At 69.3% G+C, this 54,920-nt stretch carries 53 protein-coding genes and 5 pseudogenes (2 of these 58 running past the window's edge); 19 read left to right on the top strand and 39 right to left on the bottom strand.

What is annotated here, in order from left to right; all coding sequences use genetic code 11:
* The 6 genes in view from QE438_RS08150 to QE438_RS08125 are tightly spaced (at most 54 nt apart) and all read right to left on the bottom strand, a layout consistent with a single transcriptional unit that may run on beyond the window.
* Positions 1-1,049 carry the 5' portion of an RNA polymerase factor sigma-54 gene (locus QE438_RS08150; protein ID WP_286574917.1) on the bottom strand. 394 nt of this gene lie to the left of the window's left edge, so only the first 1,049 of its 1,443 coding nucleotides appear in the window; its start codon is at positions 1,047-1,049; its stop codon lies beyond the left edge, outside the window.
* A 54-nt stretch (positions 1,050-1,103) separates the two neighbouring features.
* A complete protein-coding gene (lptB, locus tag QE438_RS08145) occupies positions 1,104-1,823 on the bottom strand; it encodes an LPS export ABC transporter ATP-binding protein (RefSeq protein ID WP_130522985.1) in 720 nt (239 codons plus the stop codon).
* Positions 1,823-2,386 (bottom strand): lipopolysaccharide transport periplasmic protein LptA, encoded by a 564-nt coding sequence (lptA, locus tag QE438_RS08140; protein ID WP_130522984.1) that lies wholly within the window; start codon positions 2,384-2,386, stop codon positions 1,823-1,825. The genes lptB and lptA overlap by 1 nt, the downstream gene beginning before the upstream one ends.
* A complete protein-coding gene (gene lptC / locus QE438_RS08135; RefSeq protein WP_130522983.1) occupies positions 2,364-2,924 on the bottom strand; it encodes an LPS export ABC transporter periplasmic protein LptC in 561 nt (186 codons plus the stop codon). Before lptC ends, lptA begins: the two co-directional genes overlap by 23 nt.
* Positions 2,921-3,490 (bottom strand): HAD-IIIA family hydrolase, encoded by a 570-nt coding sequence (locus QE438_RS08130; RefSeq protein WP_306991234.1) that lies wholly within the window; start codon positions 3,488-3,490, stop codon positions 2,921-2,923. The genes lptC and QE438_RS08130 overlap by 4 nt, the downstream gene beginning before the upstream one ends.
* Before the next feature lie 24 nt (positions 3,491-3,514).
* Positions 3,515-4,522 (bottom strand): KpsF/GutQ family sugar-phosphate isomerase, encoded by a 1,008-nt coding sequence (locus tag QE438_RS08125; protein WP_306991236.1) that lies wholly within the window; start codon positions 4,520-4,522, stop codon positions 3,515-3,517.
* Positions 4,523-4,575: 53 nt separating this feature from the next.
* Between QE438_RS08125 and QE438_RS08120 the strand changes: the two genes are divergently transcribed.
* Genes QE438_RS08120 through QE438_RS08110 form a run of 3 tightly spaced genes read left to right on the top strand, consistent with a single transcriptional unit; the run spans position 4,576 to position 6,450 of the window.
* Entirely contained in the window at positions 4,576-4,806 is a 231-nt protein-coding gene (locus QE438_RS08120; protein WP_130520984.1) for a BolA/IbaG family iron-sulfur metabolism protein, read from the top strand.
* 37 nt (positions 4,807-4,843) lie between these two features.
* Entirely contained in the window at positions 4,844-6,115 is a 1,272-nt protein-coding gene (gene murA, locus QE438_RS08115; protein WP_306991239.1) for a UDP-N-acetylglucosamine 1-carboxyvinyltransferase, read from the top strand.
* A 2-nt stretch (positions 6,116-6,117) separates the two neighbouring features.
* Entirely contained in the window at positions 6,118-6,450 is a 333-nt protein-coding gene (locus QE438_RS08110) for a hypothetical protein (protein ID WP_306996076.1), read from the top strand.
* 244 nt (positions 6,451-6,694) lie between these two features.
* On the opposite strand, the gene QE438_RS08105 is transcribed toward QE438_RS08110, so the two are convergent.
* The 4 genes and pseudogenes from QE438_RS08105 to purM all read right to left on the bottom strand — a co-directional run bounded on the left by QE438_RS08105 (position 6,695) and on the right by purM (position 9,948).
* Positions 6,695-7,387, bottom strand: a complete 693-nt coding sequence (locus tag QE438_RS08105) for a DUF3108 domain-containing protein (RefSeq protein WP_306991241.1) — start codon at positions 7,385-7,387, stop codon at positions 6,695-6,697.
* Between the two features lies 1 nt (position 7,388).
* Complete coding sequence (locus QE438_RS08100) at positions 7,389-8,201, bottom strand: DUF3108 domain-containing protein (RefSeq protein ID WP_306991243.1); 813 nt, start codon at positions 8,199-8,201, stop codon at positions 7,389-7,391.
* Positions 8,198-8,873: pseudogene (gene purN / locus QE438_RS08095) on the bottom strand (phosphoribosylglycinamide formyltransferase). The gene QE438_RS08100 and the pseudogene purN overlap by 4 nt, the downstream one beginning before the upstream one ends.
* A gap of 40 nt (positions 8,874-8,913) precedes the next feature.
* Entirely contained in the window at positions 8,914-9,948 is a 1,035-nt protein-coding gene (purM, locus tag QE438_RS08090; protein ID WP_306991247.1) for a phosphoribosylformylglycinamidine cyclo-ligase, read from the bottom strand.
* Positions 9,949-10,125: 177 nt separating this feature from the next.
* Between purM and QE438_RS08085 the strand changes: the two are divergent.
* The 3 genes and pseudogenes from QE438_RS08085 to hda all read left to right on the top strand — a co-directional run.
* Positions 10,126-11,160: pseudogene (locus tag QE438_RS08085) on the top strand (DUF2066 domain-containing protein); the annotation flags it as partial.
* 70 nt (positions 11,161-11,230) lie between these two features.
* The gene (locus QE438_RS08080) at positions 11,231-12,394 is read left to right on the top strand and encodes an AI-2E family transporter (RefSeq protein ID WP_130535854.1); all 1,164 of its coding nucleotides are present in this window, start codon (positions 11,231-11,233) and stop codon (positions 12,392-12,394) included.
* On the top strand, positions 12,391-13,086 hold the full coding sequence (gene hda, locus QE438_RS08075; protein ID WP_130520968.1) for a DnaA regulatory inactivator Hda: 696 nt from the start codon (positions 12,391-12,393) through the stop codon (positions 13,084-13,086). Before QE438_RS08080 ends, hda begins: the two co-directional genes overlap by 4 nt.
* Positions 13,087-13,300: 214 nt before the next feature.
* Here hda and murU read toward each other — a convergent pair whose 3' ends face one another.
* The gene (murU, locus tag QE438_RS08070) at positions 13,301-14,059 is read right to left on the bottom strand and encodes an N-acetylmuramate alpha-1-phosphate uridylyltransferase MurU (RefSeq protein ID WP_306991250.1); all 759 of its coding nucleotides are present in this window, start codon (positions 14,057-14,059) and stop codon (positions 13,301-13,303) included.
* Positions 14,056-15,081: a phosphotransferase gene (locus QE438_RS08065; protein WP_306991253.1), complete on the bottom strand. Its 1,026-nt coding sequence runs from the start codon at positions 15,079-15,081 to the stop codon at positions 14,056-14,058. The genes murU and QE438_RS08065 overlap by 4 nt, the downstream gene beginning before the upstream one ends.
* 76 nt (positions 15,082-15,157) lie before the next feature.
* Between QE438_RS08065 and QE438_RS08060 the strand changes: the two genes are divergently transcribed.
* Entirely contained in the window at positions 15,158-16,561 is a 1,404-nt protein-coding gene (locus tag QE438_RS08060; RefSeq protein ID WP_306991255.1) for a mannose-1-phosphate guanylyltransferase/mannose-6-phosphate isomerase, read from the top strand.
* A gap of 178 nt (positions 16,562-16,739) precedes the next feature.
* On the top strand, positions 16,740-18,104 hold the full coding sequence (locus tag QE438_RS08055) for an MFS transporter (RefSeq protein ID WP_306991257.1): 1,365 nt from the start codon (positions 16,740-16,742) through the stop codon (positions 18,102-18,104).
* 80 nt (positions 18,105-18,184) lie between these two features.
* Here QE438_RS08055 and QE438_RS08050 read toward each other — a convergent pair whose 3' ends face one another.
* Together QE438_RS08050 and QE438_RS08045 are read right to left on the bottom strand one after the other, a co-directional pair.
* Positions 18,185-18,451: a GlsB/YeaQ/YmgE family stress response membrane protein gene (locus QE438_RS08050; RefSeq protein WP_130520958.1), complete on the bottom strand. Its 267-nt coding sequence runs from the start codon at positions 18,449-18,451 to the stop codon at positions 18,185-18,187.
* A 109-nt stretch (positions 18,452-18,560) separates the two neighbouring features.
* The gene (locus tag QE438_RS08045; protein WP_306991259.1) at positions 18,561-20,051 is read right to left on the bottom strand and encodes a M20 family metallopeptidase; all 1,491 of its coding nucleotides are present in this window, start codon (positions 20,049-20,051) and stop codon (positions 18,561-18,563) included.
* 229 nt (positions 20,052-20,280) lie between these two features.
* Here QE438_RS08045 and QE438_RS08040 point away from each other — a divergent pair, with 229 nt between their 5' ends.
* Entirely contained in the window at positions 20,281-20,619 is a 339-nt protein-coding gene (locus tag QE438_RS08040; RefSeq protein ID WP_130522970.1) for a helix-hairpin-helix domain-containing protein, read from the top strand.
* Positions 20,620-20,905: 286 nt separating this feature from the next.
* The gene (locus tag QE438_RS08035) at positions 20,906-21,511 is read left to right on the top strand and encodes a HutD family protein (protein ID WP_306991261.1); all 606 of its coding nucleotides are present in this window, start codon (positions 20,906-20,908) and stop codon (positions 21,509-21,511) included.
* Here QE438_RS08035 and QE438_RS08030 read toward each other — a convergent pair.
* From QE438_RS08030 to QE438_RS07995, 8 genes are all read right to left on the bottom strand, one after another.
* Positions 21,505-23,130, bottom strand: a complete 1,626-nt coding sequence (locus QE438_RS08030) for a sulfite reductase flavoprotein subunit alpha (protein WP_306991263.1) — start codon at positions 23,128-23,130, stop codon at positions 21,505-21,507. The genes QE438_RS08035 and QE438_RS08030 overlap by 7 nt on opposite strands.
* Positions 23,127-24,098: an FAD:protein FMN transferase gene (locus tag QE438_RS08025; protein WP_306991265.1), complete on the bottom strand. Its 972-nt coding sequence runs from the start codon at positions 24,096-24,098 to the stop codon at positions 23,127-23,129. The genes QE438_RS08030 and QE438_RS08025 overlap by 4 nt, the downstream gene beginning before the upstream one ends.
* A 63-nt stretch (positions 24,099-24,161) precedes the next feature.
* On the bottom strand, positions 24,162-24,974 hold the full coding sequence (locus QE438_RS08020; protein WP_130531752.1) for a DUF4198 domain-containing protein: 813 nt from the start codon (positions 24,972-24,974) through the stop codon (positions 24,162-24,164).
* 47 nt (positions 24,975-25,021) lie between these two features.
* The gene (locus QE438_RS08015; RefSeq protein ID WP_130531751.1) at positions 25,022-25,549 is read right to left on the bottom strand and encodes a DUF2271 domain-containing protein; all 528 of its coding nucleotides are present in this window, start codon (positions 25,547-25,549) and stop codon (positions 25,022-25,024) included.
* Between the two features lie 24 nt (positions 25,550-25,573).
* Complete coding sequence (locus QE438_RS08010; RefSeq protein WP_306991268.1) at positions 25,574-26,209, bottom strand: PepSY-associated TM helix domain-containing protein; 636 nt, start codon at positions 26,207-26,209, stop codon at positions 25,574-25,576.
* Between the two features lie 121 nt (positions 26,210-26,330).
* Positions 26,331-27,020 (bottom strand): Fe2+-dependent dioxygenase, encoded by a 690-nt coding sequence (locus tag QE438_RS08005; protein ID WP_306991270.1) that lies wholly within the window; start codon positions 27,018-27,020, stop codon positions 26,331-26,333.
* A 107-nt stretch (positions 27,021-27,127) separates the two neighbouring features.
* The gene (locus QE438_RS08000; protein WP_306991272.1) at positions 27,128-29,518 is read right to left on the bottom strand and encodes a catecholate siderophore receptor Fiu; all 2,391 of its coding nucleotides are present in this window, start codon (positions 29,516-29,518) and stop codon (positions 27,128-27,130) included.
* A gap of 277 nt (positions 29,519-29,795) precedes the next feature.
* Entirely contained in the window at positions 29,796-30,704 is a 909-nt protein-coding gene (locus QE438_RS07995) for a LysR family transcriptional regulator (protein WP_306991274.1), read from the bottom strand.
* A gap of 118 nt (positions 30,705-30,822) precedes the next feature.
* Here QE438_RS07995 and QE438_RS07990 point away from each other — a divergent pair, with 118 nt between their 5' ends.
* Positions 30,823-32,010, top strand: coding sequence for an MFS transporter (locus tag QE438_RS07990; RefSeq protein ID WP_309733313.1), 1,188 nt, complete (start codon positions 30,823-30,825; stop codon positions 32,008-32,010).
* Between the two features lie 200 nt (positions 32,011-32,210).
* Here the strand turns inward: QE438_RS07990 and QE438_RS07985 are convergent, their stop codons facing one another.
* Complete coding sequence (locus QE438_RS07985; protein ID WP_306996078.1) at positions 32,211-33,131, bottom strand: LysR family transcriptional regulator; 921 nt, start codon at positions 33,129-33,131, stop codon at positions 32,211-32,213.
* Between the two features lie 151 nt (positions 33,132-33,282).
* Here QE438_RS07985 and QE438_RS07980 point away from each other — a divergent pair, with 151 nt between their 5' ends.
* Positions 33,283-34,308: an alcohol dehydrogenase catalytic domain-containing protein gene (locus QE438_RS07980; protein WP_306991278.1), complete on the top strand. Its 1,026-nt coding sequence runs from the start codon at positions 33,283-33,285 to the stop codon at positions 34,306-34,308.
* Positions 34,309-34,485: 177 nt separating this feature from the next.
* Here the strand turns inward: QE438_RS07980 and QE438_RS07975 are convergent, their stop codons facing one another.
* From QE438_RS07975 to QE438_RS07945, 7 genes and pseudogenes are all read right to left on the bottom strand, one after another.
* On the bottom strand, positions 34,486-34,821 hold the full coding sequence (locus QE438_RS07975; RefSeq protein WP_130520933.1) for a non-heme iron oxygenase ferredoxin subunit: 336 nt from the start codon (positions 34,819-34,821) through the stop codon (positions 34,486-34,488).
* A gap of 9 nt (positions 34,822-34,830) precedes the next feature.
* Complete coding sequence (locus tag QE438_RS07970; RefSeq protein WP_306991281.1) at positions 34,831-35,358, bottom strand: GNAT family N-acetyltransferase; 528 nt, start codon at positions 35,356-35,358, stop codon at positions 34,831-34,833.
* A gap of 217 nt (positions 35,359-35,575) precedes the next feature.
* On the bottom strand, positions 35,576-36,766 hold the full coding sequence (locus tag QE438_RS07965; protein ID WP_306996080.1) for a cysteine desulfurase: 1,191 nt from the start codon (positions 36,764-36,766) through the stop codon (positions 35,576-35,578).
* Between the two features lie 83 nt (positions 36,767-36,849).
* The gene (sufD, locus tag QE438_RS07960) at positions 36,850-38,160 is read right to left on the bottom strand and encodes a Fe-S cluster assembly protein SufD (protein ID WP_306991283.1); all 1,311 of its coding nucleotides are present in this window, start codon (positions 38,158-38,160) and stop codon (positions 36,850-36,852) included.
* 83 nt (positions 38,161-38,243) lie between these two features.
* A pseudogene (sufC, locus tag QE438_RS07955) lies at positions 38,244-38,996 on the bottom strand (Fe-S cluster assembly ATPase SufC); the annotation flags it as partial.
* A gap of 117 nt (positions 38,997-39,113) precedes the next feature.
* On the bottom strand, positions 39,114-40,586 hold the full coding sequence (sufB, locus tag QE438_RS07950; RefSeq protein WP_130522961.1) for a Fe-S cluster assembly protein SufB: 1,473 nt from the start codon (positions 40,584-40,586) through the stop codon (positions 39,114-39,116).
* A 16-nt stretch (positions 40,587-40,602) separates the two neighbouring features.
* Positions 40,603-41,064 (bottom strand): SUF system Fe-S cluster assembly regulator, encoded by a 462-nt coding sequence (locus QE438_RS07945; RefSeq protein ID WP_130521192.1) that lies wholly within the window; start codon positions 41,062-41,064, stop codon positions 40,603-40,605.
* 887 nt (positions 41,065-41,951) lie between these two features.
* Between QE438_RS07945 and QE438_RS07940 the strand changes: the two genes are divergently transcribed.
* The 5 genes and pseudogenes from QE438_RS07940 to QE438_RS07920 all read left to right on the top strand — a co-directional run bounded on the left by QE438_RS07940 (position 41,952) and on the right by QE438_RS07920 (position 46,364).
* On the top strand, positions 41,952-42,419 hold the full coding sequence (locus QE438_RS07940; RefSeq protein ID WP_130520923.1) for an SET domain-containing protein-lysine N-methyltransferase: 468 nt from the start codon (positions 41,952-41,954) through the stop codon (positions 42,417-42,419).
* Between the two features lie 185 nt (positions 42,420-42,604).
* Positions 42,605-43,489 (top strand): annotated as a pseudogene (locus QE438_RS07935) (DUF5916 domain-containing protein); the annotation flags it as partial.
* Between the two features lie 1,045 nt (positions 43,490-44,534).
* On the top strand, positions 44,535-44,834 hold the full coding sequence (locus tag QE438_RS07930; protein ID WP_309733302.1) for a hypothetical protein: 300 nt from the start codon (positions 44,535-44,537) through the stop codon (positions 44,832-44,834).
* Positions 44,835-44,930: 96 nt separating this feature from the next.
* Positions 44,931-45,716 (top strand): 3-hydroxybutyrate dehydrogenase, encoded by a 786-nt coding sequence (locus QE438_RS07925; RefSeq protein ID WP_130522959.1) that lies wholly within the window; start codon positions 44,931-44,933, stop codon positions 45,714-45,716.
* A 108-nt stretch (positions 45,717-45,824) separates the two neighbouring features.
* Complete coding sequence (locus QE438_RS07920; protein ID WP_130520916.1) at positions 45,825-46,364, top strand: type 1 glutamine amidotransferase domain-containing protein; 540 nt, start codon at positions 45,825-45,827, stop codon at positions 46,362-46,364.
* Positions 46,365-46,542: 178 nt separating this feature from the next.
* Here QE438_RS07920 and QE438_RS07915 read toward each other — a convergent pair whose 3' ends face one another.
* The 6 genes from QE438_RS07915 to QE438_RS07890 form a co-directional block, all read right to left on the bottom strand.
* Positions 46,543-47,178, bottom strand: coding sequence for a hypothetical protein (locus QE438_RS07915; RefSeq protein WP_307183965.1), 636 nt, complete (start codon positions 47,176-47,178; stop codon positions 46,543-46,545).
* Positions 47,168-47,767 carry a DUF1439 domain-containing protein gene (locus tag QE438_RS07910; RefSeq protein WP_130522956.1) on the bottom strand — a complete coding sequence of 200 codons (600 nt, stop codon included), beginning with the start codon at positions 47,765-47,767 and terminating at the stop codon, positions 47,168-47,170. Before QE438_RS07910 ends, QE438_RS07915 begins: the two co-directional genes overlap by 11 nt.
* Before the next feature lie 64 nt (positions 47,768-47,831).
* A complete protein-coding gene (locus QE438_RS07905; protein ID WP_306991287.1) occupies positions 47,832-48,356 on the bottom strand; it encodes a hypothetical protein in 525 nt (174 codons plus the stop codon).
* A gap of 48 nt (positions 48,357-48,404) precedes the next feature.
* Positions 48,405-48,707, bottom strand: coding sequence for a DUF3861 family protein (locus QE438_RS07900; RefSeq protein ID WP_228257949.1), 303 nt, complete (start codon positions 48,705-48,707; stop codon positions 48,405-48,407).
* 74 nt (positions 48,708-48,781) lie between these two features.
* The gene (locus tag QE438_RS07895; RefSeq protein ID WP_130522955.1) at positions 48,782-49,360 is read right to left on the bottom strand and encodes a M23 family metallopeptidase; all 579 of its coding nucleotides are present in this window, start codon (positions 49,358-49,360) and stop codon (positions 48,782-48,784) included.
* A 159-nt stretch (positions 49,361-49,519) separates the two neighbouring features.
* Positions 49,520-49,906, bottom strand: a complete 387-nt coding sequence (locus tag QE438_RS07890) for an HU family DNA-binding protein (RefSeq protein ID WP_130520907.1) — start codon at positions 49,904-49,906, stop codon at positions 49,520-49,522.
* A gap of 391 nt (positions 49,907-50,297) precedes the next feature.
* On the opposite strand from QE438_RS07890, the gene QE438_RS07885 reads away from it, so the two are divergent.
* Together QE438_RS07885 and QE438_RS07880 are read left to right on the top strand one after the other, a co-directional pair.
* Positions 50,298-50,732 carry an OsmC family protein gene (locus QE438_RS07885; protein ID WP_131659363.1) on the top strand — a complete coding sequence of 145 codons (435 nt, stop codon included), beginning with the start codon at positions 50,298-50,300 and terminating at the stop codon, positions 50,730-50,732.
* 135 nt (positions 50,733-50,867) lie between these two features.
* A complete protein-coding gene (locus QE438_RS07880; protein ID WP_130531735.1) occupies positions 50,868-51,497 on the top strand; it encodes a glycine zipper 2TM domain-containing protein in 630 nt (209 codons plus the stop codon).
* A 747-nt stretch (positions 51,498-52,244) separates the two neighbouring features.
* Here the strand turns inward: QE438_RS07880 and QE438_RS07875 are convergent.
* The 3 genes and pseudogenes from QE438_RS07875 to QE438_RS07865 form a co-directional block, all read right to left on the bottom strand.
* A complete protein-coding gene (locus QE438_RS07875) occupies positions 52,245-53,840 on the bottom strand; it encodes an IclR family transcriptional regulator C-terminal domain-containing protein (RefSeq protein ID WP_306991292.1) in 1,596 nt (531 codons plus the stop codon).
* A 147-nt stretch (positions 53,841-53,987) separates the two neighbouring features.
* Positions 53,988-54,867: pseudogene (locus tag QE438_RS07870) on the bottom strand (PhzF family phenazine biosynthesis protein).
* A 52-nt stretch (positions 54,868-54,919) separates the two neighbouring features.
* Position 54,920: a 1-nt sliver of a PhzF family phenazine biosynthesis protein gene (locus QE438_RS07865; RefSeq protein WP_306991296.1), read on the bottom strand. 881 nt of this gene lie beyond the right edge of the window; a 1-nt sliver of its 882-nt coding sequence is all that appears in the window; its start codon lies off the right edge, out of view; its stop codon straddles the right edge of the window (only 1 of its three bases is visible, at position 54,920).

Below are 54,920 nucleotides of genomic sequence, written 5' to 3'. Positions count from 1 at the left end.
AGGCAGCGGGTGACCTTGAGCAGGGTATCGCCGCGGGCCTCCAGGCTCTTGAGCAGCCAGCGCGCCTCCTGCAGGTGGCCGCGCAGGTAGCCGGCGTCCGACTCGCTGCACTGGCGGATCATCGACTCGTAGCCGCGGTGGATGGACACCCGCGGCAGATGCTGGCTGGCCAGGGCCGCGCGCCAGATGCCCTTCTGGCGCCAGACCACGCAGTCGGGCACCACATAAGTGTCCTGGCTGAGTTCGCCGATCTGCACGCCCGGCTTGGGATCCAGCGAGCGCAGCAGCGCCACGGCGTCCTCGACCTCGGCCTGGGGGCGCTTGAGCTCGCTGGCCAGGCCGGCCACGCCGCTGCGCGGCAGCTTCTCCAGCAGGGCGCCCTGGGCGATGGTCAGCGCCAGCGCACGGCCGGGCGTGTCGGCCGAGAGCACGTCCAGCTGCAGGCACAGGCACTCGCCCAGCGAGCGCGCGCCGACCCCGACCGGATCGAAGCGCTGCAGCTGGCACAGCACCGCCTGGATCTCGTCCTCGCCGGCCACGACCTCCGGCCGCAGGGTCTGGGCGATCTCGGCCAGCTCGGTGCGCAGATAGCCGTCGTCATCGATGGCGTCGATCACCGCCGCGCCGATGCGCCGGTCGCGCAGGGACAGCTGCGACAGATGCAGCTGCCACAGCAGATGGTCCTGCAGGCTGTCGGTCTGGGCCACCCGCTCGGCCGCGCTGCCGGGGTTGTCGTCGTCGTCGAACGAGCCGCCGGACCCGCCGCCGCCCTCGTTGCTCCAGGGATTCTCGTCGGCCTGCCAGTCCTCGCGCTCGGGCTGGCGCTCTTCGGGCGGCTCGTCGGCCGGGGCGTGGTCGGCGTGGTCGACGCCGCCGGCCTGGGCATCGGGGCCGTCCTCGGCCCAGTCCAGCAGGGGGTTGGTCTCCACCGCCTCGGTGATCTCGGCCTCCAGTTCGGCCGCGGACATCTGCAACAGACGGATCGCCTGACGCAGCTGCGGCGTCATGACCAGTTGCTGGCCCAGCGATGTCTGGAGGCGTGGCTTCATTCGCGAACCGTCAGGATAGCGGACCGAACGCCTGCCGCGTTCGCCACGCGCGCCTTACAGCCGGAAGGTCTCTCCCAGGTAGACGCGACGGACGTCCGCGTTGGCCAGCAGTTCGTCCGGAGCCCCCTGCGCCAGCACGCTGCCTTCGGCGAGGATATACGCCCGGTCGCAGATTCCCAAGGTTTCGCGGACGTTGTGGTCGGTGATCAGCACGCCGATGCCGCGGTCCTTGAGGTGGGTGATGATGCGCTGGATCTCGCCGACCGAGATCGGGTCCACGCCGGCGAAGGGCTCGTCCAACAGCATCAGACGCGGCTTGGCGGCCAGGGCGCGGGCGATTTCCACGCGGCGGCGCTCGCCGCCGGACAGGCTGGCGCCGAACTGGTCGGCAACATGGCTGATCTGCAGCTCCTCCAGCAGCGAGGCCAGCTCGCGCTCGGCGCCGTCGCTGTCCAGGTCCTCGCGCAGCTCCAGCACCAGGCGGATGTTGTCGGCCACGGTCAGCTTGCGGAACACGGAGGGTTCCTGCGGCAGATAGCCCACGCCGAGCTTGGCGCGGCGGTACATCGGCTCGCTGGTGATGTCCTGGCCGTCCAGCACGATGTTGCCGGCGTCGGCCGAGACCAGTCCCACGATCATGTAGAAGCAGGTCGTCTTGCCGGCGCCGTTGGGGCCGAGCAGGCCGACCACCTCGCCCTGGTCGAGGGTCAGCCCGAATTCGCGCACCACCTCGCGCTGCTTGTAGCGCTTGCGCAGTCCCTGGGCCGACAGCATTACTTGGTCCCCGGCTTGGCGGGAGCGGGCGCGGCGCCCGCGGCGGGGGCCTTGTTCTTGGGCTGGATCACGGTGCGCACGCGGTTGCCGTCGCCGCCGCTCTGCATGTTGCCGGTCACGGTGTTGTAGACCATCTTCTCGCCCGCGTTGGTGCCACGGGGGGAGGTGATCTTGTAGTTGCCAGTCAGGGTGATGATGTTGTTGGTGATGTCGTAGTCGATCCGGTCGGCGGTGGCGTCGATGGGCGTGCCGTCATCGTTGATCTGGTGCAGCGTGGGCTGCTTGGTCTTGGTGCCGGTGAACACGCCGCGCGAGACTTCGCCGGCCTTGCGGTAGATCAGGCCCTTGTCGGCGTGCACTTCCAAGGTGCCCTGCACGATGACCACGTTGCCGGTCAGCGTGCTGACGCCGTCGTCGGCGAAGCTGATGTCGTTGGTATCCGAGTCGATGGTCATCGGCTGGTCGCGGTCGGATTTCTTGGCCAGTGCGCCTCCCGCCACCACCAGCAGGCAGGCGGCCGCCAGCGCGGCCAGGCCAGTCTTATTGCGCGGATTTGGGCACATAGCGTGTTTTCACCTTGGACTTGAACTGGAATTGTTGGGTCTGTGAGTTGATGACGAAACCGGTGCCCTGCATGATCGCGCCGGGCTGGGTGAGCGTGGCCGGCTGGTCGGTGCTGGCGATGTGCTGATCGGGGAAGACATCGAGCCGGCTGGTGGTGAAGGTCGAGCGGGTCGCCGCCTCGGGCGGGCTGTTGCCGATCACATCCCCGGTCAGCACCGCCTTCTCGCCCTTGGCCGCCACCCAGGCGCTCTTGCTGCGCAGCTCCCAGTGATGACCGTCCTTGTCGGGCATCAGGAACAGCGGGGTGGTGATGCTGAAGGTCTCATCACTGGCGGTGCGGTGCATTTCCGGGGCGCGCAGGGTCACACCCTCGGTGCCGTCCTTGTTGAGGGTGACCATCTCGAAGTCGTGCATGATGTAGTCCGACTGCGCAGCCGGGCCACTGGTGTGCGGCTTCTTGCGATTGTTCCAGGCCGACCAGCCGAACAGCAGCAGCGCCACCAGCAGCGCCAGTCCCAGCCCCATGCGCCAGTTCATGCGGCGCCCTCCTGCAGCAGGCGTTCGACATGCCCTTGCGCGGCCAGCACCAGGTCGCAGGCCTGGCGCGCGGCGCCATGGCCGCCGCCGGCCGGGGTCGTCCAGTGCGCCCGCGGCGCCACCCAGGGATGGGCATTGGCCGGCGCCACCGCCAGCCCGACCCGGCGCAGCGTGGTCAGGTCGGCCAGGTCGTCGCCCATGAACAGGACCTGCTCCAGCGCCAGGCCGCGCTCGGCGCACAGCCGCTCGACCAGGCCCAGCTTGTCCTTGACACCCTGGTGCACGCCGATGCCCAGTTCGCGCGCGCGGTGCTCCACCACCTGGCCGCTGCGCGCGGTGACCAGCATCACCTCGATGCCATGCCGGCGCAGCAGCACCAGGCCCAGCCCGTCCTGCACGTGGAAGGTCTTGCCTTCACGGCCCTCGGCATCCAGGAACAGCCCGCCGTCGGTCAGCGTGCCGTCGACGTCGAAGCAGGCCAGGCGCACGCGCGCGGCGCGTTGCAGCAGGGCGTCGGTGACGTGGGGCAGGTGGGCATGGGCGGTCAAAACGGGGCGGTCCTTCATGAATAGGCGCAGGTGGCGTGGTTCTTACACCACGCGTGCACGCAACAGGTCGTGAACATTGAGCGCGCCGATCACGCGCTGGTCGGCGTCGACCACGATCAGGCCGCTGCCGATGTTGCGGGTTTCCAGCAGGCGCGCGGCCTCGGTGGCCAGCGCCTGTGGCCCGATGGTGACGGGGTGACGGGTCATCAGGCTGGCGATGGGCGTGGTGTGGATGTCCAGCCCGGCATTGTCCAGGGCGCGGCGCAGGTCGCCATCGGTGAAGATGCCGCGCAGCACGCGCTGGTCGTCCACTACGGCGGTCATGCCCAGCCGCTTGCGGCTCATCTCCACCAGTGCCTGGGCCAGGGTGGCGTCCTGGGACACGGTCGGCACGTCCTCGCCGGTGTGCATGACATCGCTGATGTGCACCAGCAGGCGCCGGCCCAGGCTGCCGGCCGGATGCGAGCGGGCGAAGTCCTCCGAGGTGAAGCCGCGCGCCTCCAGCAGGGCCACGGCCAGCGCGTCGCCCATGGCCAGGGTGGCGGTGGTGCTGGAGGTCGGCGCCAGGTGCAGCGGGCAGGCCTCGGCCGGGACGCTGACGTCCAGGTGCAGGTCGGCCTGGCGGGCCAGGGTCGAGGCCGGGCGCCCGGTCATGGCGATCACCAGGTTGCCCTGGCGGCGCAGCACCGGCAGCAGCATCAGGATCTCGTCGGACTCGCCGGAGTAGGAAATGGCCAGCACGATGTCCGCGTCGGTGATCATGCCCAGGTCGCCGTGACCGGCCTCGCTGGGGTGGACGAAGAAGGCCGGCGTGCCGGTGGAGGCCAGGGTCGCGGCGATCTTGCGCGCGATATGCCCCGACTTGCCCATGCCCATGGCCACCACGCGCCCGGCGCCGGCCAGCACCAGCCGGCAGGCGGCCGAGAACGGGCCGTCGATGCGCTGGGCCAGCGCGGTCAGCGCGTCGGCCTCGATCTGCACCGCGCGACGGCCACTGGCGGCCAGGGCGGCATCGTCGACGGGAACGCTGTGCTGCGCGGTGAAAGGCATCGGGGGCGATGGCCTGGGCTTAGAATGGTCGGCCATTTTAGGAGGAAAGGCCGTTGGACGCCGAAACCATCCGTGAACTCATCCAGACGGGCCTGCCCGGCGCCCAGGCGCGCGTGCAGGGCGATGACGGCGTGCATTTCGAGGCCACCGTGGTCTGCGAGGCGTTCAAGGGCAAGCTGCCGCTGGCGCGCCACCGCATGGTCTACGCCACCCTGGGCGACCTGATGGGCGGCGCGATCCACGCCCTGCAACTCAAGACCGTCACCCCCGACGAAGCCGCCTAAGCGCGGTCGCGTTCCCTTTCGGACATCCCCAAGCTCCATGCAGAAGATCATCGTCACCGGTGGCGCGCCGCTCAACGGCGAAGTCACCATCTCCGGCGCCAAGAACGCCGTGCTGCCCATCCTTTGCGCCACGCTGCTGGCCGACGCGCCGGTGGAGATCACCAACGTCCCCAACCTGCACGATGTGGCCACTACCGTGAAGCTGCTGAGTGGCATTGGCGCCGGGGTCGAGATCGACGAGGGCGGCGACGGCGCGGGGCGCCGCATCACCATCGACCCGAGCACCGTGGACCGCTTCGTGGCCCCTTACGAGCTGGTGCGCACCATGCGCGCCTCGATCCTGGTGCTGGGCCCGCTGGTGGCGCGCCACGGCGCGGCGGTGGTGTCGCTGCCGGGCGGCTGCGCCATCGGCTCGCGTCCGGTCGATCAGCACATCAAGGGCCTGCAGGCGCTCGGCGCGCACATCACCGTCGAGAACGGCTACATCAAGGCGCGCGCGGCGCGGCTGAAGGGCACGCGCTTCGTGTTCGACATGGTCACCGTCACCGGCACCGAGAACGTCATGGCCGCCGCCACGCTGGCCGAAGGCACCACGGTGCTGGAGAACGCGGCGATGGAGCCGGAGGTCACCGACCTGGCCGACTGCCTCAACGCGCTGGGCGCGCGGATCGAAGGCGCGGGCACCTCGCGCATCGTCATCCATGGTGTCGAGCGCCTCGGCGGCGGCAGCCACGCGGTGGTGCCGGACCGCATCGAGACCGGCACCTTCCTGGTGGCCGCGGCGATGACCGGCGGCAGGATCACCGCGCGCAGCGCGCGTCCGGACACGCTGGAGGCGGTGCTGGACAAGCTCACCGAGGCCGGGGCGCATATCGAGACCACGGCCGACACGATCACCCTGGACATGCAGGGCAAGCGGCCCAAGGCGGTCGATCTGACCACCGCGCCGTACCCGGCGTTCCCGACCGACATGCAGGCGCAATTCATGGCGCTCAACTGCGTGGCCGAGGGCGTGGGCGTGATCAACGAGACGATCTTCGAAAACCGCTTCATGCACGTCAACGAGCTGCTGCGCCTGGGCGCTGACATCCGCGTTGAGGGCCATACCGCCATCGTGCGCGGCGCCGCCCAGCTGTCCGGCGCCCCGGTGATGGCCACCGATCTGCGCGCCTCGGCCTCGCTGATCCTGGCCGGCCTGGTGGCCAGCGGCGAGACCACGATCGACCGCATCTACCACCTGGACCGCGGCTACGAGAACATCGAAGGCAAGCTCGGCGCGCTGGGCGCCACCATCAGGCGCGCGTCGTGACGATGATCAAGCGCCGCACCGGAACGCCGGTGTTCTCGCGTCGGCGCCGTGCGCTGCTGACGCTGGTGGGGATCGCGCTGCTGGCGGTAGCGTGGATGGCCTGGATCGGCGCGGCCGGTCTGAGCGGCATCTCCAGCAAGGACATGGACTGGGACGGCAACGGCCAGGTCACCGGCCAGGAGATCGCCCAGTCCTATTACGCGGTCGTCGCCGAGAAGACCACCGAAGGCAATCGCACCTGCACCACCTACAAGTGGCGCAGCAGCGGCACGCAGATCCGCGTCGAATGCCGCACCGAGCTGCATCCGGCCGAAGCGGGTGAGGCGAAGAAGTAGGCGGCATGCGCGGCATCGCGCAGATGCCGCCGGCTTTAGTCGTTCCAAAAAAATGCGGGCGCCGCCACAAGGGCGGCTCCCACTTGTAGAGCGGAGCTTGCTCCGCTGCCTTTCGGCCGGATCGTCGGGAAGCCCTAGCGGAGTCCCCCAAAGGGGATTGCCACAAGCTCCGCTCTACAAGGAGGCTGCGCTCGATCTGAGAGACAGCTGCTCCCACGGGTTCGCTAGGAACTCCCGCTTCGGATCAATTGAACGAGGTCAGGGTCAGGTCGTAGGAGTCCTGACCGTTCTCCCGCTGCAGCATGCGCGCCGGCACCGGCATGTCCGGCACCACCCACACGATCATCTGCTTCTTGCCCTCGGTCTGGCTGACCTTGGTCGCGGTGACCTGCTTGCCGGCGATGGTGATGGTGTCCTTGCCGGTGACCTGGTAGCTCATCGGCGTGGCCTTGCCGTTCTCCAGCATGCGGTAGTTGAGCGTCTGCTTGCCGGCGTGCACGTCGCGCACGATGGCCAGGTTCACCAGCAGCGCGTCCATGTCGCCGGGCTCCAGCGCGACCGGGCCGCGGCGGTTGTCCTTGATGTCGCCGCTCCAGGTGGCCTGCTTGCTGGCCCAGTCGTAGGCGGTCTTGACCTGCTTGCTCTTGACCAGCACCAGCGAGGCATCGCTGGAGGACAGCGGACGGAACTGGCCGTCCTTCTCCTCGAAGGTGGTGGACTGGGTCAGGTTGACCAGCTGGTTGCGCACGTTCAGGTCGTACTTCCACTTGCCGGCGCCCTGGGCGGCCAGGGTCATCTGGCCGTTGCCCTGCATGCCCATGGCACTGGCCTGGTAGGTGGCGTTGAACGGCTGCAGGGCCAGGGCCGGCGCCGCGGCCAGGGCGAGCATGGCGATGGCGGCCAGCGCCTTGAGCGGGCGGATCGGGTTGGATGTCATGTCATTGCACTCCCTGGTAATCGATGAGGCGCAGGTCGATGGCGTCCTCGCCATCGTCGCGTTGCAGCATGCGCACGGGGGTGGGCACGCCGGAGGCGACCCAGAAGATCTGTTCGCGGTCGCCGCCGTTGGTGCGGGCCACGCGCATGGCGTCGTAGCTGAGTTCGCCGACTTGCACGATCTCGGTCTGCGGGGCGACCGCGTACTGGTACTGGCGCGCGCGGCCGTTGTCGACCACGCGGTAGTCCAGCGCCGCGCCCGGCTTGGCGTCGCGCATGATCGCCAGGTCCAGCAGCAGCGAGCTCATGTCGCCGGCCTTCAGTGGCACCGGTGCGCGCCGGTCCTTGTCGACCTTGCCCTCCCACTGCGCGGTATTGCTGCGCCAGTCGTAGCTGCCGGTCTGCTGCTTGTCGCCGAACACCGCCTTGCGCACCGTGCTCTGGCTCAGCGGCCGCAGCAGGATGCCGGCACCGGTGTCGGTGACGTCGAACACCGTGCTCTGCTGGATGTTCAGGCGCAGCAGGCTGGCCACGCCGCGCTCGCCGCGGATCTCCAGGTCCAGCCGCCACTGGTTGCCCTCGCGGTGCACCACCTGCAGGGTGGCATCGCCGGCGCGCTTGCCCTTGTACCAGGCCTCGTAGGTGGCGGTGAACGGCGCCAGCGTCCAGGGCTGGGGGGCGTCCGGCGCGGCGCTGTCGGCGGCCGCTGGCGCGGCGGGCGGTGTTGCGTTGGGCGTCGCCGGCGCCTGCTGGGCCTGGGTTGCGGGCACGGCACAGGCGAGCAGCAGGATGCCGGTCAGCAGGATGGTCTTCACGGGGTCGCTTCGGGGTGGGGCATGCGCCGTTCGAGGGAATCTAGTGTCAACGGCGTAAATCGCGGCTGACCATCGACGTAGGTCGTGCCATCACGTTCAGACAGGCGCCCGGCCACCGCCAGGCGCAGCACTGCGGGCAGCAGGCGGTGTTCGAGTGCCAGCACGCGCGAGGCGAGGGTCTCGGGGCGTGTCGCCGGCCTCGACGGGCAGGCGCGCCTGGGCGATCAGGCTGCCGGCATCCAGCTCGGGAATGACGAAATGCACGCTGCAGCCATGTTCTGTGTCGCCGGCAGCCAGCGCCGCGGCATGGGTGTGCAGGCCGCGGTGACGCGGCAGCAGGGAGGGGTGGATGTTGAGCATGCGCCCGGCGAAGCGCGCGATCAGCGCCTCGCCCAGGATGCGCATATAGCCTGCACACACGATCCAGTCGGCGCGGGAGGCGGCCAGGGCGTCGCCCAGCGCCTGTTCGTAGGCCTGGCGGCTCTCGAAACTGGACGGCCTGGCCGACCAGCGCAGTTCCGGCGGCACGCGCATCAGCGCACCGGCCTGCGGGCGGTCGGAGAAGACGCCGACCAGGCGCGCGTCCAGCCGACCTTGCGCGATCGCGTCGAGGATCGCCTGCAGGTTGCTGCCGCGCCCGGAGGCCAGCACCGCGATGCGGGGCAGGGTCATGCGCGGCGCCCGGAGCGGGGGCAGGGCAAGCGCCGGGCCGTCAGCCGATCCGCACGCGCTCGCCGGCGCCGGCGGCCACCACCTGGCCGATGCGCCAGTGGCCGATGCCGGCCTGGTCCAGGCTGGTCTCCAGCGCCGCGGCGCTGGCCGGATCGGCGATCAGCACGAAGCCGATGCCGCAGTTGAAGGTGCGCCACATCTCCGCGTCGGCCACCGCGCCGGCCTGCTGCAGCCACTGGAACAGCGGCGGCAGCGGCCAGGCGCTCGCGTCGATGTCCAGGCCCAGGCCGTCGGGCACGACGCGGATGATGTTCTCGGTCAGGCCGCCGCCGGTGATGTGGGCCATGGCGTGGATGGGCTTGCCCGCGCCCGCGCCGTGGCTGCGCAGCAGCGCCAGCACCGGCTTGACGTACAGGGTGGTCGGCGCCATCAGCGCATCGATCAGCGGCACGCCGCCGATGTCCAGCTCGGCGGGGCGACCGGCGCGGTCGTAGATGCGGCGGATCAGCGAATAGCCGTTGGAGTGCGCGCCCGAGGACGCCAGGCCTATAAGCACGTCGCCTTCGCCTACGGCGCTGCCGTCGAGCATCTCGGTCTTCTCGACCGCGCCGACGGTGAAGCCGGCCAGGTCGTATTCGCCCGGGGCGTACATGTCGGGCATCTCCGCGGTCTCACCGCCGATCAGCGCGCAACCGGACAGTTCGCAGCCCTTGGCGATGCCGCCGACCACGGCCACGGTGGTGTCCACGTCCAGCTTGCCGGTGGCGAAGTAGTCCAGGAAGAACAGCGGCTCGGCACCCTGCACCAACACGTCGTTGACGCACATGCCGACCAGGTCGATGCCGATGGTGTCGTGGCGGCCGAGCTCCTGGGCCAGCTTGAGCTTGGTGCCGACGCCGTCGGTGCCCGAGACCAGCACCGGCTCGCGGTACTTGCCGGACAGGTCGAACAGGGCGCCGAAGCCGCCCAGGCCGCCCATCACCTCGGGCCGGAAGCTGCGCTTAACCAGGGGCTTGATCCGTTCGACCACGGCGTTGCCGGCGTCGATGTCCACCCCCGCGTCGCGGTAGGTCATGGGCGTGGCGGCGGGCGGGTTGGGCTGGGTCACAAGGCGGCCGGATCTGAGGGAGGCGGGGGCGCATTTTAAGGGAAGTGCGTCCCTCGGCGTGCGCGGCGTGAACGGGGCGTGCTGGCGGTGGCGGGCCGTTCGGGCAACAATCCGCACGATTCGCTGTTGACTTTAGGACGCTCGATGCGCCGTTTGCACGCCCTGGCCGCTGCTGCCGCCCTCCTCCTTTCCTGCGCACTGCCTGCCGTGGCGCAGGACGCGCTGCGCACCGAGGGCGACGTCGCCAAGGCCCAGGGCCTGTACGAGGCCGAGGTCACGGTGCCCAGTCAGAGCGAGGGCGACCGCAACGGCGGTCTGGCGCGCGCGCTCGGGCAGGTGCTGGGCAAGGTCAGCGGCGATCGCAACGCCGCCACGCGCCCCGGTGTGGCCGCCGAGCTGCGCAACGCCAAGAACTATCTGGACAGCTACGACTACCGCCAGGACCAGGGCACCTCGGCTACGGGGGCGCCGTCCTTCCGCACCACCCTGATCGCCCGCTTCGACCCGCAGAAGGTCGACGTGCTGGCCAGCGTGCTCGGCCTGCCGGTCTGGCCGCAGCCGCGCGCCAAGCCGGTGCTGTGGCTGGCCATCGACGACGGCTCGGGCCCGCGCCTGGTCGGTGTGCAGCAGTCCGGCGCGGCGCGCTCGGTGCTGGACCGCGCCGTGGACCGCGGCTACCGCCTGGGCCTGCCGCAGGGCACCGCGGCCGAGGCCGCGCTGGCCGCGGCGATCTGGCGCGGCGACACGGCGGCGGTGGCGAGCGCCTCGGCCCGCTATGCCCCGCCGATGCAGCTGATCGGCAAGCTCTACCGCGGCAAGTCCGGCTGGGTCGCCGACTGGACCTTCGTGGACAGCGGCAAGGTGCTGGCGACCTCGTCCAGCGACAACGCCGACGCCCGCCAGGCCATGGCCACCGGCGCCGACGTGGCCGCCGATGCGCTGGTCAAGCGCTACGCCAAGCAGGCCGTGGGCGGCCAGCCGGGCACCTACCGGATCCTCGTCAGCGGCATCCGCAGCGCCGAGGACTACGTGCGCCTGTCGGCGGCGCTGCAGCAGACCGCGGTGGTGCGCCGGATCGCGCCGGTGCGCGCGCAGGGCGATGTGCTTGAGCTGGACCTGGATCTGCTCAGTGGCGTGGAAGGCCTGCAGCGCATGCTCGGCCAGGATGGCCCGCTGGTCGGCGGCGACGGCAATCCGCCGCAGTTCTACCTCAAGTGACCCGCGCGCTGACGCCCAGGACGGTGCACCCATGATCATCGAGGACCCGCTGCAGGTCATCGCCCAGTTCCTGCGCCGGCTGCAGTGGGCGGCGCTGGCGGCCGCCTTGGTGTGGCTGCTGTGGATTCTCTCGCCGGTGCTGACCCCGTTCGCCTGCGCGGCGATCCTGGGCTGGATGGGCGATCCGCTGGTGGACCGGCTGGAGGCGCGCGGCTGGTCGCGCGGGATCTCGGTCACCGTGGTCTTCTTCGTGATGCTGCTGGCCATCACCGTGGTGCTGTTGCTGCTGGTGCCGACGATCCAGGACCAGATCGCCATCCTGGTGCGGTCGCTGCCGCGCTATCAGCAGTGGTTCTACCAGGTGGCCCTGCCGTGGATCGAGGGCCGCTTCAACGTGCGCGTGGCCGAGTACCTGGACTTCACCCACATCTGGGGGCTGCTGCGCAGCAACTGGGAGCGGGCCGGCGGGGTGGCCTACACCCTGTGGGGCTATGTGTCCCGCTCGGGCTTCGCGCTGTTCGGCTGGATGGCCAACCTGGTGCTGATCCCGGTCATCGCGTTCTTCTTCCTGCGCGACTGGGACCTGATCGTCGGCCGCGTGGCGGCGATGGTGCCGCGCAACCAGATCGGCGTGGTCAGCCGGCTGGCGGGCGAGTCCAGCGAGGTGCTGGGCGGCTTCCTCAAGGGCCAGCTGCTGGTGATGATCATCCTGGGCGTGCTCTACGGCGCCGGGCTGTGGGCGGTGGGCCTGGACCTTGGCATCCTGATCGGCCTGATCGCCGGCCTGCTGACCTTCGTGCCGTATCTGGGGCCGACCAGCGGCGTGGCGATGGGCCTGATCGCCGCGCTGATGCAGTACGGCGACGTCAAGCACCTGGTGCTGGTGTCGGTGGTGTTCGCGGTGGGGCAGGTGATCGAGAGCTATGTGCTGACGCCCAAGCTGGTCGGCGATCGCATCGGCCTGCACCCGGTGGCGGTGATCTTCGCCGTGCTGGCCTGCGGCCAGCTGTTCGGCTTTCTGGGCATGCTGCTGGCGTTGCCGATCGCCGCGGTGGCCAATGTGCTGCTGCGCTATGCGCACGAGCGCTATACCCACAGCCAGCTCTATGCCGGCGGGCAGCCGACCATCCTGCTCGATCCACAGCGCACGCCGGTCGACGGCCTGCATCCGCCGCAGGATCCCTCCTCGCCATGAGCGTGCCGCAGTTGCCGCTGGCGCTGCGGACCCCGTCTGATCAGCGCTTCGAGAGCTTCATCGGCGCGCCGGCCGGCGCGCTGGCGCAGCTGCAGGCCCTGGCGCGCGCGCCCGAGGCCGACTGGCTGTACGTCGCGGCCGCGCACGGCGCCGGCAAGACCCACCTGGCCCTGGCGGCCTGCGCGGCGGCCGGCGAGAGTGGGCGCGAAGCCGCGTATCTGCCGCTGAAGGCGGCGGCCGGACATCTGCAGCAGGCGCTCGACGGTCTTGAACGCCATGCCCTGGTGGCGCTGGACGGGCTGGAGGCCATCGCCGGCGATCGCGCCGATGAGATCGCGCTGTTCGACTTCCACAACCGCGCGCGTGCCGCCGGCATCGGCCTGCTCTACACCGCCGCCGATGTGCCCGATGCGATCGGCCTGGTCCTGCCCGATCTGCGCTCGCGTCTGGCGCAATGCGCGCGCATCGTGCTGCGCCCGCTGGATGACGCCGGGCGCGCGGCGCTGCTGCGCGATCGCGCGGCCCGGCGCGGGCTGGTGCTGGAAGACGCGGCGGTGGACTGGATGCTCACCCGCACCGTGCGCGAACCGGCGCAGCTGGTCGATCTGATCGAACGCCTGGATCGTGCCTCGCTGGCGGCCAAGCGGCGGGTGACCGTGCCGTTCCTGCGGCAGGTGCTGGCGGAGGAGTAGGGCCTGCGGTCGCGATTGGCCTGGAGCACATCTGTGGGCGCAACTGTCTGCTCCGATCACGTCGCGGCCTCCTTGTAGAGCGGAGCTTGTGGCAATCCCCTTTTGGGGACTCCGCTGCGTTTCGTTTAGACCATCGGGAAAGCCCTAGCGGAGCAAGCTCCGCTCTACAGGTGGGGTCGCCGTTGTGGCCATTGGCCAATGGCGGCGATGGGCGCTACTTCGAAAGCTCCATCGCCGTTGTGGCGGCTCCCACGCCCTCGGCGCGCAGCTGCGCGTCCAGGTCGGCCAGGCGTTGCGGTGTGCCCACGTCGGTCCAGCGTCCGGCATGGTGCTGGCCGGTGACCGCGTCGCGCGCCATCGCCGCGCGCAGCAGCGGCGCCAGCGGGAAGCGGGGCGGCTGTGCGTCCAGCCCGGGATTGGGGTCAGCCGCTTCGAACGCCGCGCGCCAGCCGCGCAGGATCTCGGGGCGATACACGCCGATGCCCGAATAGGTGAAGTTCTGTGCATCGTCGCGGCGCGGCTGCAGGCGATGCCCGTCGCTGAAGCAGAAGTCGCCGCGCGGATGGTGCGGCGGGTTGTCGATCATCACCAGATGCGCGTCGCCGGCCGGCGCGCGCGGCAGCGTGGCGAAGTCCAGGTCGGTCCACACATCGCCGTTGACCGCCAGGAACGGCGCCTCGCCCAGCAGCGGCAGCGCGTGCAGCATGCCGCCGCCGGTCTCCAGCGGGACCGGGCCTTCGTGCGAGAAAGCGATCCGCACGCCGAAGGCGCTGCCATCGCCCAGCGCGAGCGGGAACTGGCCGGCGAGCCAGCTGAGGTTGATGACGACGTCGGTCACGCCGATCGCGGCCAGCTTGCGCAGATGCCAGACGACCAGCGACGCACCGCCCACCTCGAGCAGCGGCTTGGGCGTGTGGTCGGTCAGCGGCCGCATCCGCTCGCCCAGCCCGGCGCAGAAGATCAGCGCCTTCATGCGCTGCGCGCCGCCAGGGCCGGGCGGATGCGCTGGTCCAGCAGCTGCTGCAGCGGCTGCAGCTGCGGATGGCGCGGCAGCACCTGGTCCAGATAGGCGATGAAGCGCGGCAGGTCCGGCAGGTACTGCGACTTGCCATCGCGGTAGTGCAGGCGGCAGAAGATGCCGAGGATCTTCAGGTGGCGCTGGATGCCCATCCAGTCGGCATCGCGCAGGAAGGTCTGCGCCGAGACCGGCACCGGCACGCCGGCCTGCAGCGCCCGCGCGTGGTAGCGCAGCAGCCAGCCGTCCACGCGTTCGAGCGGCCAGCTCAGGAAGGCGTCCTTGAACAGGCTCACCGCGTCGTAGGCGACCGGTCCGCGCACGCAGTCCTGGAAATCCAGCACCGCCGGGCCCGGCAGTACCGGCATCAGATTGCGCGGCATGAAGTCGCGATGGGTCAGCACCTTGTGCTGGCCCAGGGCGTTGTCCATCAGGCGGCGCTGGACCAGCTCCAGGCCGTCGCTGGCGTCGCAGTCCAGTTCGATGCCCAGATGCCGGCGCAGGAACCATTCCTCGAACAGCCCGGCATCGCGCTGCAGCAGCGCCTCGCCGAACACGCCCGTGCCTTCCGGCGGTGCGATCGCCTGCAGCATCAGCAGCTGGTCGAAGGCGGCGTCGAACCAGGCATCGGCCTGCGCCGGATCGCGCGACAGCAGCTGCGCCAGGGTCGGCTGGCCGAGGTCTTCCAGCAGCAGGAAGCCGGCGTCCACATCGCGCGCCAGGATCCTCGGCACGCGCACGCCGCCGTCTTCCAGCAGCGCGTGCCAGGACAGCCATGGGCGCACGTCTTCCAGCCCGGGTGGGGAGTCCATCACGATCAGCGATTCGGCCGCGCCCTGGGTGCGCCAATAGCTGCGCTGGCCGGCGTCCACACTGGCCCGCTGCAGTGACAGAGCGGGCGCCTTCAGTGTGATGCGCGCCCAGGAAAGTCGCTGGTCCGCGCGTGCGTGTGGGCTCGAAGGCGAGGACGCCTCGTTCATGGAACGTGCCGCATTCAGGTCGGGGTGCGCAGGGTACACTGCGATCGACATCCCCCACGGAAGAGAAGCAGACGCCATGAGCAAACTGCAACCCGTCCTGTTGTCGGGCGGCTCCGGCACACGCCTGTGGCCGCTATCGCGCGAAGCCTATCCCAAGCAGTTCCTGCCGCTGGGAAACGAGAAAACAATGGTGCAGGCGACCTGGCTGCGGGTCGAACCGCTGACCTCACTGCCGCCGCTGGTGGTGGCCAACGAAGGGCACCGATTCCTGGTGGCCGAACAGCTGCGCGAGATCCGCGCGCCGCAGCCGCGCATCCTGCTCGAGCCGGTCGCGCGCAATACCGCGCCGGCCATCGCCGCCGCGGCGCTGTGCTCGCTGGAGGACGGGCAGGACCCGCTGCTGCTGGTGCTGCCCTCCGACCATGTGATCACCAACCCCGAAGCCTTCCGCAACGCGGTCGAGCAGGCCAGCCCGGCCGCCGAGGCCGGGGCCCTGGTGACCTTCGGTGTGGTGCCCAGCCATGCCGAGACCGGCTTCGGCTATATCCAGGCCGGCGGCGGTCAGGGCGTGCAGCCGGTGCTGCGCTTCGTCGAGAAGCCCGACGCGGACACCGCGGCCCAATATCTGGCCGAGGGCGGCTACTACTGGAACAGCGGCATGTTCCTGTTCAAGGCCAGCCGCTATGTCGAGGAGCTGGAGAAGTTCAACCCGCAGATGGTCTCGGCGGTGCGCGAGTCGCTGGCCAAGGCCAAGCGCGACGGCGACTTCATCCGCCTGGACAAGGATGCCTTCACCGCCTCGCCGTCCGATTCGATCGACTACGCGGTGATGGAGAAGACCGCCGACGCCAAGGTGCTGCCGCTGGACGTGGGCTGGAACGACGTCGGCTCGTGGTCGGCGCTGTGGGACGTGACCGAGAAGGACGCCAACGGCAACGCGGTCGAGGGCGACGTGATCACCGTGGACACGCGCAACAGCTACGTCTACGCCGAAAGCCTGGTCGCGCTGGTCGGCCTGGACGATGTGGTGGTGGTGGAGACCGACGATTCGATCCTGGTGGCCAAGAAGGACCGCGTGCAAGACGTCAAGAAGGTCGTGGCCCAGCTCAAGCACGACGAGCGCAGCCAGGCGCTCCTGCATCGCAAGGTCTACCGCCCCTGGGGTGCGTACGACTCGATCGACATGGGCGCGCGCTTCCAGGTCAAGCGCATCACCGTCAACCCAGGCGCGACGCTGAGCCTGCAGATGCATCACCACCGCGCCGAACACTGGATCGTGGTGAGCGGCACGGCCGAGGTCACGCGCGGGGACGAGGTGATCCTGCTCACCGAGAACCAGAGCACCTACATCCCGCTGGGCGTGACCCACCGGCTGAAGAATCCCGGCCGCCTGCCGCTGGAGCTGATCGAGGTCCAGTCCGGCAGCTACCTGGGCGAGGACGACATCGTCCGCTTCGAGGACCAGTACGGCCGCACCTGAGCCGCCGCCGCGGCATAGCCAATAAGTCGAAGGCCCGCCCCACAGGCGGGCCTTCGGCGTTTATAACGTTCGACTGCCCTCGCGCTGCGCTCACGGCCCAGGCCGTCAGCATGGCCCAAGCCGTCCGGCGCCAAGTCGCGAAGGCGATCCATTCCCCCCTCATCACAGCGAGGCCCGCATGAGCGTACCGACCGCCACCACCGCCGACCCGATGGCGCAGAGCCACCACAGCCTCAAACGCTCGATCTCCAACACGCTCAAAGGCTCGGCCGGCAACCTGGTCGAGTGGTACGACGTCTACGTCTACTCGGTCTTCGCGACCTACTTCGAGTCCAAGTTCTTCTCAGCCGGCGACAAGAACGCCACGCTGTACGTGTGGGCGATCTTCGCGGTGACCTTCCTGATGCGTCCGATCGGCGCCTGGTTCTTCGGCCGCTTCGCCGACCGCCACGGCCGCCGCGCCTCGCTGACGCTGTCGGTGACGCTGATGGCGATCTGTTCGTTCGGCATCGCCATCGTGCCGACCGCCGCGACCATCGGCGTGTGGGCGGCGGTGTTCCTGGTGCTGGCGCGCCTGCTGCAGGGCTTCGCCACCGGTGGTGAATACGGGGCCAGCGCCACCTACATGTCCGAGGCCGCCGTGCCGGGGCATCGCGGCCTGTTGTCCTCGTTCCATTACGTCACCCTGGTGGGCGGCCATGTGCTGGCCCAGCTGACGCTGTTCCTGCTGCTGACCTTCTTCACCCGCGAGCACGTGGTGGAGTGGGGCTGGCGCGTGGGCTTCGCCATCGGTGGCGTGTCGGCGATCGTGGTGTTCTGGCTGCGCCGCACGATGGACGAATCGCTGTCCAGCGCCGCCATCGAGGACGCCAAGTCCGGCGCGGCGCGCAAGTCCGGCTCGCTGCGCGAACTGTTCGTCAACCAGTGGCGCCCGCTGCTGCTGTGCTTCCTGATCACGGCGGGCGGCACGCTGGCCTTCTACACCTATTCGGTGACCGGCCCGAAGATGATCCAGACCGCCTTCGCCGGCGACGACATCATGAAGGGCACCACGCTCAACCTGGCGGCGCTGACGGTGCTGATGCTGCTGCAGCCGCTCGGCGGCTGGCTGTCCGATCGCATCGGCCGCAAGAGCCTGCTGGTGTTCTTCGGCGTGGGCAGCGTCTGCTACACCTGGTACCTGATCACCGCGCTGCCGCAGCAGACCACGTTCGGCGCGGCCTTCGCCATCCTGATGATCGGCTTCGTGATCCTCACCGGCTATACCTCGATCAACGCGGTGGTCAAGGCCGAACTGTTCCCGACCTACATCCGCGCCCTGGGCGTGGGCCTGGGCTACGCGCTGGCCAACTCGGTCTTCGGCGGCACCGCGCCGATGCTGTACCAGTGGGCCAAGGGCGCCAAGCAGATGGACGCCTTCATCATCTACGCCACGGTGGTGATGTTCATCTCGCTGCTGGTGTACATCTTCTTCCTGAAGAACAAGGGCGAGAACTGGCTCGACCACGAGCACGCGATGCACGCGCGCCACGGCAAGCGCTGATCGCGACAGGCTCAGAAGAAAAAAGGAAGGCCATCCGCGAGGATGGCCTTCCTGGTTCCAGGGCCTGCTGCGCCGTGGACTCAGCGGCGGGTGAACAGACTGGTCAGCCCCAGGATCACTACCGCGCCGAGCAGGGCGCCGAAGAACCCGGCGGGCTCACCGGCCGCATACCAGCCCATCTGCCGGCCGAACCAGCCGGCCAGCACCGCGCCGACGATGCCGAGGCCAATGGTCAGCAGGCAGCCCATGCGCGCGCTGTGGGGCGTGATCAGCCGTGCCAGCAGGCCGACCACGAAGCCGACCAGGATGATGTAGAGCCAGCTCTCGCTGCCGAACAGTCCGCTCATTCGCATGCCCTCGGGGATGATCGGCGCAGCCTAGCACCGCCACTTGGGGCGAAAAATGGCGGCGGAGGGCAGGCTACCGACGCGCGTTTCTCCGCGTTCATGCCTCGCCTCAGCAGCAACCGTGCTCGCCGTGCGCCTCGCCGCCGGCCACCGCCGCGGTGCCGCTGGTCAGGCCGGCCACGCTGGCGGCGTGGTGCGCGGCCAGCACATGCGACACGCAGGCCGTCACCCGCTTGCCCATCGGGATGTGCAGGAACTCGTTGGGCCCGTGCGCGTTGGAATGCGGCCCCAGCACGCCGGTGATCATGAACTGCGCGCCGGGGAACTTCTCGCCTAGCATGCCCATGAACGGGATGGTGCCGCCTTCGCCCATGTACATCGCCGGCTTGCCGAAGGCCGCCTGCGAGGCGTCCTCGATGGCCTGGGTCAGCCACGGCGACTGCGGCGGCGCGTTCCAGCCGGTGGAAGACTTCTCCAGCTTCAGCTCGACGTGGGCGCCGTTGGGCGGATCGCGCAGCAGCACCTCGTCCAGGATCTCGCCGGCGCGCTTGCCGTCCAGCGTGGGCGGCAGGCGCAGGGAGATCTTCACCGAGGTCTGCGGGCGCAGCACGTTGCCGGCCGAGGCCAGCGGCGGCAGGCCGTCGGCGCCGGTGATCGACAGCGCCGGGCGCCAGGTGCGGTTGAGCACCAGCTCGGTCAGGTCGTCGGACATCGGCGTCATGCCGTCCAGGAACGGGAACTTGTCGTAGACCTCATCGCCCAGCACCTGGGCCACCTTGCCGGCCTGCTCCAGGCGCTCGGGCGGGATCTCCACGAACAGTTCCTCCACGCGGATCCTGCCGGTGGCTTCGTCCTCCAGGCGCGAGAGCAGCTGGCGCAGCAGGCGGAAGCTGGACGGCACGATGCCCGAGGCATCGCCCGAGTGCACGCCTTCGCTGAGCACCTTGACGGTGAAGTTGCCGCCGGCCATGCCGCGCAGCGAGGTCGTGCACCACAGCTGCTCGTAGTTGCCGCAGCCCGAATCCAGGCACACCACCAGCGAGGGCCGGCCGATGCGCTCGGCCAGGTGGTCGACGTAGGCGGGCAGGTCGTAGCTGCCCGACTCCTCGCAGGCCTCGATCAGGATCACGCAGCGCGCATGCGGCAGGCCTTGTTCCTGCAGCGCCATGATCGCCGCCAGCGAGCCGTAGATCGCGTAGCCGTCGTCGGCGCCGCCGCGGCCGAAGAGCTTGTCGCCCTTGAGCACCGGCTTCCAGGGCCCCAGGTCCTCGTCCCAGCCGGTCATCTCCGGCTGCTTGTCCAGGTGGCCGTACAGCAGCACGCAGTCTTCGCCGGTCCCCGCGCCGCTGGCCGGGATGTCCAGGAAGATCAGCGGCGTGCGGCCTTCCAGCTGGATCACCTCCACCTGCAGGCCGGCGATGGGCTGCGCGCGCGCCCACGTCTCCATCAGCGTCACGGCCTTGGCCATGTGGCCGTTGGCGACCCAGTCGGCGTCGAACATCGGCGACTTGTTGGGGATGCGGATGTATTCGACCAGCTGCGGGACGATCTGTGCGTCCCACAGCTGACCGACGAAACGGTCAAGGCGTGCGTTATCCATGGCGCTCAAGCTTTGAAATGAACGCCTATGGTACCCCCGCCGCTTCCGGTGCCCGATCGGGCCGGCCTGGGGGTAGGACTTTTCCTACACGCGAACGGGGTGTTGCCCGGCAGCCGTGGAGGCGCTGCGCCGATATCGTGGCGGTGCGAGGAGGGAGGAGACTGGCTGCACCGGAAGGCGTAGGGAACCGCCCCGGCACAACCATCCTCATCGCACAAGGAGTGTCGCCATGAAACCCGTTTCGATCCTGATCAAATCGCTGATCCTGTCGCTGGCCTTGTCGGCCGGCGCCTTCGCCGCCGAAAGCCGCGTCAACATCAACACGGCCGATGCGGCCGCCCTGGACGCCACGCTGTTGAACGTGGGCGCCAGCAAGGCGCAGGCCATCGTCGACTACCGCAAGGCCAACGGCCCGTTCAAGAGCGCCGAGGAGCTGGCGATGGTCAAGGGCATCGGCCTGAAGACGGTGGAGAAAAATCGCGATCGGATCGAGGTGGGTCGCTCGGCGGCCGCACCGAAGAGGCCTTCCGCCGCGGCTGCACCGGCCAAGCCGGTCACCCGCCGCTAGAAGGCAAGCATGGTCACGGGGCGAAGCGGTGCCGGATGCATCGCTTCGGTCTGACGGGCAGGACGCTGCGTGACAGGCATGGACGCCGACAAGGACGTAGCCCGTTGACGAGGGCAGGGCAGGACGCCAGCAAGCTGGGCACGATGCCGACAGGGATGTACCGCCGCCCGGGTGCGCCGCACGCACCCGGGCGGTTTCCTTTTTGCGCGCCGAAAATGCCCAGTGGCCGCGGCCCGAAGGCAGCGCACGCTCTAGACTGGCGCCCCTGTCCACGCTCCCTGCGGCCATGCCGACCAGTCGTGTCATTCCCGCCAACGAGTACCGCCGCGAACGCTGGCGCAACCAGCTCGGCTGGACGCGCCAGATCGCCACCGGCGGGCGCGACGACCAGGACTGGTACTGGCGCCTGTCCATCGCCGAGATCGAGCGCGACGCGCCGTTCTCGCCGTTCCCGGGCATCGAACGTGAGCTGGTGCTGCTGCGTGGTCAGGGGCTGCGGCTGTGCTTCGAGGACGGTGAGCAGGTCACCCTGCATCCGCCGCACGACCGGCTGCGCTTCAGCGGCGCACGCGGCGTGCGTGGCGAGCTGCTCGACGGGCCCACGCACGACTTCAACCTGATGTGGCGCCCGGAGGCGCTGCAGGCCGAGCTGCTGCTGCGGCCGCTGGTCGGGCCGATGCTGTTCTTCGCCGATGCGCGCACGCATTGGGCGATCCATCTGATCGGCGGGCAGGCGCGCTTCGACGCGGCCAGCGGCCTGCCGCCGCTGTGGAGCGGCGACAGCGCGCTGCTGTATGGCGCGCCGGGCCGCACGCGCTATGCGCTGGAGGGCGGCGGCGAGCTGATCGCGGTGAAGTTCACCACGCGCGACGCCTCCGACGATCCTCAGTAGACGTCGCGACGATAGCGTCCCTGCAGGCGCAGCGACTCGACCGTCTCATCGCCGAGCACCTCCCGCAACACCGCATCCACGCCCGGGGCCATGCCGTCCAGGCTGCCGCAGACGTAGAGCGCCGCGCCGTCGCGCACCCAGGCCTGCAGGAGCTCCCCCGCGGCCCGCAGCGCGTCCTGCACGTAGTGGTGTCCGCCCGGGTCGCGCGAGAACGCCAGGTCTACCCGCTCGAGCCAGTCATCGTCCTGCCAGACCACCAGATCCTCGCGGTAATGCAGGTCGTGGTCGCGCTGGCGCTCGCCGAACAGCAGCCAGTTGCGGCGCGCGCCCTGCGCGATGCGGGCCTTGAGCAGCGCGCGCAGGCCGGCGATGCCGGTGCCGTTGCCGATCAGGATCAGCGGCACGTCCGCCGCGGGTGGATGGAAGTTGGGATTGGCGCGCAGCCGCAGCGCGATCGGTGCGCCGATCGGGGCGTGATCGCATAGCCAGCCGCTGGCCAGGCCCGGGCTGCCGTCGGGGCGCTGCATGCGGCGCAGCAGCAGGTGCAGCGCGCCGTCGGCGGGCAGCGAGGCGATGGAGTACTCGCGGTGCGGCAGCGGTGCCAGCGCCTCGATCAGCGCCTGTGGGCCGGTTCCGGCCTGCACACTGTCGGGTAGCTGGCGCGAGGCGAGCACGTCGGCCAAGGCGGTGTCCTGATCGTCCACGCGCACCTTCGCGCCGCCGTCCACGCCGTGCGCCTGCAGCCAGGCCGCGACCGTCGCCGGTGCATGGCGTGGGCCGATCTCGACCAGGTCGCCTGCCTGCCAGTCCGGCATCGCCTCCGGCGGCGTCAGGGCCAGGTGATAGACCGGACCGCCGACGCTGCCGGGGTTGCGCAACGCGCGCTCAGCCAGGGTCCAGGCCTGGTAACACGGCGCGCTCCAGTCGCGCAGGTCGGCATCGCCGGTCACCAGCGAGAGGTGATGCTGCCAATGGCGCAGCGCCGCCTGGTCGGCGTTGTCGACCTCGACCCGGTCGAACAGCGGCAGCGCGCCATGCGTGCGCAGCCACGCATCCAGCTGCCGGCCGAAGGCGCAGAACTGCGCATAGGTCGCATCGCCCAACGCCAGCACGGCGTACTGCAGGTCCGCCAGGGCGGCCGGCCGCGCCAGCACGTCGCGCACGAAGCCCAGCGCCGGCTCCGGCGGATCGCCTTCGCCGGTGGTGCTGACCACGAACAGCGCGCGCCGGTAGCGGGCCAGCCGCGCGCCATCCAGCGCGGCCAGGTCGAGCAGGTGCGTCGGCGTGCCGGCCTGCTCCAGCGACTGCGCGGTGCGCTGCGCCAGCTGCAGCGCGAAGCCTGTCTGACTCGCATATGCGACGAGCACCGTGTCGGTGCCGATGGCGCTGGCCGGCGCGGCCGGCGTGCGCCGCGTGCGCCACAGGATCCAGCCGGTGAAGCCGACATACGCCGCCAGGCTGGCACCGGCCCAGAGCCAGCGCGACGGACGCGGCGCGCCCGGCCACCAGGTGCCCGGCTGCCAGGCGAACAGCGCCGCCGCCAGCGCCGCCAGCAGCGCGAGCACCAGGGCATTGCCCCAGGCGGCGCGCGGGATCGCAGGACGCGGCAGGGCGCTCATGCCGCCAGCGCGGCCTCGAACTGCGGCGTCATGCGCTCGCTGGCGCCCTGCGCGCCGCGCACCACGAAGCGCGCCGCCAACCCATGCGCACGCGCGAACGCCAGTCCTGCCTCCCATCCCATCACCGTCAGCGCGGTGGCCCAGGCGTCGGCCTCCATCGCCGTGGCGGCCAGCACGCTGACCGCGGCCGTGGTCTGCTCGACCGGGCGGCCGTGGCGCGGGTCGAGGGTGTGCGAATAGCGCGTGCCGTCCTGTTCGAAGCGGTGCCAACGATCGCCCGAGGTCGCCACCGCGCAGGTCTTGAGTGCCAGCACGCGCGGCGGCAGGCCGCCGTCCTCGTCGGCGCCGGTCTCGACCAGCACGCGCCAGGGCGTGCCATCGGGCTTGCGACCGCGGCCGGCGAGCTCGCCGCCGACTTCCACCAGCGCATCGCGCAGGCCGCGCGCGTGCAGCGTGTCCAGCAGCAGATCGACCGCGTAGCCCTTGGCGATGGCCGACAGGTCCAGCTGCGCGCCGCCGGGCTGGAACAGCTGCGCCCCCTGCGCGCGCCATTCCAGGTCGCGCCAGCCGGGGCGCTGGCGCACCTGCTGCAGGGCGCGATCGGCGGGGCGGCCAGGCAGGCCCGCTCCGGCGCCGAATCCCCAGGCCTGGACCAGCGCGCCGCAGGCCGGATCGAAGGCGCCATCGCTGGCGCGTGCGATGCGCAGCGCCGCCTCCATCACCGTGGCGAACTCGGCCGGCAGCGTATGCCAGGTCCCGGCGGCGGCGCGGTTGAAGCGGCTCAGGTCCGAGCCCGCCTCCCAGGTACTCATCTGCGCAACCACGCGGTCCAGCTGCGCCTGCAGCGCATCGTGCAGGCGATGCAGGTCTGCGCCGGCCGCGACCACGAGGCGCGCCGACCAGGTCGTGCCCATGGTCTGCCCACCCAGGCGGGCCAGTTCGAGAGGAGTGGCGACGGCGGCAACCATGCGAAGGCGGGAGCTCGGGACAGACAGGGCGCAGGCGCATCCGCGCCATGCGCCCATCGCGGCTTACTGCGGCATCACTTCCAGCGTGGCCACGTAGTTGAGGCGGCGCTGCTTGGCCTGCGGCAGCGAGGTCTTGTCGTCCTCGCTGCTGGCGTTGAGCCAGTACATGCCCGCGTCCGGCCAGGTCACGGAGAAGGCGCCCTGCGCGTCGGTTTTGGCCTTGATCTCTTCCTGCGCGTTGCGATAGCGGGTGCCGCCGCGGATCACGGTGACCTCCACGTTCGGCGCCGGCTTGCCGTCCAGCACCAGCTTGAAGCTGGCCGCCTCACCGGCGACCAGGTCGCTGGGCGCGGTCACCGGCACCAGTTCCAGGCCCACGCCGCTGGGCTTGAGCGCGGTGGCGGTGGGGGCGCCATGGGTGACGAAGGTCTCCACGCGCGAGGCCATCTGCGAGACCTGCAGGTTCTTGGCGTTCTTCGGCACCTCGGCGGCGAACTTGGCCGCGTCGCCGCGCCAGCGCTTGCGCTCGCCATCGGCGGTCTCGTAGCTGGCGAACAGCCCGCTGCTGACCGAGGCGATGCGATAGGTGCCCTCCTGCTTGAGCTCCACGTCGAACACGCTGCGGTACTTGCCGGTGGAGGCGTTCTCCGGCTTGACGGTCGAGCCGTCCGGCGCGGTGATCACCAGATCGTCCAGGCGCATCGGCACGTGTTCGAAATAGAACAGGTCGTTGGACACCGCCGCATCCACGCTCACCCACGGATCGTTGCCCGAGAAGGTCGTGCCCGAGGGCAGCAGCCACTGCTTGTGCGCGGCGGCGGAGAAGGAGGTGACGGCGGCGGCCAGAGCCAGCGCCAGGGTCAGGGAACGCTTCATGCGGGATGCTCCGGTTGCGTGTGCGAAGAACGACGGCGGATCGGGGATCAGGGCTTGATCGTCAGCGACACCGCGCCCAGTTCGGAGGCGCCCTGCGCCTTGCCCGACTGCGCGGCGGTGGCCGGCCAGGTGAAGGGGATCTTGAGCAGCTCGCGGCCGCCGACCTCGCGCGCGGCCTCGACCACCAGGGTGTAGCTGCCCGGGGCGAGGCCGGACAGCTGCGGGCTGTTGCCGGCGAAGTCCAGCGTCTGCACGCCGGCCGGGCGGGTCGGGCCGGTCACGCCGTCGATCGGCAGGTCCAGGCTACGGCCGGACTTGCGCCACCACTGGCGCAGGTCGGGCAGCCACTTGGTGCCGTGGCCTTCCTTGGTGTCGGTGTTCTGGTACCAGACCGCCAGGTTGGACGCGGCCTTGCCGTCGGCGCCTTCCACGTACACCGCCACGTAGGGGCGGTGGTACTCGGCGACGTTGAGCTTGGGGATCTCGACCTTGACCTGCATGGTGGCGGCGGACGCCGGCACGGTCAGCAGGCCGCTGAGCGCGAAGGTCAGGGTGATCGGGACGGTCTTGGTCATGGCACGCAAGTCCTGTGGGGAAGGTCAGTGAATGAAGATCAGCGCCAGCAGCAGCGGCACCAGCAGCCCCAGGCCGACCATCGGCCAGGTCATGCGGCGCTGGCCGGCATGCAGCTGCAGCAACAGCAGGCCGGTGATGCAGAACACCAGGCAGGCCACCGCGAACAGATCCAGGAACCAGCTCCAGGCCGTGCCCGCGTTGCGGCCCTTGTGCAGGTCGTTGAACAGCGAGATCCAGCCGCGGCGCGTGGATTCGTACTCGATCGCGCCGCTGGCGCGGTCCAGGCTCAGCCAGGCATCGCCGCCGGGGCGCGGCAGGGAGACATAGACCTCATCGGCCGACCACTCGCCCTGGCGCCCAGACAGGCTGATGTCCAGCTCGCCTTCGATCCAGTCGCCGACCACGCGCGGCAGCGGCGCATTGCCGTCCTCGCGCGTGCCCAGGGCCTGGCGCAGCGCCGGCGGCAGGGTGGCGCTGAGATGCACGATCTGCGGCTTGGCCTCGATGCTGGCCGCGTGGTTGAGCGTGATGCCGGTGGCGGCGAACAGCAGCATGCCGATCAGGCAGATCGCCGAACTGATCCAGTGCCACTGATGCAGCGTGCGCAGCCAGAAGCCGCGGCGTTGCTGCGTGGAGAGCGGGTCGGCGGCCTGGGCCAAGTGGGGATGTTCCGTTGCAGCGGGAGAGGCGAAATGCGCGCGGCATTACACCACGAATGAGAATCGGTCTCAATTAAATCCCGCGCCGCCTCGATGACCTTCCGGCCAGCGTGCAGTCCACTCAGACCTCGGCCCAGCCGCGCAGCAGGTTGTGATACACGCCGGTCAGCTGCACGATCGCCTGCGCATCGCCGCCGCTGGCGGTCAGCCGCTGGATGGCGGTGTCCATCTCCAGCAGCAGCCGGCGCCGGCCTTCGTCGCGCACCATGCTCTGCACCCAGAAGAACGAGGCCAGCCGCGCGCCGCGCGCGACCGGGGTGACCTTGTGCAGGCTGCTGGAGGGATACAGGATCAGGTCGCCGGCCGGCAGCTTGACCTCGTGCTCGCCGTAGGTGTCGCTGATGATCAGCTCGCCGCCGTCGTACTCGTCCGGCTCGCACAGGAACAGCGTGCACGACAGGTCCGAGCGCACCTGCTGGCGCGGCTGCCCCGGGCGATCCACGGCCATCACCGAACCATCGACGTGGAAGCCGTACTCCCCGCCACCGGTGTAGCGGTTGAAGCGCGGCGGCAGCGTGCGCAGGGGCAGGGCGGCGGCGAAGTACAGCGCATTGCGCTCCAGCGCGGCCAGCACCTGCTGGCCCAACTGCTCGCGCAGCGGCGAGGCGTCGGGCAGCTGCTGGTTGCGTTTGACCTTCGCGCCCTGCGCGCCGACGGTCTCGCGGCCGTCGGTCCACTCGGCCGCTTCCAGGGCCTGCCGCATGTGGCGGACCTGGTCGGCATCGAGAATCTGCGGGATATGCAGCAGCATGGAAGGATTCCCTACAACGACGCACGGGAAGGCGTGCCTTCCCGTGCTGGAGTGCCGGTCGCCCGGCGGTCTTGTGCCATCAGACCAGCGGCATCAAGCCTAGCCCGTCAGAAGCGGAAGTCCGCGCTGAGCAGGAAGGTGCGCGGCGTGCCCGGAGTGTAGCGGTAGCCGCTCTTGTTGATCGCCGCCACGTAGTCCTTGTCGAACAGGTTGTAGCCGTTCAGGCGCAGGCTGAAGTTGCGCGAGAGGTCGTAGGACACCACCGCGTCGTACACCGTGTAGGACTTGGCGTACTTGGGCGTGCCCACCGCGCCGTCGCTGCCGCGGTGCATCTGGCCCGAGTAGCGCACGCCGCCGCCGATGGTGAGACCAAACGGAAAGCGATAGCTGGTCCAGCTGGTGAAGGCGTCGTCCGGGGTATAGCTCAGGTTGGGCGTGCCGTCGGCGCTGATCGACGGGCCCTCGGTGACCTTGGTCGACATGGAGGTGTAGCCGGCCGAGACGCTCCAGTTGTCGGTGATATTGCCCACCGCCGAGAGCTCAACGCCCTTGACCTTCTTCTTGCCGGTCTGGGTCGGGTTGCCGAAGTCGTCCACGACGTTGGCGTTGATCTCGTTGGTCACCTCGGTCTGGAACAGCGCCAGGTTCAGCGCCAGGTTGTCCAGCACGTCCCACTTGGTGCCGACCTCGAAGGTTTTGGCCTTCTGCGGATCGGCATTGATGCTGTTGGCCGCGCCGTCGGCCGCGGCCAGGGCGAAGTTGGCCCCGCCCGGCGGCTGCTGCGACAGCGCCCAGTTGGCGTACAGGCTGACCGCATCGCCGGCCTTGTAGACCGCGCCCAGCTTCCAGTTGAACAGCGTATCGCTGGTGTCGGTGTCCACCGTGGTCACGCCGCTGCCGACCGGCGCGCCGTTGCACGGCACCGCGTTGCGGCCGGTGCCGTTATTGCAGATGGCGCTGGCCTGGTACTCGGTCTTGTAATGGTCCAAGCGCACGCCGCCGGTCAGCAGGAAGTTCTCGCCGAACTTCAGCGTGTCGAAGGCGTACACCGAGGCGGTGTCGGTCTTGCCGTAGCTGCCGGTGCCGTTGTGGTACCAGGCCAGCGTGCCGACGGCATTCCAGTCCGGGTCGTAGAGGTTGGCCGCCGGCAGGCTGCCGGTGGTGCCGAAGTTGCGGTTGAACTGCTCCTCGCGGGTCAGCTCCAGGCCGGTGCTCAGGTTGTGCACGACCGCGCCGGTGGAGAAGTCCGCGCGCAGGTTGAGCTGGTCGGTGATGATCTTGTTGCGCTGGTCCTTGAAGGTCGGCAGGCTGCGCGCGACCGTGTAGGTGGACAGATCGCCCGGGTTGGTCCACTTGACGTTGCCGCCCAGGGGATTGGCCGCCGTGCCGCCGGTGGTCATGAAGGCGCTGAGCAGGTAGTCCTGCGTCGTCTCGCCCCAGCGCGCCGTATTGGTCAGCTTGAGCGTGTCGGAGAAGTCGTGCTCGAGGATGAAGGTCGCCTGCTTGGCTTCCACATCGTCGTGGTCCAGGCGCGTGCCGTAGAAGTTCTCCGGATCGACCGGGTGGCCGGCCAGCTGCGCCAGGCCCGGCTGCGGCGTCCAGCCCGGCAGGCCGATGGTCGGCACGAAGCCGTCCGGCACGTTCTCCTGCTTGACGTAGTACAGGTTCAACCATGCGCGCGTGGCGCCGTCCAGGTTGAAGCCCAGCGAGGGCGCCAGGCCCCAGCGCTTGTTTTCCACGTGGTCGCGGCCGGGCACGTCGCTGTCCTGCCACATCGCGTTGAGGCGCAGCGCCAGGCCGCCGGCCAGCGTCTGGCTCCAGTCGGCCGTGCCGCGGCGCTGATCATCGGTGCCGCCGGAGAGCGTGCCGGAGACCGCGTCGTGCAGGGTGGCGCGCTTGCTGACCATGTTGATCGCGCCGGTCGGCGCGCTGCGGCCGTTGTCGGTGCCCGCCGGTCCCTTCTCGACCTCGATCTGATCGATGTTGAACACATCGCGCGAGATCGAACCCAGGTCGCGCACGCCGTCGACGAAGATGCTGCTGGAGCTGTCGAAGCCGCGCATGTAGATGGCGTCGCCGGTGTTGGTGCTGCCGTTTTCGCCGGCATAGAACGCGCCCACGCCGGGCGAGTTGCGCAGCGCCTCGGTCAGGGTGGTGGCGCCCTGCTGGTTGAACAGGTCGCTGGTGATCACCTGGATGGTCTGCGGCGTGTCCTGCAGCGGCTGGGTGAACTTGGGCGAGGCCACGGCCTTGGCCTGGATGCGCGAGCCGTGCACGTCGATCTTGTCCAGGGTGCGCGCGTCGCCGCGGTGATGGCGCTGGCCATCGTGTTCGTCCCGGTCGTGGTCGCGCTGCTGGTCGGCGGACGCGCCCGGCGCGTCGATCCCGTCGGTCGCCAGGGCGGTGCTCGGCAGGGCCAGCGCCAGCGAGGTGGCCAGAGCGGCGGCGGTCAGCGGGCGGGCGCCCGGAAGGTGCTTGCGGGAACGGATGTGCGACATGTCAGCGGTGCTTCCAATGAAGTGAAGATTGGTTCCCCCATTGGCGACGGCTGACGGGAGTGCGGGGCCACACGCGACCAGGCCCCCAAGACCAACCGGGGAGCGACGGCATCGCGTGAGGCGGAAGGCGGCCTGGGCCAGGCCCGGGCGCGCATTCCTTAACGGGTCGTGATTGTAATGAGAACGATTTGTATTCACAACCGTTCAGCTCGGTTTGTCGCGCGATGTGAGCTGCATCCCCCCGCGTGAGGCCGTCGACGCGGACTTCAGCGCGCGACTAGGCGATCCGCAGTTCCGAGGCGAGCAGGTCCAGGATGGTGTGGACCTTGGGCAGCAACTGCCGGCCGACGGGCCAGACCAGATTCAGCGGCAGGCCGTCGGTCGTGTAACCCGGCAGGATCGGCACCAGCGCGCCGGAGGCCAGGTCCTCGCGCACCAGCCAGGTCGCCAGCTGCGCGATGCCGCAGCCGGCCTTGACCGCGGCGACCTGGGCCTCGCCGCTGCCTACGACGATCCGGCCCTCCATGGTCCGTCGCTCGACGGCGCCGGCGTCGTGCGCGATCAGCCAGGGGCTGGTGGAGCCGTCGGCCTTGCCGTACAGCACCGCGTCGTGGCGGGACAGGTCCGCCAGCGACGCCGGCGTCCCGCTGCGCGCCAGGTACTCGGGCGAGGCGCTGAAGATCAGGCGCTCGCTGCCGAGGTAGCGGTGCCCCAGCGACGCCGGCCAGTGATCCGGACCGCCGATGCGGACGGCGACGTCGATGCCTTCCTCCAGCAGGTCGACGAAGCGGTCGGTCAACGAGACATGCGGGCGCAGGTGCGGATGCTGCTGCGCGAACCGCAGCAGCAGCGGCCAGACCTGCAGCCGGCCGAACGCCGCCGGCGCGTCCAGCCGCAGCCGGCCCACCGGCTCGTGACGCTGGGCCGCTAGGACGGCTTCGGCTTCCTCCAGGTCGGCGAGCACGCGCACGCAGGTGCGATAGAACGCCGTGCCGGCGTCCGTCAGCGCCAGCCGGCGCGTGGTGCGCTCGAACAGACGGCTGCCCAGCCGGTCTTCCAGGCGCGCCACGCTCTTGCTGACGGCCGAATTGGTCAGACTCAGCCGCTCGGCGGCTGCCGTGAAGCTGCCTGCGTCGGCGGTCGCGACGAAGGCTTCGATGCCCTTGAGGCGCTCGGAAGGAGTCATCTACCGTGCCCGGATTATGGAAATTGAGTCCATAGTAGGTTGAAGAATGATCCGGGATGGGAATCCGGTTCGCCAATAAGCTGGCAGGCCTACGTCTGGTACCCGGAGCCTCATCTCCATGTCTTCCCTGTCCGCGCCGAACGCGGCCGTTCCGGCGGGTCGCGGCGGTCTGTCGATCGTCGACATCCTCGCGGTGGCCGCCTTCGTCATCGTCACCACCGAATACCTGATCGTCGGGCTGCTGCCGGCGCTCGCCCGCGACCTGGAGATCTCGATTTCCGCCGCCGGTCAGCTCGTGACGCTGTTCGCCTTCACGGTGATGCTGTTCGGCCGGGTGCTGACCGCGCTGCTCTCGCATGTCGAACGCAAGCGGCTGTTCGTCGTCATCCTGCTGATCTTCGCGGCGTCCAATGCCCTGGCGGCGATCGCGCCCAATGTGTGGGTGCTGGCGGTGGCGCGGTTCATTCCGGCGCTGGCGCTGCCGGTGTTCTGGGGCACGGCCAGCGAGACGGCCGGACAGATCGTCGGGCCGCAACGCGCGGGCCGTGCCGTGTCGCAGGTGTATCTGGGCATCTCCGCCGCGCTGCTGTTCGGGATTCCGCTGGGCACGCTTGCCGCCGATGCGATCGGCTGGCGCGGCACCTTCTGGATCCTGGCCGGGCTGTCGCTGCTGATGGCCTTGGCCCTGACCGTCTTCATGCCGAGGGTGGCCAGGCCCGAACGGCTGCGCCTGGCCGAACAGACCCGCATCCTCAAGGACCCGTTCTTCGTCGCCAACGTCGTGCTGTCGGTCGTCGTGTTCACGGCGATGTTCACCGCCTACACCTATCTGGCCGACCTGCTGGAGCGCATCGCCGGGGTGGCGCCGGCGCATGTGGGCTGGTGGCTGATGGGCTTCGGCGCGATCGGCCTGCTCGGCAACTGGCTGGGCGGGCGCCTGGTCGATCGCAGTCCGCTGGGCGCGACCGCGGCCTTCGCGCTGCTGCTCGGCGTGGGCATGGCGGCCAGCGTGCCGCTGGCGGGCTCCGCTGGGCTGCTGGCGGGCGCGCTGGCGCTGTGGGGCATCGCCTACACCGCGCTATTCCCCATCTGCCAGGTGCGGGTGATGCAGTCCGCGTCGCATGCACAGGCGCTGGCCGGCACCTTGAACGTCTCGGCCGCCAACGCCGGGACCGGGCTGGGCGCGGTCATCGGCGGACTGGTGATCCCGCAATGGGGGCTGGGCAGCATCGGCTATGTCGCCACCGGCATCGCCGTATTGGCGATCCTCATGGTGGCGGTGGTCGCGCGTTTGCGGGAGCGGTGATGGGTCGTTGAAAGCGCCGCAGTGCTTACCGGGCCTTGCACGTCGCGTTTTGGTGCATGCCGGCGACACGCAACATCGGCATCACCGAGCGATGAAAAAGTCGGCGCATGGCCGGCCAGGTGCGGCGCGTAACGCTGGAGAGTTCGGTCGCGGTCGTCGCGCGGCCACCCTCACTCACTGGGAGGCGCGTGTCGGATCTTCTAATCGTCCGCAAGTGTTTCAGTCAACCTACCGATCAGCGCTCTCAGGCCGGACGGTACATGGCGATTGCACGGGTAATAGAGGCACAAACCCGGAAACGCGGGACACCATTCTTCAAGAACTCGTTTGAGTCGGCCGTCCTTGAGTGCTTTTGCCGCCAGATGGTCGGGCACGAAGGCGATGCCTATTCCGTCGATTGCGGCCTCCACCATAAGCGGTTGGTCGGTCAAAGTGAGAGGCCCGGAAGGGTTGATCCGCTCGAAAACGCCCTGGCGCTCAAATTCCCACCGGTAGATCGCACCGCTTTCGAACCGGAAGCGGATGCAGTCATGGTCGTAGAGATCCTGCGGCACCAGTGGAGATCCGCGCTGCTCGAGGTACTGGGGCGACGCGAGCGCCGCAAAGCGGACCTCGCCCATGATCGGTATGGCCACCATGTCTTTTGGTACGGCTTCGGCCAATCGGATGCCCGCATCGAAACCCTCGGCGACAATATCGCTTAGCTTGCCATCACTGAATATTTCGACGTGGACGCGAGGGTGCTCGCGCAGAAAACGCGCGAGCACCGGCCAAAGCGCCAGCCGGATAGCGCCTTCGCTGGCATTGATCCGCACGATGCCGCTCGGCACGGGGTCGTTGGCCTCCAGTTCCCGAACCGCCTCGTCGATCGAAGCCATTGCCGGCTTCAATTTCGCGGCCAGACGTTCCCCGACCTCGGTCAAGGAGACGCTTCGCGTCGTCCGGTTGAAAAGGCGGACGCGCAACCGTCGCTCGAGGACCTTGATCGAATGGCTGATCGCCGATGGGGTGATGTCGAGTTCGGCCGCGGCGGCGCGGAAACTGCGATGAGCCGCAACCGCCAGGAACGCGGCGAAGGCCGAAAGATCATTGCCCTTTGATTGAGAAATTACTTTCACCATGGAATCAACTATTAAGCGGATTGTCGCGACAGTCAATGCGCCATAGGCTTGAATGAGGGCACGGCATCGACGGTTCCACGCCAGCGGCATTGCGGTGAATCCCTGGTTCCCAGCCCTGCAGTGATGACCACCTGACAGCGAGGAAATGTCGATGAAGATGAAGGCAGTTGTGATGACCGGGGCGAACAAGCCTTGGGAAGTTCATGAGGTTCCTGTGCCCAAGGCAGAACCAGGGCTGGTCCTTGTGAAAGTTCACGCCTCCGGCATGTGCTACACGGACGTGTGGGCAACCCAAGGTGCCGGCGGCGACATCTATCCCCAGACGCCGGGTCACGAGGTGGTCGGCGAAATCGTGGAAGTCGGCGTGGGCGTTCACACGCGCAAGGTGGGAGACCGGGTCGGCACCACCTGGGTGCAGTCTTCATGTGGCCGATGCCCTTACTGCCGCCAGAACCGCCCGTTGACGGGCCAGACGGCAATGAATTGCGTGTCGCCCAGGACCACTGGCTTCGCCGCGCAGGGCGGGCACGCACAGTACATCGCGATCTCCGCGGAAGGGACTGTCTTGCTGCCCGATGAGCTGTCCTACACGGACGCCGCGCCGATGATGTGTGCGGGCTATACCACCTGGAGCGGTCTGCGCGACGCGGAGCCGAAACCCGGCGACAGGGTCGCGGTGCTCGGTATCGGCGGGTTGGGCCACGTCGCTCTGCAGTTTTCCAAGGCGTGCGGATTCGAGACCATCGCGATCACCCATTCACCGGACAAGCGGGAACTGGCGATCAAGCTCGGCGCCGACCACGTCGTCACCAATGCTGAGGAGTTGCTGGAGGCCGGCGGCGCGGACGTGCTTCTGATCACCACCAACGATTTCGAAGCCGCCGAAAAGGCGCTGCCCGGCGTGAATCCAGATGGCCGTATCGTCCTTTGCGGGCTCGATTTCAGCAGGCCGTTCTCGATCCCGTCAGACGGCAAGCCCTTTCACATGATGCGCCAACGCGTGGTCGGCTCCACGCATGGCGGGCAGCACTATCTCGCCGAGATTCTCGCTCTTGCCGCAAAGGGCAGGGTCAAGCCGATCGTCGAAACCTTTTCGCTCGACCAGGCAACCGAGGCATACGACCGGTTGTCCTCGGGGAAGATGCGGTTCCGCGGCGTGTTCCTGCCTCACGGCTGATAAGGTTCCAACGCCTGGAGTGCTTCCGGCAGCCGAAGGACCGCCGGAGCCGCTTTGATCGGAGAGTGCCTGGAAGGCCGCTTCCTCTTGGGAGGAGCGGCCTGAACTGGTTTGGAGCCCGCGCGATCAGCAGAAAAGCCGGCGCGAAGCCGCCCGGTGCTGGGCAGGACGGAGGCGTCAGTCGCGGTCGTCGCGCGACCACACGCCGCCGTGTTCCACCTTGACCGGGAACTTGGGCACCGGCGCATAGGCCGGCCCGCACAGCGGCACGCCTTCGCGGATATCGAAGCGCGCGCCGTGCAGCACGCACTCGATGCTGCCGGTCTCGGCATCGAAGGTGCCTGCCGCCGAAAGCTCGAATTCGGCATGGCTGCAACGGTCCTCCAGCGCGTAGAGATCGCCGTCCAGGTTGAACACCACGATCGGCGTGCCGGTGACCTCGTCGAAGCCGCTGCGCATCTCGCCCGGCAGCAGCTCCTCGGTGGCGCAGACGAAGGTCCAGGTCTCGCTCACGGCCGGCTCCTAGACAAGGGCTTTCTCCAGCACCTCGAAGCGCAGGTCGTCGCGCAGCGGCGTGCCGAAGCGCGCATCGCCGTACGGGAAGGGCTTGAAGGTGCCGGTGCGCACGTAGCCGCGGCGCTCGTAGAAGGCGATCAGGCTCTCGCGCACATCGATCACGCTCATGCGCATCACCTCCACGCCCAGTTCCTGGCGGGCGATGCGCTCGGCCTCGACCATCACGTCCTTGCCGATGCCGGCGCCCTGCAGGGTGGGGCGCACCGAGAACATGCCGAAGTAGCCGGCATCGCCTTCGCGCGCCACGTGCGCGCAGGCGACCAGCGCGTCGTCGCGATAGGCCAGCAGCACGCGGCTGTCGGCGCGGCTGAGGTCGTGTGCCAGCACTTCGCGATCGATGCGCTGGCCGTCGAGCAGGTCGGCCTCGGTGGTCCAGCCGGCGCGGCTGGCCTGCCCGCGATAGGCCGAGGTCACCAGCGCGGTGATCGCCTCGATGTCGTCCAGGGTGGCGTTGCGGAAGGTCAGTTTGGTCATCGGCCCATTGTAAAAGGCCGGCGGCTTCGTGGGAGCCGCCATGGCGACGATGAGGCTTTACCGGTAGAGCCACTCGCCGCCAAGGCGGCTCCCACCTGTAGAGCGGAGCTTGCTCCGCTGCTCTTCGGTCGGTTCGTGGGAAGGCCCCAGCGGAGCAAGCTCCGCTCTACAGGCAGGCCGCTGCGGGACTTGAGAAGACAGTTGCTCCCACCCACATTTACCCCAGCAGCGTGCGGGCCTTCTTCAGCGCGGCCACGAAGGCTTCGATCTCCTCGTGGGTGTTGTAGAAGGCCAGCGAGGCGCGCAGCGTGGCCGCGACGCCGAAGTACTGCAGCAGCGGGTGGGCGCAGTGCTGGCCCGAGCGCACGGCGACGCCTTCCAGGTCGAGCAGCGTGGCCAGGTCGTGCGCGTGGGCGCCGTCGATCAGGAACGACACCACCGCGGCCTTGTCCGGCGCGGTGCCGAAGATGCGCAGGCCTTCGATGCGCTGCAGCTCCTCGGTCAGATGCGCCAGCAGCTGCGCCTCGCGCGCGCGGATCGCGGCCATGCCGACGCCGTCGAGATAGTCCAGCGCCGCGCCCAGGCCGACGAAGCCGGCGATATTGGGCGTGCCGGCCTCGAACTTGTGCGGCACCTCGTTGAAGGTGGTCTTCTCGAAGCTGACCTCCTTGATCATCTCGCCGCCGCCGATGAAGGGCGGCATGGCCTCCAGCAGCTCCCGGCGCGCCCACAGCGCGCCGGTGCCGGTGGGCCCGCAGATCTTGTGGCCGGTGACCGCGTAGAAGTCGCAGCCGAGCGAGGCCACATCCAGCGGCATGTGCGGCGCGGCCTGCGAGCCGTCCACCACCGTGACGATGCCTGCCTTGCGCGCGGCCTTGCAGATCTCGCGCACCGGGTTGACCGTGCCCAGCACGTTGGACACGTGGGCCACCGCCAGCAGCTTCACCTGCGGGGTCATGGCCTTGTACAGCGCGTCCAGGTCCAGCTGTCCATCAGGCAGGATCTCGGCCACCTGGATCGTCGCGCCGGTGCGCTGGGCGATCAGCTGCCACGGCACGATGTTGGCGTGGTGCTCCATGCGCGAGACCAGGATCACATCGCCGGCCTTGAGCGTGGGCAACGCCCAGGAATACGCCACCAGGTTGAGCGCGAAGGTGGTGCCGCTGCACAGGATCAGCTCGTCGCCGCGCACGCCCAGGAAGCGCGCCAGCGTCTTGCGCGCGCCCTCGTAGGCGTCGGTCGCCTCGGTGCCCAGCGCGTGCACGGCGCGGCTGACGTTGGCGTTCTGGCGGCGGTAGAAGCCGTCCACCGCGGCGATCACTTCCACTGGCTTCTGCGCGGTGTTGGCGTTGTCGAAATAGATCAGCGGCTTGTCGTTGACCGCCCGCGTCAGCAGCGGGAAGTCCATGCGGATGCGGTCCCAGTCCACGCCCTGAGCCTGGCCGGACTCTTCCGGACGCACGCCGGCGCTGCCGCTGTTCTCGTGCATGCTCATGCGGCGCCCGCCTGGCGCAGCGCCAGGTCGAGGATGGCGGTCAGCTGGCCGATCAGCGCGTCGTCCTCGAGCACGGCCAGCGGCTCGCGGCAGAAGGCGGCGGTCAGCAGGCGCTGCGCGTCGGCCTGCGGCAGGCCGCGCGAGCGCAGGTAGAACAGCGCATTGGCGTCGAGCCGGCCCACGGTGGCGCCGTGCGCGGCCTGCACTTCGTCGGCATGGATTTCCAGCACCGGCTGGGTGTCGATCTCGGCGGTGTCGGACAGCAGCAGATTCTTGTTGGACAGGCGGGCGTCGGTGCCGTCGGCGCCCTCGCGGATCAGGATGCCGCCATGGAACACGGCCCGGCCGCGGCCGGCGCCCAGCCCGCGCCAGGTCAGGCCGCAGCTGGTGTCGCGCGCGATATGGTCGATGCCCAGTCGCGTATCGACGTGGCGGCGCCCGCCGGCGAGCAGCACGCCGTTGGCGTCCAGGCGCGCGTTCTCGCCTTCCAGGCGCACGTTGAGCTCGTGCCGCGACAGGGCGGCGCCCAGCTCCAGGTCCACGCGCGCGTAGCGCGCATCGCGCGCCAGCACCGCGTCGGTGCGCAGCAGGCTGGTGGCCTTGTCCGATTCGTGCTGGGCACGGGCGTGGACCAGCTGTGCGCCCTGCGCCAGATGGACATGGGTCAGCGCATTGGCCAGGTGCGCGTGCTCGCCGGCGCCGAGATGGTGTTCGACCACGCGCAGGCGCGCGCCGGCGCGCAGTTCGATCAGGTTGCGCAGGTGCCAGGCGCGGTCGACATGCGCGTCCCGCGCAGGCGCCCGCACATCCAGGTTCACACCGTCCGATTCCGCCGCGCCGATGAAGACCAGCTGCAGCGCCGTGTCCGCCTGCACGCCGGCCTCGACGCGCAGCAGCACGCCTTCGCTGGCCAGCGCGGCGTTGAGCCGGGCGAAGACCTCATCGTTGCGCTCGAAGCGGCGCGCCAGGAAGCGCGCGGCATCGCTGCCCTCGGCCAGCGCCTCGGACAGGCGCTGCACGCTGACGCCTTCGTCCAGCCCCGACAGATCGGACAGCGCCTGGGCATGGCGGCCGTTGACGAACACCAGGCGCGGGGCGGGGATGTGCGCCAGCAGCGCGGCATCGACCCGCGGCGCGGCGTCCACCGGCGCGAAGCGGCGGCGCTCCAGCGCCCGCAGCGAGGTGTACTTCCAGGCCTCGTCGCGCTGGCTCGGCAGGCCGGCGGCCAGGGCGTCGTCCAGCACCGCGCGGCGCGTGGCATCGCCCTCGAAGGCGGACGCCAGGGAGTCCAGCAGCGTCGAAGTCATAGGATGGAGCCTCGTCCCGCCGAGGCGGGACTCGTGCGTTCGTCGGCACGCGGACCAGTGGTCCGCAAGCGTGCCTCCTCACCTTCCGGCGCGACGCGGTCCTTCAGCCATGCGTAGCCGTGGGCTTCCAGCTCCAGCGCCAGCTCCGGCCCGCCGGTCTGCACGATCCTGCCGTCGGCCAGCACGTGCACCACGTCCGGCTTGATGTAGTCCAGCAGGCGCTGGTAGTGGGTGATGACCAGGAACGAGCGCCCCGCGCTGCGCAGCGCGTTGACGCCCTCGGCCACGGCCTTGAGCGCGTCGATGTCCAGGCCCGAGTCGGTCTCGTCCAGGATCGCCAGCTTCGGCTCCAGCACGGCCAGCTGGAAGATCTCGTTGCGCTTCTTCTCGCCGCCGGAAAAGCCCTCGTTGACGCCGCGATGCAGCAGCTCGTCCTTCAGGTGCAGCACGGCCAGCTTCTCGCGCACCAGCTTGAGGAACTGCATCGAATCCAGCTCGGATTCGCCGCGCGCCTTGCGCTGGGCGTTGAGCGCGGCGCGCAGGAAGTAGGTGTTGTTCACGCCCGGGATCTCGACCGGGTACTGGAAGGCCAGGAACACGCCGGCCGCGGCACGCTCTTCCGGTTCCAGCGCCAGCAGGTCGGCGCCTTCGAACTGCACGCTGCCTTCGGTGACCTCATAGCCCTCGCGGCCGGCCAGGATGTTGCCCAGCGTGGACTTGCCCGCGCCATTGGGGCCCATGATGGCGTGCACCTGGCCCGGCTTCACCTCCAGCGAGAGGCCTTTGAGGATGTCCTTGCCGGCAACGGCGGCGTGGAGGTTGTCGATCTTGAGCATGGGGATTGGGGATTCGGGATTGGGGATTCGTAAAAGCGGAAGGCGGGCGGAATGCGGGGGAGCGGGAGGCGATCGCCGATCCCGAATCTCCAATCCCGAATCCCGGTTCGACGGGCGTCAGCCCACCGAGCCTTCCAGCGACACTTCCAGCAGCTTCTTGGCTTCCACGGCGAATTCCATGGGCAGCTCGCGGAAGACCTGCTTGCAGAAGCCGTCGACGATCATCGACACGGCGTCTTCCTCACTGATGCCGCGGGCGCGGCAGTAGAACAGCTGGTCGTCGCTGATCTTGGAGGTGGTGGCCTCGTGCTCGACGGTGGCGCCGGGGTTCTTCACCTCGATATAAGGGAAGGTGTGGGCGCCGCACTGCTTGCCGATCAGCAGGCTGTCGCACTGGGTGTAGTTGCGCGCGCCCTCGGCCGAGCGGTCCACGCGCACCAGGCCGCGGTAGGTGTTCTGGCCGCGGCCGGCGCTGATGCCCTTGGAGACGATCTTGGACTTGGTGTTGCGGCCCACGTGGATCATCTTGGTGCCGGTGTCGGCCTGCTGGCGATGGTGGGTCAGCGCGACCGAGTGGAACTCGCCCACCGAGTCGTCGCCCAGCAGCACGCAGGAAGGGTACTTCCAGGTGATGGCCGAACCGGTCTCCACCTGGGTCCAGGTCACCTTGCTGCGCGCGCCCCGGCACTCGGCGCGCTTGGTCACGAAGTTGTAGATGCCGCCGCGGCCCTGTTCGTCGCCCGGGTACCAGTTCTGCACGGTCGAATACTTGATCTCGGCGTCTTCCAGCGCGACCAGCTCGACCACCGCGGCGTGCAGCTGGTTCTCATCGCGCATCGGCGCGGTGCAGCCTTCCAGGTAGGAGACGTAGGCCTTGTCCTCGCACACGATCAGGGTGCGTTCGAACTGGCCGGTGTGGCCGGCGTTGATACGGAAATAGGTGCTCAGCTCCATCGGGCAGCGCACGCCCTTGGGGATGAACACGAAGCTGCCATCGGAGAACACCGCCGAGTTCAGCGCGGCGAAGTAGTTGTCGCCGACCGGCACGACCGAGCCCAGGTACTGCCTGACCAGCTCCGGATGCTCCTTGATGGCCTCGGACATCGAACAGAAGATGATGCCCTTCTCGGCCAGCTCCTTGCGGAAGGTGGTGCCGACCGAGACCGAGTCGAACACCGCGTCCACCGCCACGCCGGCCAGTTTGGCGCGCTCATGCAGCGGCACGCCCAGCTTGTCGTAGGTGTCCAGCAGCTCCTGGGGCACCTCGTCCAGCGACTTGTACTTGGGGCCCTTGGGCGCGGAGTAATAGCTCAGCGCCTGGAAATCGATCGGCGCGATCTTCAGCTTGGCCCAGTGCGGCACCGGCATGGTCAGCCAGTGGCGATAGGCGGCCAGCCGCCAGTCGGTCATCCACTGCGGCTCGTCCTTCTTGGCCGACAGCGCGCGGACGATGTCCTCGCTCAGCCCGGGCGGCAGGGAGTCGGACTCGATCTCGGTGATGAAGCCGGCCTCGTAGCGGCGGCCGAGCTGTTCGACGATCTCGGCGTTGCGGACGGGGGCGGCGGGAACCTGGGTTGCTTCGGTGGCCATGGGGGCTGCCTACAGTTCAGTTATCCACGCGCACGGCGATGGGGCGGCGGCGCGTATCGGGAGTGGGGGAGGGGGCGGCCGGCTGCAGCATCTGCGCCAGCGTCATGCCGCGCAGCGCGTCGGCCACCACGTCGTTGATCAGCCGCCAGTTGGCGCGCACGCCGCAGCGCTGGGCGATGCCGCACTGGCTGTCGTGCTGGCTGCATTCGGTGATCGCCAGCGGCCCTTCCATGGCCTCGATGATCTGCACCAGGCTGATGTCGCCGGCCGCATGGGCCAGCCGGTAGCCACCGTGCACGCCGCGCAGGCCTTCGACCAGCCCGGCCTGGGCCAGCGGCTTGAGCACCTTGCTGACGGTGGTGGCCTCCAGGCCCGAGGCCTCGGCCAGTTCCGTGGCGCTGAGCACTTCGCCGCTGCGGTTGGCCAGGACGGTCAACAGGACGGTGGCGTAATCGGTGAGCTTGGTGACGCGCAGCATGGTGGTGGGGGCGCCCACGCAGGGGCGACGGATGAAATTGGACCGAAATTGTACGCTTTCCCGGTGCGCGACTCAAACCCCTTGGGGCGCGTGGGCCAATGGGCTCGTACAGCTCGGCTGCACCACGGCGACCGAGCGGGCTGGGACCGCGGCACCGTCGATGCCGGAGCCCCAGCGCAAGGCGCCTCCATGCAGAAGCATCCGGAGATTGAAGGCTTCTCCCCAGCAGGGGTCGGGAGCGGACTTCGGCGAGCAGCCTCGACCTGGGCGGGCTTGGCTCCTCGTCTCGGTCCGCCCTCCTGGCGGATTCGCCGCCGCGGGCCATCCTAAGGCCCGCTCTCCGCACGCCCGCCCAGGTCGAGGCCCTGCGGCGGATGGATCAGGACTTCTTTCGACTCAAAGGCATTGAGCCAGCGCTCTGCCCCCTCCCTTTCGCCGCAGGCGAAGGGGAGGGCCGGGGTGGGGTGCTGTTGCTCTTGCTTCTGTGGCTTGCCCGGTAAAGCCCCGACCCCTCCCCATCCCTCCCCTTCGCCTATGGCGAAAGGGAGGGGGCCTCAAGTCGATGCCCTTCCGAAGCGGGCGCACTCACCCCACCGCAGCAGGCGCACTTACACGCCGCCGCCTGTGATCCGAAGAAGAGCCAAAGCAACAGCTGTCCATTGCAGTGACGCAGGGAACTCCGTGTCCTGCGCCCTCCGCATGAAAGTCGCTGGGTTCCGCGTTCACGGGAACGACGAGCGTGGCTCAAGCGGCGATGTTTGTAAGGGCCTCGCACCGACGGGTGAAGGCCATCCCGATCAGCGCTGCTGCGCAGACGCTCGACATGCAGTGGCACGAACTGCGGCGCGAGGCGACAATGCGGGACGACCCTCTTCATGGATGCATCGATGCCGCGCAAGATCGCCACCCGCAAGTCCGCCATCCATGGCAACGGCATGTTCGCCGTGGCCCCGATCAAGAAAGGGGAGCGGCTGATCGAGTACCGCGGCGAGCTGCGCACGCACGCGCAGGTGGATGCCGACGAAGGCGGCGATGTCGAGAGCGGCCATACCTTCCTGTTCACGCTCAATGATGAATACGTCATCGACGGCGCCCGCGGCGGCAACAGCGCCCGCTGGATCAACCACAGCTGCAATCCCAACTGCGAGGCCCTGATCGAAGAGGCCGAGGGCGACGACCGCACCAAGGACAAGGTGTTCATCGAGGCCATCCGCGCCATCAAGCCCGGCGAAGAGCTGACCTACAACTACGGCATCACCCTGGCCGAGCGGCACACGCCGCGGCTGAAGAAGATCTGGGCCTGCCGCTGCGGCTCGAAGAACTGCACCGGGACCATGCTCCAGCCCAAGCGCTGAGGCAGTCCGCGCGCGGGCCGCACGGCCGCGCGCGAAGCGGCGCATGCAGCGCGCCATGGCCGTGGATGCACGCGGCGGACAAAAGGTTGCAATGACCAATGCCAGTCGGCACGCGCTGACAAGCTTCCCAACATACGCACCCGAAGGCGGCCATCGGCCCCTCAGGCTCAGAAGGAAGCAGGACCATGCGTGGCTCGGTATTGGCGACAAGCGTGTCGATGGCGTTGGCGGTGCCCGCCGGCGCGGTGCAGATCGATGGCCGGATCGATCCCGCGGAATGGGCCGGCGCCCAGCACATCACCGACTTCCGCCAGGTGCAGCCGCTGACCGGCGCGCCCGGCAGCCAACCCACCGAGGCCTGGATCCTGGCCACCCCCGAGGGCCTGGCGGTGGCGGTGCGTGCGGTGCAGCCGCCCGGTGTGCCGCGCACCCTGCAGAAGGTGCGGCGCGACTTCAAGGACCAGGTCGACCGGGTCAACCTGATGGTGGACTTCGACGGCGACGGGCGCACCGGCTACAACTTCGTGGTGTCCTCCACCGACGGCATCAACGATGCGGTGGTCACCAACGAGAACCACTTCAACACCGACTGGGACGGCCACTGGCAGCACGCGGTCAGCGCGGACGAGCAGAGCTGGTCGGTGGAGATGCTGATCCCCTGGTACATCGCGCCGATGCACAAGGCCAGCGGCGGCAAGCGGCGGATGAAGCTCTACCTGGACCGCGTGATCGGTGCCACCGGCGAGCGCGCCGCCTGGCCGGTGGCCAGCTTCGAGCGGCCGCGCTTCCTGTCCGACTTCGCAGTCGTGGAGGTCACCGACTACCAGCAGTCGCTGCTGGCCGTGACCCCGTACATCTCGGGCCTGTACGACAACGTGCACGGCGGCACCGATGTACAGGGCGGGGTGGACGTGTTCTGGAAGCCCAGCGGCCAGTTCCAGATGACCGCCACGCTCAACCCGGACTTCGGCCAGGTCGAAAGCGACGACCTGGTGGTCAACTTCGACGCCACCGAGACCTATGTCAGCGACAAGCGCCCGTTCTTCACCGAGAACCAGGGGCTGTTCGAGTTCACCACGCCGTCCGATTTCAGCCAGCTGCTGTATACCCGGCGCATCGGCGGGCCTTCCGACGACGGGCGCGGCGCGGCCGACATCAACGCCGCGGTCAAGGTCAACGGCAGCCTGGGGGCGACCAAGTACGGCGTGTTCGTGGCCGAGGAGGACGGCGAGGCCGGGCGCAGCTTCCGCGCGCTGCGGCTGGTGCGCGACTTCAGCACGCAGAACCTGGGCCTGATGCTGACCCAGGTCGAGCGCCCATGGCTGGATCGCGAGGCGACCGTGCTGGGCGTGGACCACAACTGGCGCCCCAACGCGCGCTGGAACGTGCGCACGCGCCTGCTCGGCAGCCAGATCAGACAGGCCGGCCAGACCACGCGCGATGGCGGCGGCACGCTGTGGGCCGACTACGAGATGGACCACGGCTGGCGCCAGCAGTGGATCTTCATGCACTTCGGCAGCGATCTGCAGCTCAACGACGCCGGCTACCTGTCGCAGAACAGCCTCAACTACGGCCATTGGGAAGTACGAAAGCGCTTCCCCGAACAGCCGGCGCAGTCGCGCTATGCCTCCAAGGACTGGCGCTGGCGCATCAGCCAGGTCAACAACGACCACGGCGAGATGCTCGACCGGCAACTGCGCATCAGCCGCCAGGGCGAGCTGCGCGATGGCAGCGAGGAGTTCGTCCAGGTCAACTTCAACGATGCCGGCGTGGACGACCTGCTCACGCGCGGCCATGGTTCGGTGCAGCAGCCCTTCAATACCCAGCTGGTCTACGAATACAGCCGCCCGCGCAAGGGACGCTGGGCGCACGAGGTGGAGCTTTGGGCGCGGCGCGGCAGCATTACCGACGCAGGCGCGCTCAACTACAGCGCGGACTACACGGCGACCTATTTCGTCAACGACGACTTTCAGCCTCTACCTGGGCGGCTATGCGGATCATTCACCGGCCTGGTCGATCTGGCAGCGCGACAACCTGGTCGGCCTGTACAACGGCCGCGAATGGCACCTCAACGCCGGCCTGACCTGGAACCTGGCCAACCGCCAGGAGCTGCGCGTGAAGCTGCAGGCGCTGGCCATCGAGGCGCAGGCCAAGGGCGCTTACCGCGTGCTGGCCAACACCCAGCCGCTGCGCACCGACGAGGCCGTGCAGGACTTCAGCGTGCGCAACCTGGGCTTCCAGGTGCGCTACCGCTACGAGGTCGCCCCGATGTCGGACTTGTACATTGTCTACGCGCGCGGCGGCTACCAGGAGACCGACCGCAGCGATCCGGTCGGCCGCCTGCTGGGCGATGCGCTGCGCCTGCGCGAGGACGAGCAGCTGCTGGTGAAGTTCAGCTACCGCTTCACGCTGTAGCCATGGAGGCAGGCCCGGAGGCATTGCCCTTTCGACCAACGCTGAAGGGCCCGCGCCTGCGGCACACTGGCGGCCCGTTCCCTGCGAGGTTGCCCCGTGACCCAGTCCCTCCAAGGCCAGGTGGCCGTCATCACCGGCGCGGCCAGCGGCATCGGCAAGGCCCTGGCGCAGACCCTGGCCCGGGCCGGGGCGCGCGTGGCCATCGCCGATCTCAACCAGGCAGGTGCGCAGGCCACCGCCGCGCAGATCCAGGCCGAGGGCGGCCAGGCGCTGGGTGTGGCGATGGACGTCACCGACGAAGCGGCGGTCGATGCCGGCATCGACCGGGTCGTGCAGGAATTGGGTCCCGTGGACATCCTGGTCGCCAATGCCGGCGTGCAGATCGTGCATCCGATCCAGGACTTTCCCTTCGCCGACTGGAAGAAGCTGCTGGCCATCCATCTGGACGGCGCCTTCCTCACCACCAAGGCCGTGCTGCCGGGCATGTATGCGCGCAAGCGCGGCACGGTGATCTACATGGGCTCGGCCCATTCGCACGAGGCCTCGCCGCTGAAGTCGGCCTATGTGACCGCCAAGCATGGCCTGCTCGGCCTGTCGCGCACGCTGGCCAAGGAGGGCGGGCCGCATGGGGTGCGCAGCCATGTGATCTGCCCGGGCTTCGTGCGCACGCCGCTGGTGGAGAAGCAGATCCCGGAGCAGGCCGCCAGCCTCGGCATCAGCGAGGAAGAAGTGATCAAGCGCGTGATGCTGGGCAATACGGTCGATGCCACCTTCACCACGGTCGAGGACGTGGCCGCGATGGTGAAGTTCCTGTGCGAGTACCCGAGCAACGCGCTGACCGGGCAGAGCTTCCTGGTCAGCCATGGCTGGCATATGAGCTGAATGCGGCGCGTGTTCGCGTCGCGTCGAGACATCGCCACCAGGAAACGACAGGCCTCGAATGGCGCGGCGCCGAAGATGGGGTTCCTTTCTTCAACGGAGCCTTCGCTCATGACCACGCTCACCGGCAAGACCATCGCCGTGCTCGCCACCGATGGATTCGAACAGTCCGAACTCACCGAGCCCAAGCGTCGCCTGGAGGAAATGGGCGCCAAGGTCGAGGTGATCTCGCTCAAGGGCAAGGACAGCATCCGCGGCTGGGACCAGAAGGACTGGGGCGACTCGGTCAAGGTCGACAAGCAGCTCGACCAGGCCAAACCGTCAGACTACGACGCGCTGGTGCTGCCGGGCGGTGTGATCAACCCCGACACGCTGCGCCGCGAGTCGTCCGCGCTGGACTTCATCAAGGCCGTGGCCGCCGACGACAAGCCGGTGGCGGCGATCTGCCATGGCCCCTGGCTGCTGGCGGAGACCGGGTTGGCCAAGGGACGCAAGCTGACTTCGTGGAGTTCGCTCAAGACCGACCTGTCCAATGCGGGCAGCACCTGGGAAGACCGCGAAGTCGTGGTCGACGGCAACATCATCACCAGCCGCAATCCCGACGATATCCCGGCCTTCAGCAAGGCGATCGCGGAAGCGCTGGCGAACTGACAGCTCGAAATCGAGAAGAAGACGGGGCGCGGCCTTCGGGCCGCGCGCCCGTCTGTAGAGCGGAGCTCGCTCCGCTGAGGCTTTCCTAGGATCCGGCCGAAATGCAGCGGAGCAAGCTCCGCTCTACAACGAGGTCGTGACGTGATTAAACAAGATAGCTGCTCGCACGATGCGGCGATCAGCGTTTGTCGCCCCGTGCCGAAGGCTCGTAGCCTTCCAGATCCGCTGAATCCAGATGCCAGGCCCGGTCCTTCGCCGGCGCGCCGTCCGCCATCACGGCACGCAAGGTGAAGCTGCCCCTGTAATGCCGCGTACTGCCATCGGCCTGCAATGCGGCCAGGTCGACCGGCACCTGGATATAGCGCGAACCGGCCGCGCCCTCGGCATCGAAGGCCTGGCCGACACGCGCCTCGACATGGCGCGTCTTGGAATAGCCCTTGGCGAAGACGTCGAAGGGCTGCCGGCTGGCCGCACCGTCCCGGCTCCAGAGCGCATAGGCGGCTGCGTAGTCGCCCGCATTGATCGCCGCGTAGTACCGACGCACGGTGTCTTGCGCGCTTTCTGCGGTCGGTTCTCCAGGGATAGCGACTTCTGCGGCCTGCATCGGCGGCGGTTCCGCCAGCGCGTCTTCGGTCTGCGAATCGCTCGGCGCCGACGCCGGCGGCGTGGCGGGCGTCGGCGCGCTGGTGGCGGGAGGGGCGTCGCCAGAACGCGCCTGCCGATCCTTGCCCGGATCGCAGGCGGCCAGCGTCGTGATTCCGGCCGCGAGCAGGCCGAGCATCAGCATGCGGATGCGCATCGAGTCAGGGCGCATCGCTCAGATCCGGCATGCCCACGGGCTGGTCGAACTGGACCACGATGCGGCCATCGCGCACACGCGCGGACTGCACACGCACGTCGCCCAAGCTGGCCAACAGCTTGGGATCCAGGCGGTACAGCGGCTCGCTGCGCGCGTAGTCCTGCAGGAACAGGCTGACCAGCTGGCGATCGCGTTCGTGCAGTTCGCCGCCGTTGCTGGCCGCGACGCGATCCACGGTGGGCGCGTCCAGGTACAGCGTCATCGCCTGCGGGTCGTAGCGCAGGCCGCTGCTCAGCCAGACCCGGCCCAGCGGATTGCCGCTGGCGCTGGCGTCGAACTGCATCTGGACCCGGTCGCTGCCCGGCGGAATGCGCAGCTGCGGATTGCTGGCGGTCATCGAGACCAGACCGCCCAGCGCCTGGAAATCGCGCGGAAACTCATGCTCGAGAAAGCCCTGCACCTGTGTCGCGCTGACGGACAGCTCGTTGGAAGGCGCTTGGCTGGAGGACTGCGCCTGGGCCCACGACGCGGCCGTGATCGGTGCGATCACCAGGGCCGTGGCGACGAGGGCGGCGCGCATGCGGTGGGCGAAGAGAGCCTGCATGGAAACGTCCGAGAGAGGCGGCTGGAGGCCAGGCACACCTTAAGCACATCGGGTGAACCGGGCCTCAATCGAGCTGTGGGCGGATCGAGGCGCTGGACAGCGTCCAGCCGTCGTTGCCGATCTTGCGACGCAGGCGGTACCAGCCGTCCCACCGCTGCACACGGCCCTGCGCATCGGCGACCTGCAGATGCACGGGGATTTCCAGACTGCGCGAGGGGTATTGGTCCGGGTCCAGCGGCTTGGGCGCGTCGCTGTTGATGCGCATGGTGCGCGGGCCGAGCGCGCGCAGCGCGGCATCGTCGGGCACCGGCGCGGGCTTGCCGCCGGTCCATTGCGCATCGGCCTGGTCCAGCCGGCCGGAGGCGATGTCGGCGAGGTAGGCGTGGAGCACACCGGCGGCTTCGAGCAGGTGGGCCTGCTGCTGCGCGTCCAGCGCCTGGCGCTTGGCCAGCGCGGCCTGATCGTCGGCGCGCGTGCCGGCCTGCGGCAGCGCGGCGGTCGTGGCCAGCTCGGCCTGCGGCTCGGGCTTGCGGCTGCAGGAACAGTTGCCCAGCAGCAAACACAGCAGCAAGGGCAGCAGCAGGCGCATGGCGGGGTCGGGCAGTGGCGGTGGCGCGCAGTGTACGCGCGGCCTGCGCTAGCGGTTGGGGTCGATCCCGGCGATGAAGCGGTCCAGCGCCGGCTCCAGCGGCGCGAACGGGTCCTCCTGCGCATCGCGATGGCGATGGGCCAGATCGCGCAGCACGCGGCTGGCCACCAGGGTGGCGGCGCGCTCGTCCGCGCTGAGCTGACGGTGACGCTGCGACTGGTGCATCAGCCGCAGCCAGTCCTGGCTGGCGCGATGTTCGAATTCGATGCTGCAGCGGTCGCGGCACGGGTAGCCGTCGTCTTCGACTGGCGTGATGGTGATGCGATAGCGGTGCGGGCGAGGGTCCTGCATGGCGGTCACGAGGCGAAGTGCGAGTGGCCAAGGTAGGTATCCGCGCGCCGTCGCGCGAGCCGGTGGGGCGCGACTCAGTGTTCCGGCGGGCGCCAGGCGCGCAATGCCGGCAGCGGATCGCGCGCGCCCTCTGCCCCGTAGATGCCGTAGTGCAGGTGCGGCGGCGTGCCGCGCGCGTTGCCGGTGGTGCCGACGAAACCGAGCAGGTCGCCGGGCAGGACGCTGCGTCCTTCACGCAATCCGGGCGCCCAGTCGTCCAGGTGCGCGTAGTAGTAGCGCTCGCGTCCTGGTCCGAGCACCCACACCTGGCGCCCGCCCAGGCCGCCATCGCGAATCGAGACGATCACGCCCGGTGTGGCGCTGCGCACCGGCGTGCCGCGCGCGGCGAAGATGTCCACGCCGGCGTGGGTGCGGTCGCGCCCGCGCGGCGCGCCGAAGGTGGCGGCGATGCGCGTGGCGCGCACGCCTTCGACCGGGACCGGCAGCGCCTGTGCCGGCGGCATGCGCGTCACGCGCCAGAGCATGCGCGGGGTCTGCATGAAGGGCTGGTTCCACGCCCAGCCCGCGGCCCAGGCCAGCAGGGCCAGCGCGACCAGCCAGAGCAGGGCGCGGCGCAGGCGGCGAGCGGGCGTGGTGACGGACGGTGCGTGCATATGCCTTAAGCGTGGCGTGCCGCCGATGAGCCTGCGGTCAAGGCGCGCGATGCGAGACGATCGTTCGGGCTGCGCCTTGTCCGCGATGCGGGAAGCCCAGAAACGACTCGGGACGGCCAAGGCCGTCCCGAGCAGTGAAACCGGTGGCGCCTTCAGGAATCAGGCGGCCGCCGAATCCTTCAGCGTCTTCATGAAGGTGGCCTTGAGCTTGGTCGAAGCCGGCTTGGCGGCGAACCACTGCTCTTCCTTGGTGAAGGGGTTGATGCCCTTGCGCTTCGGCTTGGCCGGCACGCTGACGGTCTTGATCTTCAGCAGGCCCGGCAGGGTGAACGTGCCCGCGCCCTTCTTGCTCACCGAGCCCTGGATGGCCGACTGCAGCGCAGCCATGACAGCGCGCACGTCCTTCGGAGCCACGCCACTGGATTCGGCGATGTGGGCGACCAGACCGGACTTGGTCAGGGCCTCCTTGATCGGCTTGGGAGCAGCCGGTTTGGCGGCGGTCTTGGCGGCCTTCTTCGGCGCTACCTTCTTGGTGGTCTTTGCCATATGTGTCCTGTGTACCGTGTTGGTGGATGTACTGGCCGAACGGTCGGCCTGCGGAATGTAGGGCAAGGCGCGGGCCCAGCCAAGAGGAATTCGGCTTTTTTCGCGGTTTTTTCGTGTTTTCTCGACCAAAGGCGCGTGGGCGAGCTTCCGGTGACGCTTTTGAAGGTGTCGAGCCCCAGTGTGGGAGCCGCCATGGCGGCGATGCGGCCTTGCCGATAAAGCCCATCGCCGCCATGGCGGCTCCCACAAAAGAAGCGGGCGATGGTCGGGGGAAACGACGTCTCGCGCGTTTTTGCCGCACTGCGCGATGGCCTGTGCGCGGCCGGCACGGTGCGCTTACATCGTGGCGCTTAGGCTGCGGGTCCCTTTCAAGCACACAGGAGCACATCGCATGGGTATCTCGCGTCCGGCCACCGCACACTGGGAAGGCGACCTGAAGTCCGGCAAGGGCAAGCTGTCCACGCCGCAGAGCGGGCTGCTGTCCGACACGCCTTACGGTTTCAACAGCCGCTTCGGTGCCGAGAAGGGCACCAATCCCGAGGAACTGATCGCCGCCGCGCACGCCGGCTGCTTCACCATGGCCCTGTCCAATCTGCTGACCGAGGCCGGCTCGCCGCCGACCTCGCTGGACACGCGCGCCGAAGTGGACCTGTCCATGGACGGTGGTCCGGCGCTTTCGCACATCCGCCTGAAGGTCAAGGGCGTGGTGCCGGGCATCGACGCGGCCAAGTTCAAGGAGATCGCCGAAAACGCCAAGGAGAACTGTCCGGTGTCCAAGGCGCTCAAGGCGGTGCCGGTGAGCCTGGAGACCGAGTTCGCCGGCTGAGTCTGTCCGGCGTTCCAGAGAAGGGCCTGTCGCGCGGTTGAACGCGCGGCAGGCCGCCGGCCGGGTTCAGGACCGGCTCACCGCGGCGGCTCGACGATGCGCGCATGCGCCGATCCGGCGCCGGAGACCGCCCACATGATCCGCTCCACGCTCGGCCTGTTCCTGATCGGTGTGACCTGCATCGCGCCGGCGTCCGCCCAGTCGCGCTATGCGGATTACTACGCGCAGCGCTATGGCGATGGCTACGCCTCCAACAGCCGCGACTATTACGACGGCCGCGACAGCGGCAATTACGACTATGCGCGCGTGGTGCGGGTCGATCCGATCATCGCCGCGCCGCCGCCTCCGCAGCAGCAGTGTTATTACCGCGATGCCGATGATGCCTATGCGCGCGGCGGCGATTACTACGATGGCAATGGCCAGCGCCAGTCCACGCCGGGCGGACGCATCGCGGCGACTATCGCCGGCGGTGTGCTCGGTGCGGTCGTCGGCAGTCGCTTCGGCGGCGGGACGGGCCGGGTGATCGGCACCGCGGTGGGCACCGCCGCCGGCACCGCGGCCGGTCAGTCGGTCTACGACAACTCGCACACCGAGCGCGGCACGGTGCGCGTCTGCGAGCCGGTCTCCGACCAGCGTTACGAAGGCGAGGTGGAGGGCTACAACGTCACCTACGAATATGCCGGCCGGACCTATCAGACCCGCACTGCCTATAACCCGGGCGATCGCATTCGCGTGCGTGTGGATGTGGTGGCCGCGCAGAACTGAAAACGCTGCATCGACATCAACAAGCGAAAGGGGCCCGTGTGGCCCCTTTTGTTTTTTTGGGCGGGGTCTCTGGAATGACTGAGGCGTGTTTGCGCTTGGGCTTCGGAGGCGCATCGGTCCGGCGGGCGGTGTCCGCTTTTCCCTCGATCAGGGCATCCTGCCCTGACTCGGGCGCTCGGCTTCCTGCCTCGCTAGGCGCGGTCACCGCCCGCCGGCCCGCTGCCTCGCGCGTCAAGTCACAGGACTTTGGTTTGAGCGGTCGTTTGAGATCCCTCCTCGCGCACCACACGATCAGTGACGGGAAATGATCGACTTGGGGCCCCCTCCCTTGCGCGCAGCGCAGGGGAGGGATGGGGAGGGGTCGGGGCTTTACCGCTCAAGCCACAGAAGCAAGAGCAACAGCACCCCACCCCCTCAGTCGCTAATTCGCGACTTCGAACTCCCCTTCGCCTGCGGCGAAAGGAAGGGGGCAGAGCACTTGCCCAACGCCTTCGGATCGAAAGGAGCCCTGATCTTTTTTATCGCGGCGCCTCGACCCGGGCGGGCGCGCGGAACGCGGGCTAGGGATGGCTCGCTACGGCGAGTCCGCTAGGAGGACGGACCAAGCTGAGAAGCCGCGCCCGGCCGGGTCGAGACTTGCCGGCGAAGTAGTGCTCACCACCACGCCACGCTCATCGCATCAGCAGGTTCGCATCCTCCGCACTCAGGCGAAGAACACTGCTGTTGGGCACGCCGCGCGGTGCGCGACTACTTCGCTGGGGCCGACCGTTGGAGCAGGTAGAGCCCGGTTTCCGGGGCGTCGGCGTGCGGCTCGGTGGCATCGGGGCCGGCGGCGATCGTGATGGCCAGCTGCCGACCATCGCTGCCGCCCACGGCAACGCTGGTCGGCCAGGCCAGGGGCAATCCGACGACCTCCTGCATCATCCCGCCTTCGGCCGAGACGCGCGCTACCGCCCAGCCGCCGTGCAGGGCGACCCAGACATCGCCCTGCGCGTCGGCCGCCAGGCTGCGCACCTCGCCCGAGGCCTTGGGCACCACGGCCAGGCGGCGGATGCGCGCATCGCCCGGGCGCATCTCGTAGAGCGTGCCGGTGGTGGCGCTGGCGGCGAACAGGCGCGTGCCGGCCGGGTTCCAGCACAGCGCGTCGATGCGGTCGTCGATGCGCCAGCCCGGCACGGCGATGCCGGTGTGCAGCCAGGTGGCGATGCGATAGCCGCCGGCCGGGTCCGGCGTGACCTGCCACTCGCGACCGTCGGGCTGCACGCAGGCCGCGATCGGCGCGGGCTGGCCGCGCCGGTCGAGCTGTCGTGCCGCCGGCTGGCCGTCGAAATCCAGTCGCAGGATGCCCTCGGCGTGCACCACTTCCAGGCCCATCGGCGTGGCATGCAGGCCGCGCGCGGCCACCGTCAGCGTGGCGATGCGCTGGTCCTGTTCCTGTGTGGCGCGGTGCAGGGTGGCCGTGGCGGTGTCGATCCAGTACCAGGCGTTGCGCGCGGCCGACCAGGTGGCGAAATCGCCGCCGGTGGCGGGCGGGCCGGGCACGCGTGCGACCTGGTCGTCGTGGGTGACCTCGACGGCGCCGGCCAGGCGTTCGCCGATGCGCTGGGCCGCCTCGGTCAGCTCGGTGCCGAAGGCGGCCATGCGCTCGGGCGTGAAGCGCTCGGTCGCCCCGGACAGGCTCAGCGCGCCGCGCACCACGCCTTGCATGTCGCGGATCACCGCGGCCACGCAGCGCGCGCCCAGGCGGCTCTCCTCGTCGTCGATGGCGTAGCCGCGCTCCTTGACCGTAGCGATCATGGCGTTGACCTGCTCGCGGCTGGTCGCGCTGTTGGGCGTGAACGGTGTCATCGGCAGCCGCGACAGCAGCGGATTGCGCTCGCCGGTGCGCATGGCCGCCAGCAGCGCCTTGCCGGCCGCGGTGACGTGCAGCAGACGGCCCTGGCCGACGTGGGTGTCGCCCTGCGAGCGGTGCGCGCCGCGCGCGCGTTCCAGCGCGATGACTTCCAGGCCGTCGCGCACCCACAGGCTGGTGGTCTCGCCGGTGATGGCGCGCAGATAGTTCAGCTCGATGTTGGCGGCCACGACCAGCTGCGGCGCCGGATGCGATTCGCGGCTCAGCTGCAGCGCGCCGAAACCCAGCCGGTAGGCGCGGCGGGTGGACTCGCGCCGGACCAGGTTGCGCTCGATCAGGCCGCTGAGCATGCGGTAGGCGGTGGTACGCGGCAGCTGCACCTGCTGGGCGATCTCGGCGAAGGTCACGCCCTTGGGCGAGGTGCCGATCGCCTCGAGGACATCCAGCGCGCGTTCGATGGTGCCGGTCGCCTTGCGCGTGTTCTCACTCATGTCGCCGGTCATCCTGGCCCGCTGGCCGATGTGGGGCAGTGAAGATGCCGCGGCCGGGGCGGGCCGCGCGCGGCGCATTGTCCGGCAAACCGGGCCGGGGCGGGGAGTGCGCCGGTGGATCGGTCCGTCCGCTGCGCAAGGTGGGCCTCACCAGTCCAGCGTGCCGCGCACCACGGTCTGCACCTGGCCGCCGGACCAGACCTCGCCGGCGGCGTCGATGGACAGTTCCAGCAGGGCGTCGAAGCCGACCTCGCGGCCCTGGCTTGCGACATAGCGCCCGCCGCTGCCGGGCAGGGCGCCGCGCTGGTCCAGCCAGGCCGCCAGCACCGCGTTGGCCGCGCCGGAGGCCGCGTCCTCGAAGCGCCGGCCGTTGCCGACGAAGGCGCGCACCGCCAGCTGGTAGTCGGGCTGGCCGGTCGCGCGGGCGTAGGCGAACACGCCCATCGCGCCGGAGCCTTCCGCCAGGGCGGCGATCGCGTCCCAGTCCGGCGTCAGGCCGCGCAATGCGGCCTCGTCGGCCAGTTCCACCACCCACCACTTGCGGCCGCCCGTCCATCAGCGCCGGCGGCAGCGCGCCCAGCGGCCAGCCGGCGATGGCCGGCGCCAGGCGCCCATCGGCCGGGTCGACCACCTCGGCCAGCGAGGCGCGCGGCACGCGGATGGCGATGCGCTGGCGTCCGTCGATGGTCTCCACCCGCAGCGGCAGGCGCCCGGCGATGCCGTCCTGGATCAGCACGCCGTCGCGCGGCACGGCCAGGCCCGCGGCCAGCACCGCGTGCGCGGTGCCCACGCTGGGGTGGCCGGCGAAGGGCACCTCCTTCTGCGGGGCGAACATGCGCAGCCGGTAGCTGGCGCCCTCGTCCTGGGCCGGGAAGACGAAGGTCGTCTCCGGCAGCTTGGTCCAGCGCGCGATGGCCTGCATGGCGGCCTCGTCCAGCCCCTGCGCATCCAGGACCACCGCCAGCGGATTGCCGTTGCCCGCCCGCGCGGAGAAGACATCGACCTGCAGGAAACGACGCGATTGCATGGGCACAGGAGCGGCTGGGAAGGGGCGTGCAGGGTAGCAGCGCGCCGTGGCCT

Origin of the sequence: Pseudoxanthomonas sp. SORGH_AS_0997 (assembly GCF_031453535.1) — a bacterium.
In the GTDB taxonomy this organism is placed as follows: domain Bacteria; phylum Pseudomonadota; class Gammaproteobacteria; order Xanthomonadales; family Xanthomonadaceae; genus Pseudoxanthomonas_A; species Pseudoxanthomonas_A winnipegensis.
This window is presented reverse-complemented; position numbering and strand designations above follow the sequence as displayed.

Bases quoted from the DNA above. Each gene is read 5' to 3' on its own strand.
- lptB (WP_130522985.1), bottom strand. From the start codon at position 1,823: ATGCTGTCGGCCCAGGGACTGCGCAAGCGCTACAAGCAGCGCGAGGTG.
- lptA (WP_130522984.1), bottom strand. From the start codon at position 2,386: ATGTGCCCAAATCCGCGCAATAAGACTGGCCTGGCCGCGCTGGCGGCC.
- lptC (WP_130522983.1), bottom strand. From the start codon at position 2,924: ATGAACTGGCGCATGGGGCTGGGACTGGCGCTGCTGGTGGCGCTGCTG.
- QE438_RS08130 (WP_306991234.1), bottom strand. From the start codon at position 3,490: ATGAAGGACCGCCCCGTTTTGACCGCCCATGCCCACCTGCCCCACGTC.
- QE438_RS08125 (WP_306991236.1), bottom strand. From the start codon at position 4,522: ATGCCTTTCACCGCGCAGCACAGCGTTCCCGTCGACGATGCCGCCCTG.
- murA (WP_306991239.1), top strand. From the start codon at position 4,844: ATGCAGAAGATCATCGTCACCGGTGGCGCGCCGCTCAACGGCGAAGTC.
- QE438_RS08110 (WP_306996076.1), top strand. From the start codon at position 6,118: ATGATCAAGCGCCGCACCGGAACGCCGGTGTTCTCGCGTCGGCGCCGT.
- QE438_RS08105 (WP_306991241.1), bottom strand. From the start codon at position 7,387: ATGACATCCAACCCGATCCGCCCGCTCAAGGCGCTGGCCGCCATCGCC.
- purM (WP_306991247.1), bottom strand. From the start codon at position 9,948: ATGACCTACCGCGACGCGGGGGTGGACATCGACGCCGGCAACGCCGTG.
- QE438_RS08080 (WP_130535854.1), top strand. From the start codon at position 11,231: ATGATCATCGAGGACCCGCTGCAGGTCATCGCCCAGTTCCTGCGCCGG.
- hda (WP_130520968.1), top strand. From the start codon at position 12,391: ATGAGCGTGCCGCAGTTGCCGCTGGCGCTGCGGACCCCGTCTGATCAG.
- murU (WP_306991250.1), bottom strand. From the start codon at position 14,059: ATGAAGGCGCTGATCTTCTGCGCCGGGCTGGGCGAGCGGATGCGGCCG.
- QE438_RS08065 (WP_306991253.1), bottom strand. From the start codon at position 15,081: ATGAACGAGGCGTCCTCGCCTTCGAGCCCACACGCACGCGCGGACCAG.
- QE438_RS08060 (WP_306991255.1), top strand. From the start codon at position 15,158: ATGAGCAAACTGCAACCCGTCCTGTTGTCGGGCGGCTCCGGCACACGC.
- QE438_RS08055 (WP_306991257.1), top strand. From the start codon at position 16,740: ATGAGCGTACCGACCGCCACCACCGCCGACCCGATGGCGCAGAGCCAC.
- QE438_RS08050 (WP_130520958.1), bottom strand. From the start codon at position 18,451: ATGAGCGGACTGTTCGGCAGCGAGAGCTGGCTCTACATCATCCTGGTC.
- QE438_RS08045 (WP_306991259.1), bottom strand. From the start codon at position 20,051: ATGGATAACGCACGCCTTGACCGTTTCGTCGGTCAGCTGTGGGACGCA.
- QE438_RS08040 (WP_130522970.1), top strand. From the start codon at position 20,281: ATGAAACCCGTTTCGATCCTGATCAAATCGCTGATCCTGTCGCTGGCC.
- QE438_RS08035 (WP_306991261.1), top strand. From the start codon at position 20,906: ATGCCGACCAGTCGTGTCATTCCCGCCAACGAGTACCGCCGCGAACGC.
- QE438_RS08030 (WP_306991263.1), bottom strand. From the start codon at position 23,130: ATGAGCGCCCTGCCGCGTCCTGCGATCCCGCGCGCCGCCTGGGGCAAT.
- QE438_RS08025 (WP_306991265.1), bottom strand. From the start codon at position 24,098: ATGGTTGCCGCCGTCGCCACTCCTCTCGAACTGGCCCGCCTGGGTGGG.
- QE438_RS08020 (WP_130531752.1), bottom strand. From the start codon at position 24,974: ATGAAGCGTTCCCTGACCCTGGCGCTGGCTCTGGCCGCCGCCGTCACC.
- QE438_RS08015 (WP_130531751.1), bottom strand. From the start codon at position 25,549: ATGACCAAGACCGTCCCGATCACCCTGACCTTCGCGCTCAGCGGCCTG.
- QE438_RS08005 (WP_306991270.1), bottom strand. From the start codon at position 27,020: ATGCTGCTGCATATCCCGCAGATTCTCGATGCCGACCAGGTCCGCCAC.
- QE438_RS08000 (WP_306991272.1), bottom strand. From the start codon at position 29,518: ATGTCGCACATCCGTTCCCGCAAGCACCTTCCGGGCGCCCGCCCGCTG.
- QE438_RS07995 (WP_306991274.1), bottom strand. From the start codon at position 30,704: ATGACTCCTTCCGAGCGCCTCAAGGGCATCGAAGCCTTCGTCGCGACC.
- QE438_RS07990 (WP_309733313.1), top strand. From the start codon at position 30,823: ATGTCTTCCCTGTCCGCGCCGAACGCGGCCGTTCCGGCGGGTCGCGGC.
- QE438_RS07985 (WP_306996078.1), bottom strand. From the start codon at position 33,131: ATGGTGAAAGTAATTTCTCAATCAAAGGGCAATGATCTTTCGGCCTTC.
- QE438_RS07980 (WP_306991278.1), top strand. From the start codon at position 33,283: ATGAAGATGAAGGCAGTTGTGATGACCGGGGCGAACAAGCCTTGGGAA.
- QE438_RS07970 (WP_306991281.1), bottom strand. From the start codon at position 35,358: ATGACCAAACTGACCTTCCGCAACGCCACCCTGGACGACATCGAGGCG.
- QE438_RS07965 (WP_306996080.1), bottom strand. From the start codon at position 36,766: ATGGACTTCCCGCTGCTGACGCGGGCGGTCAACGACAAGCCGCTGATC.
- sufD (WP_306991283.1), bottom strand. From the start codon at position 38,160: ATGACTTCGACGCTGCTGGACTCCCTGGCGTCCGCCTTCGAGGGCGAT.
- sufB (WP_130522961.1), bottom strand. From the start codon at position 40,586: ATGGCCACCGAAGCAACCCAGGTTCCCGCCGCCCCCGTCCGCAACGCC.
- QE438_RS07945 (WP_130521192.1), bottom strand. From the start codon at position 41,064: ATGCTGCGCGTCACCAAGCTCACCGATTACGCCACCGTCCTGTTGACC.
- QE438_RS07940 (WP_130520923.1), top strand. From the start codon at position 41,952: ATGCCGCGCAAGATCGCCACCCGCAAGTCCGCCATCCATGGCAACGGC.
- QE438_RS07920 (WP_130520916.1), top strand. From the start codon at position 45,825: ATGACCACGCTCACCGGCAAGACCATCGCCGTGCTCGCCACCGATGGA.
- QE438_RS07915 (WP_307183965.1), bottom strand. From the start codon at position 47,178: ATGCGCCCTGACTCGATGCGCATCCGCATGCTGATGCTCGGCCTGCTC.
- QE438_RS07910 (WP_130522956.1), bottom strand. From the start codon at position 47,767: ATGCAGGCTCTCTTCGCCCACCGCATGCGCGCCGCCCTCGTCGCCACG.
- QE438_RS07905 (WP_306991287.1), bottom strand. From the start codon at position 48,356: ATGCGCCTGCTGCTGCCCTTGCTGCTGTGTTTGCTGCTGGGCAACTGT.
- QE438_RS07900 (WP_228257949.1), bottom strand. From the start codon at position 48,707: ATGCAGGACCCTCGCCCGCACCGCTATCGCATCACCATCACGCCAGTC.
- QE438_RS07895 (WP_130522955.1), bottom strand. From the start codon at position 49,360: ATGCACGCACCGTCCGTCACCACGCCCGCTCGCCGCCTGCGCCGCGCC.
- QE438_RS07890 (WP_130520907.1), bottom strand. From the start codon at position 49,906: ATGGCAAAGACCACCAAGAAGGTAGCGCCGAAGAAGGCCGCCAAGACC.
- QE438_RS07885 (WP_131659363.1), top strand. From the start codon at position 50,298: ATGGGTATCTCGCGTCCGGCCACCGCACACTGGGAAGGCGACCTGAAG.
- QE438_RS07880 (WP_130531735.1), top strand. From the start codon at position 50,868: ATGATCCGCTCCACGCTCGGCCTGTTCCTGATCGGTGTGACCTGCATC.
- QE438_RS07875 (WP_306991292.1), bottom strand. From the start codon at position 53,840: ATGAGTGAGAACACGCGCAAGGCGACCGGCACCATCGAACGCGCGCTG.